Here is a 56,976-nt window from a genome sequence, read left to right on the forward strand (position 1 = left end):
CGAGCAGACTGTCGATGCGCTCGCGCTCCAGCAATTTGATCGAGCCGTCGTCGGATGCTTCGTCGGAAATGTCATCGCATACGTCGCGCAGAACCTGGGCGAACTGTTTTCTCGGCAGGTTGATCAGGTGGTAAACATGCAGCTTTTCAAGCAGTTCCAGCTCGCGGGGATCCATATTGCCGTCCGCGATCATGAATATGGCGAGGAGTCTGGCAATCGCCTCCGGACTGTTTTGCGAGTAGTTTCTCATGGCGCGATTCCTTCTTGCTTATTGGCCGAGCTTGGCCGAAAACGATTCCGGCATGGGGGCGACTTGGCGCGCTTGGTAATCAAAGAACACGATGCCCGTTTTCAATCTTGCCACTTCTCTGCCGCTGTTGTCATCGATCACTTGATAAATGAAATCCAGCCCCTTGCCGTGGATGTCGGCGATGCCGACGAGAAAGCGCAGGACATCCCCATGAAAGGCTTCGGAGAGATAGGAAATGGCCGCATCCGCCACTACGATCCCCACATCGCCGACATGCAGCTCATCGGCATGGCCCCAGTGCCGGAGCAGGCGAAGCCGAACCTCCTGGGCCATTCGCAGCAGGGCATCATTGGATAGATGATTGGCGTAGTTGATATCGCCTATCCTGACATCCAGAAGAGTGTCATAGACGATTTGCTGGGGCGCTTCGATTCGAATCCTGGCCATGGCGTATACTGGCAGAAGAGAGTGACGATATGGCCTTTATGTCAAAACTGCCTAAGCTGTGTCAAATGCGGGCGAGGAGATTTTGATAGACTGTCGGCGCAAGCCAAGATCATAGAGGAGCTGAACGTCATGTATCAAAGGATATTCGTACCGGTGGACGACAGCGACACGTCCAATATGGCGCTGGACGAGGCCTGCAAGCTGGCCAAGGCCTTCGGCTCAACCCTGCGGCTGGTGCATGTGGTGGATCTGGCCCAGTTTGGCTGGGGCGGCACCGAATTTCTGGATGCCACCGAGCTGCAAAAATCGATCAAGCAGGCGGGCGAGCAGGTGCTGGGGCTGGCGGGAGACCGCGCCCGAGCGCTGGGCATGGCGCCGGAATGCAAGATACTGGAGAGCTGGGGCGACAAGATCGCGGCCGTCTTGTCCGACGAGGCCAGCGCTTGGGGCGCGGACTTGATCGTGATGGGCACCCATGGTCTGGGCGGGCTGATGCACCTGCTGATGGGCAGCGTGGCCGAAGGCGTGCTGAAAGTGGCGGATATGCCGGTGCTGTTGGTGCGCAACCCCGGCGACTGAGCCGCGCGATGATGGCTTCGTCATTCCGTCCGGGAAGCCCAGGGCGCGCCCAGGCGCCTGAATGAAAAAAGCCAGCCGGGCTTGCCGCGGCTGGCTTTTTCGAAGAGCTGGCAATCAGCTGGCAGCGGCTTCTGCGCCGCCTTCCTGTGCCTCGATCTTGGTGCGTACGGCCTTGCGCAGGCTCTTGTACAGATCGGGGTGGGTTTCCTTCAGATATTCGACGATCTCGAAATCTTCGCGGCGCACTTTGGACAAGTCGATCTGCTCGACATGAACCAGGCGCAGCAATTCGCGAACGGGTTTCGGCATGTTGCGGCCGCTTTCGTAGCGGGAGCCGCCGGATTGAGTAACGCCGATGCGGCTCCAGAACTCTTGCTGGTTCAGGCCAAGCTTGCGACGGATTTCCCGGGGATTCGGGATCTTTTCAAACAGTTTCATGAGTGTTCCTCTCGTATCTGAAACAAATGGTTCTAGTATTTTTTTAGGACTTCGCCCTGCCTACTAAAAATAGCAAAAAAAATTCAACAGGAATATTTTTGATGCAGGGAATTTAGTGAAGTTCCATGAATTTGAAAATTCAACTTTGCTAATGTTAGCGGATTCTTATCGTGCAGGACAATGTTAACAGCATGCGGAACTGTGCATAGACGCAAAAGTGTCGCAAATTTGCAATTGTCCTAGCGGAATGCATAGAAGGGGAGGGGTGGCGAGCCAAACCCCCGGCACTTGCACTAAATAACTGTGGCTGCTTCCTTCCGGACCTGACCAGGTTCGCTATCGTGCAATGCGGGGAGGCCCGCCATAGAGAGAACGGATTGTATCCAATGCCCATCTATTTGACAAGCATTTTTATAAGTTTTTGTCGGGCAGTTGCAAGGATCGTCATCTGCATGGCCAGTGACTATTGATTGCGAATGGGAGGCGGTGCAGACTCGACAACCAGCTTCCTACTTATGCCAAGCGCCATGAATACCACACCCGCTGCCTTGCTGGCCGAGCTGATCGTCTTCGATACCACCAGCCGAAACTCCAACCTGCAATTGATAGAGTGGGTTCGTCATTACCTGGCCGGACATGGCTTGGCCAGCAGGCTGACGCACAATGACGATGGCGGCAAGGCCAATCTGTTTTGCCGCATCGGCGGCGACGATTTGCCGTTGATCGTATTGTCCGGCCACACCGACGTGGTGCCGGTGGATGGGCAGGACTGGTCCTATCCCCCGTTCGAGCTGACCGATGGCGGCGGCGGGCGATTGTACGGTAGGGGCAGCGCCGATATGAAAGGCTTCATCGCGTGCGTGTTGGCCAGGGTTCCGGACTTTATCGAGCTGGCCAAGGCCGGCGCGCTGAAACAGGGCATAGGCATTGCGCTGTCCTACGACGAAGAGGTGGGCTGCCTCGGCGTGGGCAGGCTGATTGAAGATCTGGCCGCGCAGGGCGTGACGGTGGCGGGATGTCTGGTCGGCGAGCCGACCTCGATGCGTCCGGTGGTGGCGCACAAGGGAATCGCCCATTACCGCTGCCGGCTCAAGGGCAGGGCGGCCCATTCCTCGCTGACGCCTCATGGCGTCAACGCCATTGAATACGCAGCCCGGCTGATTACCCATATTCGCAAACTGGCGGACGCCGAGGCTTCGTTCGGCCATCGCCAGCCCCTATATGATGTGCCGTTCACCACCATGCAAACCGGGCTGATTCGCGGCGGAGTGGCATGCAATATCGTGCCGGCAGACTGCGAGTTCATGTTCGAGTGCCGCTGGCTGCCTGGAGATGATCCGCAGCGCCTGGTCGCCTCGGTGGCAGATTATGCGGCGACTTTACTGCAGGAGATGCGAGCGGTGGCCGAAGAAGCGGAGATAGAGATCGAGCGCGTGGTGTACAGCCCCGCGTTCGAGGCGGAGTCCGATTCGGACATCAGTCGCTACGTTCACAGCCTTTGCCGTTGCGCTGGGGAAGGGGTCGCCTACACTACGGAGGCGGGCTTGTTCAGCGAGGCCGGGATACCCTGCGTGGTGCTGGGACCGGGATCGATAGAGCAGGCGCACAGACCGGACGAATTCATCGAGGCCAGCCAGTTGCAGGCTTGCTACGATTGGCTGGGCCTGCTGACTAACAACTTAATCAAATAACTGTCAGAAATGCTTTGCATCCATAAGCATTAGGCTTCAAAATCCTGGCCCTTAAGCAATGAAGGTCAATTGAGCCCGCCCGGACCTCCGCGCGGGCTCGTTTTATTGGGATTCAAAAAAACAATGAGTCAGAACAAGTCGGAAACGGGTGGAGAACTCAAGGCGCGGGATGGTTTTACCTCCAGCTTTGGCGTATTGGCGGCGACGTTGGGATCGGCGGTTGGTCTGGGCAATATCTGGAAATTTCCCTATCTGACCGGCACCAACGGCGGCGCGGGTTTTCTGGTGATTTACGTGCTGGCTACCCTGATGGTGGGGCTGCCGGTGATGATTTCGGAAATCATGCTGGGCCGGAAAGCCAAGCGCGACGCGGTAAGCTCTCTGGTCAAACTGGCTCCGGCCGGGCAGCCCTGGTGGCTGGTGGGCGCCTTCGGCGTGCTCGCCGCCTTCCTGATCATGGCTTTCTATTCCGAGGTGGCCGCCTGGGTATTCGCCTACATTTTCAAGGCTATCGGCGGCGAGATTCTGTCGCGCGACCCCAAAGTGACATCCGACGCCTTTGCCGCGCTGATTTCCGATCCGGTGCAGTCCTTGCTGTGGCAGTGGCTGGTGCTGGCGCTGATCGGCGGCATCCTGTTGCTGGGCGTATCCAAGGGCATTGAGGCGGTGACCAAGAAATTGATGCCGCTGCTGTTCGTGCTGCTGGTGGTGATCGGCGCGCGCAGCCTGATGCTGCCGGGCGCCAGCCAAGGCCTCGCCTTCCTGTTCGCGCCTGATTTTTCCAAGATCAGCGCCGCCGTGGTGCTGACCGCGATGGGCTTGGCTTTCTTCAAGCTATCCATCGGCATGGGCACCATGATCACCTATGGCAGTTATTTCCGCGATGATCAGAACATTCCGCTGACCACCTTTCGAGTCATGTGCGCCGACCTGTTCGTGTCGCTGCTGGCGGGCATCGCCATCTTCCCGGCAGTGTTCGCCTTCGGCTTCCAGCCGGCTGCCGGTCCGTCGCTGCTGTTCATCACTATTCCCGCCGTTTTCGCCAGCATGCCGCTGGGGCACTTCTTCATGGTGGTGTTCTTCGTTCTGACCGCCATCGCCGCCACCGGCGCCATGCTGTCCATCCTGGAGGTGCCGGTATCGGTGCTGAGCGAGCGTTTTGGCATTAGCCGCGTCAAGTCCACGGTGGTCAACTTGCTGCTGCTGGCACTGGTGGGTTCCGCCTGCGCGCTGTCCAATAGCCTGACGGCTGACTTCAAGATCTTCGGCATGACAATGTTCGACCTGTTCGACTTCGTCACCTCCAACGTGCTGATGCCGCTGGGAGGCATCTGCCTATGTCTATTCACCGCCTGGGTGTGGGGCTACGACCGCTTCCGCGCGGCATTGAGCAATGAGGGCGCGCTGAATAACGAGCGGGTGTTGAAGCCGCTGTTCTTCGTGTTGCGCTACGTGTCGCCGCTGCTGATCCTGTATGTGATGCTGAAGGGTTTGAAAATTATCTGAGGCGAAAAAAGCCGGACGCGCAGTCCGGCTTTTTTTTGCGTTCGGCGGATCAGGGAAGCGGCGTATCTTCATCGGGCGCGACCACCGGCGGCGGGGTAAAGCCGTTGATATCCCTGGCGCTCTTCTCCAGCAGCAGTACGATGGAAGTATTGAGCGCTCCGAACGCCCAACTGACCAGGAAGAACACCGAATAGGCGCTTAACTTGTCGGCGAACAGCGGGTTGCCGTGAAGCTTGAGCTCGGCGGGTTCAAAGATTGAGAAAAACACGGCAGTCGCAATCATGGCGATCATGAAAGACGGCCAAAGCAGCAGGATTCCCTTTTTCATGGATGCCTCCGTTTTAGAATAAAAGCACGGACAGAAAATCGCCTGGCGGGCCTTGCAGGTTTCTGATTACGCCATCAGGGCCGATTTGTCGATGGCTGGCGGCAATATCCTGCCTGTGAGGCCAGTGGATACATGTTAAACTATGTTCGACAGCGAACGGCCTTCCTTCGGAAGGCAACAAGTAGCATCAGGATTTTTTGATCGGCCGCCCGGCCGGTTCGTTTGTAAAGCTAATGGAGCCTGGTATGACCTCTTCGATCTTCGCCGGCGTGGAACTGGCGCCGCGCGACCCCATCCTCGGACTCAATGAAGCGTTCAACGCTGACGCCCGCAGCACCAAGGTCAATCTTGGCGTGGGCGTTTATTCCGACGACAACGGCAAGATTCCGCTGCTGGCCGCGGTGCAGGCCGCCGAGAAGGCGCGTCTGGAGGCGCTGCCGGCTCGAGGCTACCAGCCCATCGAAGGCCCGGCGGCATACGACTCCGCAGTGCAGAAGCTGCTGTTCGGCGAAGGCAGCGAGCTGCTGGCCGCCGGCCGCGTGGTGACCGCCCAGGCGCTGGGCGGCACCGGCGCGCTGAAGATCGGCGCGGATTTCCTGAAGCGGCTGAATCCGGCGTCCAAGGTCTATATCAGCGATCCGTCCTGGGAAAACCATCGCGCGTTGTTCGAGTCCGCCGGCTTCGAGGTGGAGAACTACCCGTACTACCATGCAGCCAGCCGCGGCGTGGATTTCTCCGCGATGAAGGCGCACCTCGCGTCTCTGAGCGCAGGTTCCATCATCGTGCTGCATGCCTGCTGCCATAACCCCACGGGCGCGGACCTGTCCTCAGCGCAATGGGAAGAGGTGGTATCGGTTTGCCGCGAGCGCGGCCTGGTGCCGTTCCTGGATATGGCTTACCAGGGCTTCGCCGACGGCATCGACGCTGATGCGCTGGCTGTGCGCCTGTTCGCGGCTTCGGGCCTGCAGTTCTTTGTCGCCAGCTCCTTCTCCAAGAGCTTCTCGCTGTACGGCGAGCGCGTCGGCGCGCTGTCCATCGTCACCGCCGCCAAGGATGAATCGGTTCGCGTACTGTCTCAGCTGAAGCGCGTGATTCGCACCAATTACTCCAATCCGCCTATCCACGGCGCGGCCATCGTCGCCGCGGTGCTGTCCAGCCCGGCGCTGCGCCAGCAGTGGGAGGACGAACTGGCCGGCATGCGCGAACGCATCCGCGGCATGCGGCTGGCGCTGTTGGATGCCATCAAGGCGAACGGCGTCGCCGCGGACTTCTCCTTCATCACGGCCCAGCGCGGCATGTTCTCCTACACCGGCCTGAGCGCCGCGCAAGTGGACCGGCTGCGCGAGGAGTTCGGCATTTACGCGGTCTCCACCGGCCGCATCTGCCTGGCCGCGTTGAACAGCAAGAATGTCGATTATGTCGCCGCTGCCATCGCCAAGGTGATTTAAGTCAGACTCCAACCTGATTTGGACGCTAGAGAGCCCCGGTATGACCGGGGCTTTTCTATTTGATGAGAAAAAGTCATGCCATGACTTTGGTCAGATAAAGCATTCAACAGAATTCTAAATTTATTCATCATTTTTTCCTTGCACTTGTGATGGCCCCGCCACCGGTTGAGTGTCCAAAAGTACAGGTTTCTTCACCGCTCCACGCTTTTTCCCATTTCAGCATTGTCCGGTCCGGCAAACATCCCCATGATGGAACCAGACATCAATGAATGTCTGATCGCAAACCATCTCGATGGCGCGCGATGACAATAATCCAATAATTCGTTTTTTGAGGGGAGACCCTCGGGGTAGATGCCATGACTGCGACTTTTCCTGAAGTGTTGGTTCCGCAGGCCATTTCTGCGGGCGCTTTCGACGCGGACGACGCCGATGTCCGCAACAACCTGGGCTTGCTTGGCCTGCTGGATGTGTATTCGCGCGACGGCCGGTATCATCTGACCGTATCGCTGGAGCCGGTCGGCTCCGATCCGCAGCCCACGCAGTGGACGCTGGAAGCTGAGATGGAAGTATGCGCCGAAGCCAAGGTTGCGCATTGCAAGCTTGGCCAGGTGCAGTACGTAGGAAATGCTCCGGGCAACCATTTGCGCAAGATGCTCGCCAACGGCGAATTGCACGGTTATCTGACGCAAAACCTTGCCGAGGCGGCATAAGCCAGCCTCAGGGTGAAATGAAAAGGCCACTGCATCGCAGTGGCCTTTCTGTTTTGGGCGGCGAAAAGCTCGATCAGCCGCCGTGACGCTCGTACAGCGAGTGGAAGGCGTGGCGGTATTCCGGCTGCACATAGGGCTTGAGCAGGGCCAGCACCTGCAGCACGCCGCGATGGCCGGACTCTTCGGTGATCGGCGCTTTCGGACGCGAGGTCTGCTCGAAGGCGAACCAGAACTTCACCACCAGCCAGATATTGATGCTGACCGCCTCGATGTCCTCTTCGTCCATTTGCAGCAGCCCCAGGCGGATGAACTCGCGAAAGTGCTCGCCCAGGATGTTTTTGAGCTCGGTATTCACGAACTGATGGTACTCGGACTGCATCTGCGGATTTCGCGCCAGCAGACCCGGTAGGTCATAGAACATGAAACGGAACTGCCACATGGCCAGGAAGGCGGTGTCCAGATAGTTGACCAGATCGTCCACCGTCATCTTGCGGTCTTCCGGCACCGACAGGCGCTGATTGATGAACTCGCGGTACATCAGGAAGATCTGGTAGACGATCTCTTCCTTGTTGCGGAAGTGGTAGTAGAGATTGCCCGGGCTGATGCCCAGATGCGCGGCGATGTGGTTGGTGGTGATGCTGCGCTCGCCTTGTTCGTTGAACAGCTTAAGGCTTTCTTGAATGATGCGGTCGTAGGTCTTGATTCTGGTTTTACTCATGTAGCACCGGCTGATAGTGACTTCGCATAGCGCAATTGTATACGATGTTTGGAGTTCTTGCTCTATTTATTGCTGTTCAATGATGGGATAGCAGTCCGACATGAATTTATGCAAGATGGCTTGCTCGATACGTTGCCTTTCCCTGGCCGGTATCGCGATGCGCAGGATCAACTGATAGCGTTTTTCATCGATCGGCTGAATGGAAATCCGCGGCTCCACCGATGGGATGTCCACCAGGTAGCGCTTGGCCATGTCTTCCATGTGGCGCCGGGCCACATCCACATGGCAGTCGCAGGCCTCCTCGGCCGCCCCCATCAGCAGGCGCTCGGCCTGGACTGGCGGGACGGTGTAGGCGAGCGGCACGTTGATGATGTGCATCACGTACTCGCCCATGTAATTTTCCCGGATCACCGGAGTGGACAGCAGCAGGCTGTTGGGAAAGGTGAGGGCGCGGCCTGTCATCTGGTGCGAGCTGTGGTTGGGACCGATCTCCATCACGGTGGTGGACAAGAGGCCGATGTCCACCACCCGGCCGCGCACCGCGCCCAACTCGATATGATCGCCCAGGCCGTAGCTGTTGGACATCTGCCGCACCACGCCGCCGGACAGGCACATGATCAACTCCTTGGTGGCCAGGATCAGCGCGGCGGCGAAGGCCAGCATCGAGACGGCCAGCGTCTGCAGCTCGTTGGCCCAGATCAGGCCTATGCCTGCCAGGCCTGCGAGAAACAGGCCGTTGCGGGTGTTGACCGACCAGCGGCGCCGCTCCTCGACTGGCACGCCGCTATTGGCCGCCAGCAACCGGTCCACGGTGACGCGGATGATCAGCAGCGTCAGCACCAGCAACAGCGATCGGGTGATCTCGTGGGCGTAGTTCTCCCGCAAAAAGGCGATCAGGTCGAGCAGGGTGTGCATGGACTCCTCAGTCGTTCAGCTTCACCGCGTGTTCGCGGGTTTCGTGGAAGACGATGTCTGGCCAGCGCTCCTGGGTCAGCTGCAGATTGACGCGGTTCGGCGCCAGATAGGCGAGGTTGCCGCCGGCGTCCGTCGCGATATTCATCTGCAGCGTCTTGATGAATTCGTCCAGCTTCTTGCGGTCGTCGCAGCTGAACCAGCGGGCGGACCAGATGCTGGCGGATTCGAAGATGGCGTCGACGCCGTATTCGGCGGCCAGGCGGCTGGCCACCACCTCGAACTGCAGCACGCCCACGGCTCCCAGGATCAGATCGCCGCCGCTGTGCGGCTTGAACACTTGCACCGCGCCTTCTTCGCCCAGTTGCTGCAGGCCTTTTTGCAGCTGCTTCAGCTTCAGCGGGTTTTTGATGCGCACCGAGCGGAACAGTTCCGGTGCGAAGAAGGGAATGCCGGTGAAGGACAGGTCCTCGCCTTCGGAGAAGCTGTCGCCGATCTGGATGTTGCCGTGATTGGGCACGCCGATGATGTCGCCGGCGAACGCCTCCTCGACGATCTCGCGGTCGTGCGACATGAAGGTCACCACGCTGGAGGCGGAAATGTCGCGGTTCAAGCGCAGGTGCTTCATTTTCATGCCGCGTTCGAACTTGCCGGAGCACACGCGCAAGAAGGCGATGCGGTCGCGGTGCTTGGGATCCATATTGGCCTGGATCTTGAACACGAAACCGGAGAACTTGCCTTCAGTCGGCGCCACGCTGCGCACGGTAGCGTCGCGCTCCTGCGGCGCCGGAGCCCAGTCGATCAGCGCGTTCAGGATTTCGCGCACGCCGAAGTTGTTGATGGCGGAGCCGAAGAACACCGGGGTCAGCTCGCCGGCCAGGAATTCTTCCAGGTTCCACTCGTTGGACGCGCCCTTGACCAGCTCGATCTCCATCCGCAGTTGTTCCATTTCCAGCGGGAACAGCTCGTCCAGGCGCGGGTTGTCTATGCCCTGGATCACTTCGATGTCGGAAACCAGCTTTTCCGTGCCGGCCTCGAACAGGATCACCGCGTCGTTCAGCAGGCTGTACACGCCGCGGAAGGTCTTGCCCATGCCGATCGGCCAGGTGATCGGCGAGCAGCGGATCTTCAGCACGTTTTCCACCTCGTCCAGCAGCTCCAGGCTGTCGCGGACTTCGCGGTCGCACTTGTTCATGAAGGTGACGATGGGCGTGCTGCGCAGGCGGCAGACATTGAGCAGCTTGATGGTCTGCTCTTCCACGCCCTTGGCGGCGTCGATCACCATCAGCGCGCTGTCGACCGCGGTCAGCACGCGGTAGGTGTCCTCGGAGAAGTCCTGGTGGCCCGGGGTGTCCAGCAGGTTGACGGTGTGGTCGCGATAGTCGAACTGCATCACCGACGAGGCGACGGAAATGCCGCGCTGCTTTTCGATTTCCATCCAGTCCGAAGTGGCGAACTTGCCGCCTTTCTTGCCCTTCACCGTGCCCGCCATCTGGATGGCGCCGGAGAACAGCAGCAATTTTTCCGTCAGCGTGGTTTTGCCCGCGTCGGGGTGGGAGATGATGGCGAAGGTGCGGCGGTGCGAAACTTCTTCTGCGATGCGGGCGAGGTCGGCGGACATGGATGGCTTGCTTGAAATTCAATAAAGCCGAGCATTTTACCGGAGTTACGGGTTTCAGGAAATTCCATGTTACAATTGATAATGATTATCAATAATAAATAGTTCCGTGATGCAACAACAACCAAAAAACGGCCGCGCGCAAGCAGCGGCCTTTCCGTTTTGCCTTTCCGTTCTCGCCTTGAGCCTGGTCCATTTTTCGGCGAAGGCCGAGGATCAGCAGCTGCAAACCATCAAGGTTCAATCCACCGCCATACAGAAGCAGCCGGGCGTCGACAAGCTGGGCGCGGAAGAGATCGCCAGGCCCCAAGCGCGCTCCTTGGCCGAAGTGCTGGACGTCTTGCCGGGCGTGAACGCCGGCGGCTCGCCGCGTCCCGGCGGGCAGGTGATCAATGTCTGGGGTTATCGCTCGGTGGAGCAGGTGCAGGTCCAGCTGGACGGCGCCAACCAGGTGTTCTCGAAATACCAGCAAGGCACCAGTTTCATAGAGCCGGAATTGCTGGGCAAGGTGGAGGTGATCAAGGGCGCGCAGTCGGCCCTGTACGGCAATGGCGGCTTCGGCGCCGTGATCCGGGCGGAAACCAAGTCGGTGGATGAGTTGCTGATGCCGGGCCAGTCAGTCGGCGGCTTCGCCAAGATCGGCCGCCAGAGCAATGGTGGCCAGATCAGCAAGAGCGTGGCCGCTTACGCTGGCGGCGGCGAACACTCGGCGGATATTCTCGCCTACATATCCCAATCCCGCTCGGGCGACGGCAAGACCGGCGATGACCTCACCTATCTGTTTTCGGGCGGGGAGCAGAAAGCCGGCATGTTGAAGCTGGCGTTCCGCCCCTGGGCCGGCCACCAGTTCCGACTGGGCATGGTCAGGCAGGAGTCGGAGATGCGCACGCCTTGGGCGGCGCGCAGCGGGCAGGTCGAGGCGCCCTCCAGTTCTGACATCAAGCGCTATGGCGAGGCGGAGGCCTGGCTGAGAAAAACCGTGATGCGGGATCAGAAAATTGATTCGCTCAATGGCGAATGGCGCTACGCCAGTCCCGACAACGCCTGGCTGGATTTCAGCGTCAACTATGCGCAATCCCGTCGCTATCAGCACGACAAGCGGCCTGAGTCCGCCTGGAAGGTGGACTACCGCTCATCCTATGGCCATGAGAGCTGGGTGACCCAGAACAGCCGCTCGCTGGATATCCGCAACGTCGCCAAGCTGGGCGATGCCAATAGCTTCACAACGGGCCTGTCCTGGAGCAAGCAGGACTGGGACCCGCGGTCATTCCTGGCCACCAAGGCCAAAGATCCGGATTACAACTACGGCTGGATAAACGCCTATGGCGGCAACCGCGGCGAGGAAACCATGCGTTCGGCTTACCTGATCCATGAGTGGAAGCCTTTGCCTGACTGGAAAATCACGCCCTCGCTGCGTTACGACCAGGTGGCTTTGTACGGCAAGCCCAATCTCGCGCCCATCTACAATGTCGCCAGCGCCGGCCACGATTATCGCCCGGTGAGCTTCACCGGCTGGTCGCCGCGCCTGGCCATCGCCTGGGGCTTCTCGCCGGGCTGGAATGCCAGCTTCAGCTATGTCGATACCTGGCGCGCGCCGACAGTGGACGAAGTGTATGCCGCTCAAACCCCGCTATCCAATTTGTCCGGCACCAGCCGGTATCTGAAGCCGGAGAAGTTGCGCGGCTTTTACTATGGCCTGGATTTCGAACGTAGCGGCGTATTGTCGGCCGGCGACAGACTGAGCATGTCTCTGCTCGCGTACCGGCAGCTGGTGCGCGACAACATCTACATGCGGCTCGGAAATGGCAATACCGGCGACGCGCCGGGCCAGACTCCGCCCGCCGGCACCGGCTTCTACCGTAACTTGAGCGGCTACGAGATCCATGGCTATGACCTGACGCTGGATTACCAGTTGCGCGGCTGGTTCGCGTCGGCGGCGCTCTCCGCGACCAGCGGCGATCATCGCAACAGCCTTCGCGATCCATGGGGCAACTCGGAGCCGGTGGTGGACATTCCGCCGCGCAAAGCCGTCCTGACCACCGGGTATCGCGTCGCTCGGCTGGGGCTGACATTCGGCGGGCAGGGCAAGTTCGTCCGCACCCAGGACCGGATACCGTATTTCGAGGGAACGCGCACCGCCTATTCCATGCCGCCCAGCAAAGGATATGTCTTGATCAATCTATTCACCGTGTGGCAGCCGCAGAGCGGCGCTTTCAAGCACCTGGAGGCGCGCGTGTCGATAGATAATCTGTTCAATAGAAGCTACAGCCCTTATCTGACAGAGGGCATTCAAGGCATGGGTCGCTCAGTCCGCACCAGCCTGTCGTGGCGCTTCTGACTCCTCACTCCAAATATCCTGAAACCGGCTTATGGCCGGTTTTTTTATGACGCCAGCGGATTGGAAAACGATCATTCGGCTACAATATCGTCCAAACGACAATTCAAACCAAGGAGGCTTGCCGTGTTCACCGGTATCGTCCAGGGCGTGGCCGAAGTGGTCGCCATCGAAGAAAAGCAGGATTTTCGCACCCATATCGTCCGCCTGCCCCAGGAAATGTTGCCCGGCCTGCAGCTTGGCGCCTCTGTCGCCCACAACGGCTGTTGCCTGACTGTCACCCGGGTCGACGGCGACTTGGTTCATTTCGACCTGATGCAGGAAACGCTGCGCGTCACCAATCTGGGCGCACTCAAGGCCGGCGACAGCGTGAACGTGGAGCGCGCGGCCAAGTTCGGCGACGACATCGGTGGCCACGCGATGTCCGGCCACGTGATGGGCCTCGCCGCGGTCTCCGAAGTCATCGAATCCCCGAACAACCACACCGTCTGGTTCGAGCTGCCTGCTGGTTTGGAAAAATACGTGTTCACCAAGGGCTATATCGGCATAGACGGCATCAGCCTCACCGTCGGCGCGATGGAAGGCCGCCGCTTCTGCGTGCACCTGATTCCGGAAACGCTGAGCCGGACCAATATCGCCGGCCGCAAATCCGGCGACCAAATCAATATCGAGATAGATCCGCAGACCCAGGCCATCGTCGACACGGTCGAGCGCGTGCTGGCGCAGCGCGGCCAGGCGTGATCTTGCGCGATCTGCCGGTGCTGGCGTCGTGGAGCGGCGGCAAGGACAGCTGCCTCGCGCTGTGGCGCGCCGTTCGGGCCGGCGCCAAGCCGCAGGCGCTGCTGACCATGCTGGACGAGGAGGGGGACCGCTCCCGCTCGCACGGCGTGCGGTCCGAGGTGCTGGCCCTGCAGGCGCAGGCGCTGGGTTTGCCCCAGCGTTTGGGAAAGGCAAGCTGGAATGATTACCGCGAAGTCTTCATTGAGCAGTTGCGCGCGGCGGCGGCGGACGGCATCCGGGCGGCGGTGTTCGGCGATATCGATCTGGACGCGCACCGCGAATGGGAAGAAGGCGTCTGCGCCGAGGCGGGCCTTGGAGCGATCCTGCCCTTGTGGCGGCAAGCCCGCGCCGATCTGGCGCGTGAATTCGTCGATGCCGGATTCGTCGCCCGCATCGTGATGGTCAATACTGCGCTGGTGGACGAGAAGTGGCTGGGCCGGGCTTTCAACCGGCAGCTGATAGAAGACATGCTGGCCGAGGGGGTGGATCCCTGCGGCGAGGCGGGCGAGTTCCACACGCTGGTGGTGGACGGCCCCTTGTTCAACAAGCCGCTGGCGCTGCGCGACGGCGAAACGGCGGAGCTCGGCGAATACCGGGCGCTGGACCTGCTGCCCGCGTAGAACGGGCGTACCGACAAAGGAATAGAGCAATGAGCATATCCCCGATTCAAGACATCATCGCCGACATCAAGGCCGGCAAGATGGTGGTGCTGATGGACGCCGAGGACCGCGAAAACGAAGGCGATCTGGTGATGGCGGCGGAATTCGTCACGCCGGAAGCGATCAACTTCATGGCCAAGCACGGCCGCGGCCTGATCTGCCTGACCTTGTCCGAAGAGCGCTGCAAGCTGTTGAATCTGCCGATGATGGCGACCAACAACGGCACCAGCTTCGGCACCAACTTCACCGTATCGGTGGAGGCCGCCCAGGGCGTGACCACCGGCATTTCCGCCGCCGACCGCGCCCACACCATCAAGACCGCCGTGGCGCGGCTGGCCAAGGCCAGCGATCTGGTGCAGCCCGGCCACGTGTTTCCGCTCAAGGCCCAGAACGGCGGCGTGCTGATCCGCGCCGGCCACACCGAGGCCGGCTGCGATCTGGCCATGCTGGCCGGCGTGGAGCCTGCCGGGGTGATATGCGAGATCATGAACGACGATGGCACCATGGCGCGTCTGCCGGAGCTGCTGGAGTTCGCCAAGACGCATGGCCTGAAGATCGGCACCATCTCCGACCTGATCCAGTACCGCAGCCGCACCGAATCCCTGGTGGAAAAAGTAGGCGAGCGCCCGGTGGAGACGCCGTTCGGCAGCTTTGACCTCCACGTGTTCCGCGACATCACCACCTCCGCCACCCACCTGGCGCTGAGCAAGGGCAAAATCCGCCCGGACAAGGAAATTCTGGTGCGGGTGCATGAACCGCTGTCGGTGATCGACGTGTTGGCGCCGCTGTGCAGCCATCATTCCTGGACGCTGCCCAACGCGCTGGAAACCATGGAAGAGGAAGGCCGCGGCGTGATGGTGCTCTTGTACCGCGACGAAACCGGCGTCGATCTGGCGCAGCGGGCGCTGGACCTGGAGCCGCCGCGGCAGAAGTGGGACAGCAAGACCTTCGGCGTCGGCGCGCAAATGCTGAAGGCGCTGGGCGTCGGCAAGATGAAGCTGATGTCCAGCCCGGTCAGCCTGCCGTCGATGGCCGGCTTCGAGCTGGAAGTCACCGGATTCTGCCAGCCGGGCCACTTCCACGTGGATGCCGGGAACGGCCCGGGCGTGGCCTAATCGCGGCGATTGCGTTACAATTGCCGGCTTTCCTTAGTGTTTTCGCCGCGAGGACCCAACATGCTTGACGCCATCCAGTGTATTGAACCCAATTTTTCCGGCAAGGGCCTGAAAATCGGCATCGTCATGGCGCGTTTCAACACGCCGGTATGCCACGGCCTGCGCGACGCTTGCGTCGCCGAGCTGGAAAAACTGGGCGTCGCCGCCGGCGACATCGTCCTGGCCACTGTGCCTGGCGCGCTGGAAGTTCCGCTGGTGCTGCAAACCATGGCCAAGAGCGGTCGTTTCGACGCGCTGGTGGCTCTGGGCGCGGTGATCCGCGGCGAAACCTATCATTTCGAGCTGGTATCCAACGAATCCGGCGCCGGCGTCACCCGCGTCGGCCTGGACTTCGACATTCCGGTAGCCAACGCCATCCTGACCACCGAAAACGACGAGCAGGCGGAAGTCCGCATGCAGGAAAAGGGCGGCGACGCCGCCCGCGTCGCGGTCGAGATGGCCAATCTGCACAAGACGCTGCGCGGCTGAGCCATCCGCCGCCAAGCCGTCCAACGGGAAGCGGGCCATCGCGCCGCTTCCCTTGCTCTTTCAAGGAATCGCCACCATGAAAACCGCCCGCCGCCGCGCCCGCGAATTCGCCGTGCAAGGCATTTACGAATGGGAACTGAACCCGGACCGTCCGGCTTCGCTGATTGAAAAACACCTGCGCGAGAATGAATACTTCGCCAAGGCCGACGAGGCCCTGTTCCGCAGCATCCTGTACGGCGTGCTGAAAGATGTGGAACTGCTGTCCGCTCAGGTAGGCCGTTACTACGAGCGCGCCGAGGACGAAGTCAGCCCGGTGGAGCGCGCCGTGCTGCTGATGGCCGCGCTGGAACTGACGCAAAGCCCGGAAACCCCGTATCCGGTGATCATCAACGAAGCCATCGAAATCACCAAGACTTTCGGCGGCACCGATGGCCACAAATTCGTCAACGGCGTGCTGGACAAGCTGGCCGCCGAAGTGCGCGGCGACGAAGTGCTGGCGCAGAAACAGCGCCGCAAGCAGGACTGAGCCGGTCACGCCTTTGGCGTGCCGCTGTCGACGACACCCGCCGCCGGCGGGTGTTTTTGCGTGAGGTGCCATGAACGAATTCGAACTGATCGGCCGTTATTTCAAGCGGCCCACGCCATCCGCGGTGCTGGGCGTCGGCGACGACGCCGCCATCGTCCGGCCGACGCCGGGCCATGAACTGCACCTGTCGGCGGACATGCTGGTGGAAGGGCGCCACTTCTTCGCCGGCGTGTCGCCGCGCGCGCTGGGCCACAAGACGCTGGCGGTCAACCTGTCCGACATGGCGGCGATGGGCGCGCGCCCGCGCTGGGCGCTGCTTTCCATCGCGCTGCCGCGCGCCGACGAGGCCTGGGTGGCCGAATTCGCCGCCGGTTTCTTCGCGCTGGCGGACGCCCACGGCGTGGAGCTGATAGGCGGCGACACCACCGGCGGCCCGCTGACGCTATCGGTGACGATCATGGGCGAGACGCCGGCCGGGCAGGCCTTGCGCCGCGACGGCGCCAAGCCGGGCGACGACATCTGGGTGTCCGGCGAATTGGGCCTGGGCGCGCTAGCGGTGCGCCATCGGCTGGGCTGGCTGAATGTAAACGATATGGAACTGCTGGCCGCGGCGACGCACAAACTGGAATGCCCGGAGCCGAGGCTGGCGCTGGGCGCCGCGCTGTTGCCGCTGGCGCATGCCGCCGCCGACGTGTCCGACGGACTGATGGCCGACCTTGGCCACATTCTGGCCGCATCCGGCGTGGCGGGAGAAGTGTGGGCCGACGCCTTGCCGTCCCATCCCGCGCTGGAGGCGCGCCGCGAAGAATACCTCGCCTGCCTGGCGGCCGGCGGGGACGATTACGAACTGGTTTTCACGGCGCCGCCGGCGCGCCGAGCCGCCATCGAGGCCGCGGCGGCGGGCGTCTGCCGCGTCACCCGCATCGGCCGCGTGCTGGAAGGGCGGGACGGCAGGCTGCTGAACGCCGCCGGCCAGGCCGTGGCGCTGGACAAGAAAGGTTATGACCATTTTGGCTGACACTCCCAAAATCACGCCCAACTGGCGTTTTTTGCTGAGCAATCCGATTCACCTGCTGTCTTTCGGCTTCGGCAGCGGCCTGATGAAAAAGGCCCCCGGCACCTGGGGCACGCTGGTTGCCTATCCCATCTTCTTTCCCTTGTTGGCGCTGGGCGTCAACGGCTGGATGCTGATGGCGCTGTGCCTGCCGCTGTTCCTGTTCGGCGTTTACGCCTGCGGCATCACCGGCAAGGCGCTTGGCGTGCACGATTACGGCGGCATCGTCTGGGACGAAGTAGTGGGCATGCTGATGGTGCTGGCCTTCGCGCCGGCGAGCTGGGCCGGCTGGATTCTGGCCTTCGCGCTGTTCCGCCTGTTCGACATCGTCAAACCCTGGCCGATACGCTGGTTCGACCAGCGCGTCGGCGGCGGCTTCGGCGTGATGGTGGACGATGTGATCGCCGCGCTGTTCGCGCTGGCCGCGCAAGCCTTGGTCTGGCATTGGTTGTGATGCGGGCGCACAAAACAGTTACAATCAGATCTTAAAGTGACAGACAGTTTGACGCTTGACTGAGTCCAGCGCGCTGCCATGAAAAACACGCCCGCGCATGCCGCGGGCAGCTAAATTTCGGGGTTCTCGACCGTGTGGGTTGTCGTCGTACTATTGCTGTCCGCGCTGGCCGCGGCCGGCTGGCTGGTAAAAAGCGGCAAGATGCCGCAGTTGATGCGCAAGCTGGATGGCCTGCTTGGCGTGGAGGGGCGCAGCGAACGCTACGAACCCGACTACTTCGCCGAGCAGCCGCTGCGGCCGGAAGAGGTCGAGCAGGAGGCGCCTCCCGCAGTCCAGGCTGATGATCGGCCAGACTCGGAGCCTGAGCCTTTGCCGACTGTCCATAGGGAAGAAGTCCCGCGCCGGGAGGAGCAGGCTCCGCTCGTTCGCATCTCGCCCCAGGGCCGGCAGGGCAGGCAGGCTGCGCCTGTAGCCGAAGACCAGCCTCCGCGCGAAACCATCGTGCTGCCCAAACGCGTCCCGACGGCTGGCCAGGAGCCGCCTGCCGAGCTGCCGGTGCTGGAGTTGTCGCGCGAGTACCGCCGCAAAAACCGCCAGCCGCAGCAGCCGTCGGAAGCGGGCGACTTGCCGGTGATCGGCCTGTCCGAGATGCAGAGCAATATGCAGCAGGACTACCTCCGCCGCCAGCGCGTCCGCGGAGTCGAAGCGGGCGAGCGCGGCGAAGACGCGCTGCCGCTGATCGGCAGCGGAGAAGTGCGCGCCGCGGTGGCCAGTCTTCATGCGCATCGCCGCAATTCGCCGCCCGCAAGCGCGCCGCTGCCCCGCGTCGAGCTGGTTCCGATCCCCCGGACGAAGCCTGAAGCCGCGCCGGAGCCGGAGAAGCCGCTGGTGATTTTGGAGCCGCTGCGCAAGCCTGAATCAACTCCGGACAGCAAGCCTGTCGCGGCGGAACCTGTTCCCGCCCCGATGGCGGACGTTCACGTCCAAAAGCCGCCGATTCAGCCCGTGACGGCGCCAGAGCCGACCGCGACTGAATTTCCCCCTGTAGACGCCGAAGCATTGGAGCCGCAGTCCTGGCCGGAAATCGGCGAAGCGGAAGCCCCGGCGCAGGAAGCCAATCATTCGCCGCCGCAGCTGGCGGCAAGCCCTGAGCCGGCCGCGCCTGCATCCATTCCGTTCGAGCCAGTCGAGCCAGTGGCTGCCGAGCCCGCGGCGGCAGACGCGCAAGGTGCGGCAGACGGACCCGCGGAAGAGGCTATCGCCGCCAGCGACGCTTCTCCCGCCTCGCGCGCGCCGTGGCGCTGGCCGCAGACGCGCGAAGTGCTGGTGCAGCAAGTGGATGAGGCGCCCGCCATCGTGCAGCAGACCGTGTTGCCTGAGCCTGCAGCGCCATCCCTGGCCGCCACCGCGGCCCAGTTGGCAAGCAATCCCATGCCTTGGATATTGGTGGAGGAAAAACCGGCGGCGCAAGCTGCCTCAGCCGTTGTTGAAACAGCGTCTGTCGCCTTGCCTGAATCCGAGCCCGCGCCAGCGGAGGCGGAAGATGCCCCGGCGCGCCACAGCTATGACGACTCCATGCTGCCCGGCCTGGGCCTGTTGAGCCCGGCGGATGCGGCTCAGGAAGCCTGCAATCAGGACGAGTTGATCGAGCGCGGCATCGTGATCGAGGAGAAGTGCGCCGAGTTCAAGGTCAAGGTCAGCGTGGTGGATGCTTACGCCGGTCCGGTGATCACCCGTTACGAGGTGGAGCCTGCGGTGGGCGTGCGCGGCAACCAGGTGGTGAACCTGATGAAGGATCTGTCGCGCGCGCTGGGCCTGGCCTCCATCCGCGTGGTGGAGACCATTCCCGGCAAAACCTGCATGGGTCTGGAGCTGCCCAATCCCAAGCGGCAGATGATACGGTTGTCGGAGATATTCTCCGCCGACGTGTTCCAGCATTCCGCGTCGCGGCTGACGATGGCGCTGGGCAAGGACATCACCGGCGAGCCAGTGGTGACCGACCTGGCCAAGGCGCCGCACCTGCTGGTGGCCGGCACCACCGGCTCCGGCAAGTCGGTGGGCGTCAACGCAATGATCCTGTCGCTGCTGTACAAGGCGACGCCGGAAGAAGTCCGCTTCATCATGATCGACCCCAAGATGCTGGAACTGTCGGTCTACAACGATATCCCGCACCTGTTGGCGCCGGTGGTCACCGACATGAAGCTGGCCGCCAACGCGCTCAACTGGTGCGTGGGCGAGATGGAGCGCCGCTATCGGCTGATGAGCGCGCTGGGCGTGCGCAACCTGGCCGGCTACAACCAGAAGGTGCGCGAGGCGGCCGAGCGCGGCCAGCGCATCGCCAATCCGTTCAGCCTGACGCCGGAAACGCCGGAGCCTTTGGACAAGCTGCCGTTCATCGTGGTGGTGGTGGACGAGTTCGCCGACCTGATGATGGTGGCTGGCAAGAAGATCGAGGAATTGATCGCCCGCCTGGCGCAAAAGGCCCGCGCCGCCGGCATCCACCTGATCCTGGCCACGCAGCGGCCATCGGTGGACGTGATCACCGGCCTGATCAAGGCCAACATTCCGACCCGGATCGCCTTCCAGGTGTCCAGCAAGATCGACAGCCGAACCATTCTGGACCAGATGGGCGCGGAAAGCCTGCTGGGCCAGGGCGACATGCTGTACCTGCCGCCGGGCACCGGCTACCCGCAACGGGTGCACGGCGCCTTCGTCACCGACGACGAGGTGCACGCGGTGGTCGAGCATCTGAAGCAGTTCGGCGAGCCGGATTACGTGGAAGGCCTGCTGACCGGCGAGAGCGAGGCCGACGACGCTTCGGCGGACGCCACCGCCAAGGCTCAGGCGGCGACGGAAACCGACCCCTTGTACGATGAAGCGGTGGAGATTGTGCTGCGCACCCGCAAGCCATCCATCTCCGGCGTGCAGCGCCATCTGCGCATCGGCTACAACCGCGCCGCGAGGCTGATCGAGGAGATGGAGGCCGCGGGCATCGTCAGCGCAATGGAGAGCAACGGCAATCGCACGGTGCTGGTGCCGCAACGGGATTTCTGACGCCTTGTCCCAATAAAAAACGCCGCGTATCATCGCGGCGTTTTTTATTGGGCTGCCTGTTGGCTTAGCCGTAGCGCTTCTTCGCCTCGATGGCCAGGCCGCTGCCGATGCTGCCGAACAGATTGCCTTCCACGTGGAGGGCATTGGGCAGCAGCGCGCGGATGCCATCGCGCAGCGCCGGCACGCCGCTGGAGCCGCCGGTGAAGAACACGGTGTCCACATTTTCAGCCTTGAGCCCGGAATCGGCCAGCAGCTTGCTAACGGTGCCGCCGACGCGGTCCAGCAGCGAGCCGATGCTGGTTTCGAAATCGGCGCGGCTGAGATCGCAATGCAGGCCGCGCTCGATGGCGTCCAGTGCCAGGCGGTGGCTGTCCTGATCGGACAGCGCGATCTTGGCGGCCTCAACTTCCATCGCCAGCCAGTGGCCGGCGCGCTCCTGGATCAGCTTGAACAGACGGTCGAGCTTCTGCGGTTCGGCGGCGTCCCGGTGCACGTCCTGCAGATCCATCCAGGCCTTGCGAGTGTAGGCGAAGTTGATGGTGTGCCAGGTGGCCAGGTTGAAATACTGGCTGGACGGCATCTCCGCGTTGTTGCGCAGCCGGGTCTTGAAGCCGAACAGCGGCATCACGCCGTGCAAGCTCAGCTGGCGGTCAAAATCGGTGCCGCCGATGTGCACGCCGCCGGTAGCCAGGATGTCATCGCGGCGCTCGGCATGGCTGCGGCGCTCCGGCGACAGGCGGATCAGCGTGAAGTCCGAGGTGCCGCCGCCGATGTCGACGATCAGCACCAGTTCTTCCTTCTCGATGTTGGATTCGTAGTCGAACGCCGCGGCGATCGGCTCCAGCTGGAATGAAATCTCCTTGAAGCCTACTTGGCGGGCGATGTCGGCCAGCGTGTCCTGGGCCAGCTTGTCAGCCTGAGGATTGTCGTCGACAAAATACACGGGGCGGCCCAGCACCACTTGCTCGAATTCGCGGCCGGCGGTGGCTTCGGCGCGCAGCTTCAGCTCCTGGATGAACAGCTTCAGCAGATGGCGGAACGGCAACGCCTTGCCCTGGACTTCGGTCTGGCTGTCGATCAGGCTGGAGCCCAGCAGGCTTTTCAGCGAGCGCATCAGCCGCCCTTCGAAGCCGTCGATGTACTCGGCCAGCGCGGCGCGGCCGAAGCGGGAATGGTCTTCCTCGTAATTGAAGAACACCACCGAGGGCAGGGTGATCTTGCCGTCTTCCAGCTGCAGCAAGGTGTCGTGGCCAGGGCGCAGCCAGCCCACGGTGGAGTTGGAGGTGCCAAAGTCTATGCCGCAGGCGCGGGCGGCAGTTTGATCAGTCATTCAGCATCTCCTTGAAAATAAAAGAGGCGCGATGGTACGCGGAATGGCGCGGAAAGGGAAGGGCGAAACGCTCAGGCGTCGCGTTTCAGCTTGTGCAGGCGGCTGGCTTCGTGGCGGGCGTCTTCCTCGCTGTGCAGGTAGCGGCGCGTGGTCTGGATGCTGGCATGGCGCAGGTTCTGGCTGACCAGCAGCAGCGGCACGCCCGCCTCCAGTTGGTGGCTGGCGGCGGTATGGCGCAGCCAGTGGGTGCTGGCCGCGCGCAGCTTGGCGCGGACTTCGTCGCTGGGCGCGCCTGCCTGCGCCCGGCCGAACACTTCCTTGCAGATCAGGTAGATCGCCTTGTCGGACAGCGGCGTGGCCTGCCCCTTGCCGCCCACGCGGCAAACCAGCGGCGTGTCCTCGCCAACGGATGGCCGCGGAGACAGGCCCAGGCTCAGCCGGTAACGGGCCATGGCGTCCATCAGCTCGTCCGACAGCGGAATGCGCGCGGAAACGCCGCCCTTGCCGACCACATGCCACCACCAGTTGCCGTTGCGGCGGAGCAGATCGCCTGCGCGGGCGGCGGCAACCTCGCCGCGGCGCGCACCGGTCAGGTAGAGCAGGGTGAACAGCCACAGCGCGCGCTCGGCATGGCGGATTTCCCTGTCGCTATCGCGCGGCAAGCCATTTAGCGTGGCTTGGAGGTGTCTCCAGCAGTCGGCGTCGAGGAAACGTTCGATCTCCTGCGAGGCCTTTCTGGCGCCGCGCCGGCGCAACAATTTGAACGGGTTGCCGTTCAGGTAGCCGGCGTCGTTGAGATAGGCGAATAAGGCGCCCAGCACGGTCAGGCTGTGTTCGACGCTGGCGGGAGACAGCGGTTTGCTGAACGGCTTCCAGTCCGGATGGCTGCGCGGCCGCGCCGGCCCCAGCCATTGTTCCGCGGGGTGTGGCGAGGCGAGGAAGCGGCGATAGTCCAGCACATCCTCGCGCTTGACCTGGGCCAGTCCCTGCCTGCGGCCGTCCAGCCACAGCAGCAACCGCTCCGCTTCCTTGCGATAAGCGGCTAGCGTGGCCGGGCGATCGGCGTGCTCCGCCAGCCAGGTCAGCACCGCCTGGGCATCGGACTGCGCCTGTATCAGCGAATGGGAGCGGGCGTCGGCGCGGAGGACATCTGGCAGCATGGCGGGAAAGGGCCGCCGCGGGAGCGGACGGCCTTCAGCGATTACTTGAAGCTGGGCTTGGCCGGGGTGCCGGCGGACTGGGTGAGGATTTCGTAGCCGGTTTCGGTAACCAGCACGGTGTGCTCCCACTGGGCGGACAGGCTGCGGTCCTTGGTGACCACGGTCCAGCCGTCGGCCAGCATGCGCAGGTGGCGCTTGCCCTGGTTGATCATCGGCTCGATGGTGAAGATCATGCCGGCTTCGATTTCCAGTCCGGTGCCCGGGCGGCCGTAGTGCAGAATCTGCGGCTCCTCGTGAAATTTCTTGCCGATGCCGTGGCCGCAGAATTCCTGCACCACGCTGTAGCCGGCGCTTTCGGCGTAGCTTTGCACCGCGTAACCGATATCGCCCAGCGTGGCGCCCGGCTTTACCTTCTCGATGCCTTTCCACATGGCTTCATAGGTGATCTTGCTCAGGCGCTTGGCATGCGGGCTGACGTCGCCGACGAAGAACATGCGGCTGGTATCGCCATGGTAGCCATCCTTGATCACGGTGATGTCCAGATTCATGATGTCGCCGTTTTTCAGCGGCTTGTCATTGGGGATGCCGTGGCAGATCACGTGGTTGACCGAGGTGCATACCGACTTGGGGTAGGGATTGTGGCCATCCGGCGCGTAGTTCAGCGGGGCGGGGATGGTGCCCTGCTCATTGAGCATATAGTCGTGGCACAGTTTATCGATTGCCTCGGTGGTGACGCCGGGCTTGATATGCGGGGTGATGAAATCCAAAACTTCCGACGCCAGGCGGCCGGCGATGCGCATTTTCTCGATATCTTGCGTGTCTTTGATCTGAATAGCCATTTTCTTTGTAAAGCCTATTTATTTTCAGTTGTTTACATCAGTCCGGCTTGCGATTTTCAGAAAAAAATCCAACACCTTTCAAGCCAGCCCTGATTGCTAATGATTGGTATTCTTCCATTCTACACTAGTTGGCCAGCGCTCGATCCAGTGAGCCGCCTTATTTTCCGCGCATCAGGCCAAGCGGAGCGGCGAATTTCACGGCCGCCATGGGGAATCGTTCCTAATTCCACGAATGCGCCGCCTTCGCCGAAGACACCTCCCCAAAGAGGCCATGCGATGCCGTTGACTATCCTGACGAAATGCCTCAAGGACTGCCTGACCGAGAATGATGGCGTCAGTTATTGCCTGTTCCGGATCGCAGGCATGACTCTGGCCGGCAGCGGCATTCCCACATTCATCTGGGGCACCGTCCATACGGTATTGATGACGGGGGCGCTCGATTATGTCGCTTTCGCGACAGGCTTTGGCGGCATGCTGACGGGGCTGACCGTATTGTGCGCCGGCATCGCATTAAAGGCCAAGACCGACACCCCTGCGTCTGAAGACAAATGATTATCGGGATGCGCTCATCGCGATCGCTCTGGTTCTGACAATCCGGGCTGTCTCGGCGGAACTGGGTTCACAATGGATCTCGCCAAGCGCGCTGCGGGCTGGCGACCCACGCTTCGCTCTTCAGCTCAAACCGCCAGACTGGGCGAAGCCATTGACCGTCGCCGGAGGCACCATCAGTTCTCGTGGTTTTCCATCCACCGCTGAAGCTGGCAAAGCAGTTCATCCAACTCCGCGCGAAAAACATTGAGGCGAGACTCTAGATTCTCATCACCCTGACGAACTGCATGCTCCAGATCCAGCGTCAGCCGCACGAAATCTTCGTAGGCAAACGTGCCCAGAGAACCGCGGTAACGGTGTATCAACCGCGCGGCGGCCTCCGAGTCGCCTTGCCTCCATTGTTGGCAGGCTTGGTCGAAGTCCTGGCGGCAGGTGTCGATGGCTTCCTGCAGCGTGCTGCGCAGCCGGGTCGCCGAGGCGCGGTGCAGCAACTTCAATGTGTCCAGTTTCAGCTTGCCGTATTCTTCGCCGGCCCGGCGGCTAGCACGGTAGTGGTCGATCAGCCGCAGAAGGGCCTCGCCATCCACGGGCTTGCGCAGAAAACCATTCATGCCGGCCAGGCGGCAGCTCTCCTGATGATCCGGCTCGGCGCTGGCGGTCAACGCGATGATGGGCAATTTCAGCTTCAGCTCTTCGCGGATCGCGCGGGTCGCTCCCAATCCATCCAGCACAGGCATCTGCAGATCCATCAGCACCAGCTGGTAACGCCGGCTATCCTCGCGGAGCCGTTGCAGGGCTTCGGCTCCATTGTTGGCGCAATCGAGCGAAATGCCCAAATCCTCAGCCAGGCTGGAAACGAACAGCTGGTTGATCTGACTGTCATCCACCAGCAGAACATGCAGCTTAGCGAGTTCTGCGCCAGCGGAATGCCCTTGTTCCATAAGCCCTCCAAAGGTGTGCGCGTTCCATTTTCTATGAAATGCCGTCCGCATCATTCAGACACCGGTGCTACAAGCCGGAGGAAGAGCTATAGCTGTAATACCGGGATAACGCTGCGGCCGGGGGGGCCGTGAACGCGACAAGTTAAAGCTTAGACAAGCGAAAGGGCGGGCGAAATGGAAAAACACAGGATGCTGGTGATCGATGACGACCCCATTGTGAGCCAAGTCATGCAGATGTTGTTCGAGACGGAGCTGCAACTGACCTGCAAAATCACCGGCGAAGAAGGCTTGAAGGCGGTGGCGGAAGAAAAGCCGGAGATCGTGCTGCTGGACATCGAAATGGAGGGCATGGATGGATATGAGGCCTGCCGGCGCATCCGCCAGCTGGACCTGCCATTCCAGCCTTACGTCATTTTCGTGTCGGCTCATAGCGATCCGGTGAAGCGGCTGGCCGCATACAGCGTCGGCGGCGAAGATTTCGTCAGCAAGCCGCTGCAACCGGAAGAGTTGGTCCGCAAGGTGGAGCAAGCTTTACGTTACCGACGGGAGATACACGAGCTGAAAAGCCAGGCCCGGGGCGCGATGTCGGTCGCCATGTCTGCGATGACCGACAGCAGCGCGCTGGGCATCTGCCTGCAGTATTTCCGTCGGCTATTCCAGGCAGTCGACTCCGGGCAGCTGATGCGGACCACACTGGACGCGCTGAGAGAGTTCGGGTTGGCCGCATCGGTGCAGTTTCGCGACAACGGCGAGGTGAAAACACTGAGTTCCGAATCAGGCAATAGCCAGTTGGAATCGCTGTTGCTGCAGGATCTGTCCGCAGAGCGGCAGCGCATCGTCTGCTACGACAGCCGTTGCGCATTCAACTACGGGCCGGTGTCCTTGCTGATCAACAATATGCCGGTGGACGACATTGAGCGTTGCGGCAAGCTTAAGGACTATCTGGCGTTGATGGCGGAAGGCGCCGCGGAACGGGCGGAAGTCATGATTCAGGACGGCGCTGCTGGGCAGGGTCAGGCGGGCGCCACGCTGGCCGCCATGATAGAGAGTCAACGCACAGCGCGGGCCGACGCGCGCGCGCTATTGGACGCGATGCGAGCCCGCATGGAGGATATGCTGGGCAATGAGCCTCGGGCGGCGCTTTTGCTGGGTTTGGTGGACGAAGCGCAAGACTCGCTGGGCAAGCTTCAGCTTCGGCAAATGAGAGAACTCGAGTCGCTTGGGCGGCGGCTGAGGGGTGTCGCGCTGCGAGAGTAGCGCTTAAATTCCGCAGCGCGCAGCCTGTCCGGGCCGCCGGCAAAACCTCCGGGCGTGCCCGAGTCAAAACCCGCCGACGTGGATGGAGCAAGTCGCGCGGCACGTTGGCGCGTCGCTGTTTTTTTGACAGTACCTGTCCGGCAAGACATCCATTCCACATGGGCGGAACTACGGCCCAATTGCAAATAGGTTACAAATTGGTTGCCGCAGGCCGATATGGCCGCGATGGAGCCAACTCGATCTCTTTCATCTCAAGCCCGGACTGCGCATGAGCCGTCGCCACCGGACTTCGGGACCGCGTTGCGACAGGCCAAGCGCGCAATCGCATAAGCCAACCCGCTCAGCCTGATATAACCCGAGAAGCCCGGCTGCCTGGCTCGCCTTCTCGGTTGAGCATGAGTGCGATGATGCCCTGCGCTCAAAACCAGCGGCCAGTTAGTGGTTTCGTATTTGAGAGAGCAGGGCGCTCATCTGCTCGACAGGCAGCTTTCACTGACGCGCATTTTAGAAATAATTCCGATAAGTATAATTATAGGAAAATTTTAGCTATATTGATAAATATAAAATGTTATACGTAATATATTTATCAATTCATGTCTGCTACACTCCAGGCCGAACATAAAGTGCGCAAAGGGAAGCTAAAGTGACGGCCGATATTTATTCGCGGATACGCCAGGCGGCGTTCGAACTGGTGGCGGAAGGAGCCTGGCCCACCGTGGTAGACGTGCGAGCCCGTCTTGGCAGCGGCTCCAACACCACCATCAACAACACGTTGAAAACCTGGCGGCAGGAATTCCTGAGCAAAGTGGCCGTTTCCTCAAGAAGGCCAGACTGGCCCCCCGCGCTGGCCGAGGCCTTTGACCAGATATGGCAGAAGGCATGTGATGAAGCCGATCAACAGCTGGCCTCGGTTCGCGAGGAGGCCGAAGCCGAGGCGGAGGCGCTGGGCAAGCAACTGGCGGAACTGGCGCACAAGCACGAGCTAGCCGAGGCCGAGACGCAGTCGCTGCGGCATGAGCTGGAGCTGCGCGCCGCACGCCAAGTCGAGCTGGACAGCCTGCTGCAACGGGAAAAACTGCTGACCGAGTCTCTAGAGAAGGAGCGCGCGGAGCTGCAAGGCGCAGCCGCGCAACTGCGCGACGAGCTGAAGCAGGAGCGCAAGCGCGCGAATGAGCGGCTGGAGGAGCAGGAAAGCCAGCATCAGCAGCAACTGCAGGCCGAGCGGGAGGAGTCGGAGCGCAAAGAAGCGCTTGCCTACGAGCGACTGGAAGGGCTGCGCGTCAGGTTGTACCAGCAAGTGGAAGAGGAGCGCCGGGACATGAAGCTGCAGACGCAAAAGCTGGAGGACGCGCTGAGCCAGGCCCGACAGGATGCCGCCGCAGTGGAGAACCTGTGGCGCGAGCGCCTGCTGGAGCGGGAGCGGGAAAACGGCGGCCTGCAGGCTCGGCTGGAATTGATGGCGCAAAGAGAAGAAGCCCTGCGCCAGGAGGCGCAAGCCCGGCAGCAGGCGCTGGATGCCGGCAACGCCCAGCTGCAGGAACTGGCCGCCCAATGCGCCCGCCTGGAAGAGCGGGGCAGGCAAGAGCGCGCCAGAGGCATGGAGAGAGCGTGCGCAGCCTGGGAAGCGGGAGGGCGGCCGGCGCCGCAGCAAACCCTGCGCGACTGGCTGGGCGAACAGCTCGCGGACTGACCAAGCCGCCTGTCCGACGGAACAGGCCGGATCGGCAGAAATCGCGCATTACTTGGCTATGCTGAATGAGTTTCGCCCACTCACAGCAGGGAGTCGATATGACCATGCAAGGCTATGCCGTACTCTACTCGGCGCTTGTCATCGCGCTGTTCGCCGCCGTCGTCTGGAAAACGGACATCCTGCGCGATCGCGGCCCGCTCGCGCCCGGCTTCGCCAATGGGCAGCAAACCTTCAGCCTGGCGCGCAGCCAGCTGATCTGGTGGACCTTCCTGGTCGCCGTGATTGCCGGCTGGACGCTGCTTACCACCAACAATCTGCCTGCGCCGACGCTTGAGCTGTTGGGTTTGCTGGGCATCAGCGTGGCCACCTCCGGCGTCGCCTCGTTGATAGACGCCCCCGCCGGAGCGGCGCCGGCGCCGGCACTGCGCAGCCGCGGCTGGCTGCAGGATATTCTTGACGATGGCCAGGGCGTGTCCATTCATCGCTATCAGGCCCTGCTGGCCAATATCGGCATAGGCGTCGCATTCTTGTACAAGTCGGTACAGTTGCAGAGCTTCTATCCGATAGACGCAAACTGGCTGGTTGTCCTGGGCTTGAGCAGCATCACTTACGTCGGCATGAAGTCCAGGGAGGGGGGCACCATGGCCGCGCAGACCGCCCCCATCCCGGCGCAGCAAACGAGCGGCCCGGCAAGCGCGCCGCCGTCCACGCCGGCGGTGCCAGCCTGAAACCAGCCGTCCAACTGGTCAAATTTTCCGCCCCGCATGGTCAGCCGGGCGGCAATCTCTTACAATAACGGTCGATTCAATGGCGGTCTCCATGCGCGAATGCGTGTCCGGAGCCCGCTTTTTCATTACGGAAAGACCAAATGGAACCTGTACGACTGTCCAAGCGAATGGCCGAATTGGGGCTGTGTTCGCGCCGCGAAGCCGACAGCTATATCGAGCAGGGCTGGGTCAAAGTGGATGGCGAAGTGGCCATCCTGGGCCAGAAAGTCCTGCCGCATAACCAGATAGAAGTCGACAGGAAGGCGCAGGATGCGCAGTCTGCGCGCGTGACTATCCTGCTGAACAAGCCGGTCGGCTATGTTTCCGGCCAGGCCGAGGATGGCTATCTGCCCGCCGTGGCGCTGGTGAAGCCGGAAAACCGCTGGGCCGAAGACGGCAGCCGCAAACGCTTCCAGCCGTCGCACTTGCGCGGCCTGGCCCCGGCGGGCCGCCTGGACATCGATTCCGTCGGTCTGCTGGTGCTGACCCAGGATGGCCGCATCGCCAAGCAACTGATCGGCGAACACTCCGAGGTGGAAAAAGAATACCTGGTGCGCGTCGAGGGCGAGCTGTCGGCCGACGGCCTGAAGTTGCTCAACCACGGACTGTCCCTGGATGGCAAAAAGCTGCTTCCCGCCAAAGTCGGCTGGCAGAACGACGATCAGCTGCGCTTCGTGCTGCGCGAAGGCAAGAAGCGCCAGATTCGCCGCATGTGCGAGCTGGTTGGCTTGAGAGTGATCGGGCTGAAGCGGATCTCCATCGGCAATGTCAAATTGGGCAACCTCCCCACCGGACAGTGGCGCTACCTTAGAGACGACGAGCAGTTTTGACTAGCGGCGGGAGGGTGAGCATGTTCGAATTCTTGCTGCGAAAACTGGGATGGAATGCCGCCAGCCGGCAACAGGCCCGGGAGCTGATGCGGCAAGTTGAGCAATTGCTTGAGGCTTGCGACCGACGGCTTTGCCTGCTGCCCGGGCATCAGCACGCGCTAATGCCCGGCATGCGCATCGCGCAGTCCTACCTTGCCACGCTGAGCGACAAACTGCCCCCGGCGCTGGAATTGTCGCTACAGAGTTTTTCCCGCGATCCCAGGCTGGGCCTGCTGTTCGCCGGCCCATCCAGTCTGCTGGATGTCCTTGAGGGCTGCGAGTCCTTGCGGGCGTTTTTCTCATCAGCCTCGAACGGTGATGAGGCCTGGGCGCTGATGACCATGCAGCGCAGCGAAACCGTCAGATTCGGCGTCGCCATGGAAAATGGCGAGCTGCGCAACGATGTCGCCCAGACCGTCGTCAGCTTCGACTGCCATGGATTGCAGCTGCCTTGCGCCAGCGAGGAGGCGTTTCGCACACAATCCGGAGAGCGGGCGCTGCACGTACTGACGGCGGTCATCGCCCGCCAGCTTGGATTGTTGGAGCAGACCCGGCTCCAGTTGGAGGCGGAATTGGGGCGCCTGCAGTTGCGCAGGCTGACGCTGCAATCCCCCTCGCGGATCGTGGTGGATGGACAGGGCGGCGACGATCTCCCCGATACGCTGGCCGATCTGGACAAGCGCCTGTCGGAAGTGCGCCCGCAACTGGAAAGCCTGCGGGAGCTGAATAGTCTGGAAGGGGCCCTGGACACGGTTCGCCATGTGCTTGAGCACCCGGACGACTACTTCAGCCTGGAGAATGTGACGCTGCGCCTCAATCGGATGGGCATCAAATGCGATGCCGGCGAAGATGGCGCGACCACATTGCAGCTGGAAGAGCTCGTTCTGGGCCGGGAGCGGCCGACCCGCCGGGCGCTGATGCCGGTGAAAATTCGCCGGGAGAGCATTGCCGAACTCCGCCGGCAATTTCGCGATTGACAAGACCCGGGCCGGGCGGCTCCGCTCGCCAAAATCATTACGACCGCCCGCAGACGGACTATGCTGAATATGGAACAAGTTTCAATCGGCCTCAGGGCGGTCGGTTGAATCTGCCCCGACCTTCTGGCCGGGGCTTTTTTCTGTCCAGGCGCTCTTTTGCCAAAGGAATGGAAACGCCAAATTCGGGATGCTTGCCAAGTGCGATAGAATTTCCACCTCATCATTTCGGAGCCGGCAATGAAAAAAACGATATTGGCGTGCATGTTGGCATGGCGCGGCTTGGCTTCGGCCGCGAGCCTGGAAGCGCCGCCGCTGAGCGGGCATTACTATCTGCAGGATGTGAGGGAGCTCGGCGCGGAGCTGCTGCTGAAACCAGATGGCAGCTTCGAATGGGGAATGAGTTACGGCGCCGTGGATCAATACGCCCAAGGAAGCTGGAAAGCCCTAGGCGGCAAGGTGGAGCTGCATAGCGCCGCCCAGGAAACGGCGCCGATTTTCCGTCTGTTCCGCGATGAAGAGTTTCGCATTCGCCGGCCGGCGGAAGAGGGAAGCTGGCTGGCGATCGTCGGCATGCCCGGCGCAGGCCCGATGGCTGGCGTGGAAGTCAGCTTCCAAAGCCGGTCCGGCAAGGTGCTGACGGCCGTCACCGACCGCAATGGCGACGCCATGGTCAGCGCGCCGGAGGGCGAGACTTGGAGCAGGGCGGGCTTGCGCCGAAGCGGCGGCAAGGATCAGGCGCAATGGTTCGATGTACCCGAGGAGCGCTCCGCGCAGCGCCTGGCCGCCTTTGCCGTCGACGATCCCGCCTACCTGAGGCTGCCGCCGTTCCAGAACCTGATCCTGACGGTGCGGAAAGACGGCAAGCTCGAGGTCGACGACGGCGCCGGACGCATGGTCTATGCCCGTCAGAATGCGGGCAAGGAAGAATAAAAAACCGCCATGGAGACAGGGGGGCTGCATAACCACGGCGGCGGTTAAATCGGAATGCGCGCTGATCAATAGCTGAGCGCGGTAGCGGCGGCGCTGGCGGCCGCGTGGTAGTTGCAGCCGCCTCCCTGCTGCAGAACGTTTGCGCTCCAGGCCAGCGACACCGGGCTCGAAATGACCTGCTCGTTGATGTCCAACAGCTGGATGCTTCTGAAGCTGATCGCGCCGTCGGCCGGATAGTTTTGGCAATTTGCGACGCCATACACTTCCAGCACGCCGCCGAATGCCCAGTTGAAACTCTGGCCATAATTGCTGGTATGGCTTAGCGTGGTCAGAGTATTTTGCGTGACGTCGCGTGTTTCCACATTCCAGGAGCCGCAAGTGGCCGCGCCAGCCGCGCAGTCATGCCAGACCCGGCCCGCGATCAAGTCGCCGCTGCTTACCTTGCGAGGCGTGCTGTAGTTCGCCGCGCCGTCTCTGCAGCAATTCCAGCTGGCGATCGTCCAGGCCTGGTCACCGAAGGCATTCCAACCCAGCACCGGTTGCAGAATGCTTTGCACATTGTTGCTGTCCTGCAGGCCGGGAAAGAAATAGACCACTTGCCCGCCGCGGTTCGCCGGCGCAGCGGGAACCTGCCAACTGGCGCTGATTCCGGCATAGGGAGACGTGCCGACCAGCTCCGAATCCTCCACCCAGCCGTTGATTGCCGCCAAAGAATTCGCCGCGCGCGGAGCCTTTGTCGCGGAGCCGGTCGCCGCTGCGGCCTTTCCTTGCGCATCGAAATGCGCGCGGCTGGCGCAAGCGGGCGGAGCGTCCGCATCCATTAGTCTTGCGCCGTCCGCCACTTCGCGGACGCAGAAAGGGTGAAAGTAGCCAAAAGGCGTAATCAGGTAGTTCTGCGGCACGCCGGCGGGGCGAGATCCCGCATTTGCCGTGGTCGGCGAAGCCGCCCAGGCGGACGAGGCTGCCAAAACGATCATCAGCAGGAATGCGCGGCCCGACAGGCCCGTCAATGGCTTCATGCGTCTCTCCCCATGGCGCGGACAGTCTGCCCCTTCGGACTGCGCTCTATGAATGAGGGTAGATGGCCGAGGATGGAAAGAACCTGTCCGATGGTTCAGACGCGCACGAATCAGCTGCACCTGTCGAAGCCAATGAGCCCGGGAAGGTCGGGTGACGAAGAGGGAGGGGGCGGTCTTGCCCGCATGCGCGTCGGCAAGACCAGGGAAGGGGTTCAGCTCAGCGGAGACAGGGCCTCGATCAGCGCCACTTCTTGCGCGTAGCTCAAGCCTTTCATCTTGGAAAGCAGAGCTTCGGCGTCGATCTGGTGCTGCTGGTCCAGTTCGTCTTCGATGATTCTGGCTTCCACCGCCAGCCAGACGCCTCGGCAGGAGGCGGCGCTGTCGAAATGGATGCCCGCGATCACGCCCGCGATCAGGCGCAATTCATCGTCGCTGAACATCCGCGACAGTTGGGCTTGCTCGCGGCGGACGATCTCCGCGTAACGGTCGCACATCTGCTGCACCCGCTCCGCGTCGCCGTAATGCGCAGGTTCGTCGGCCGGGCCGATTTCGCCGCCATGGTGGAACCAGGCCTCGATCAGCGGGCGCAGCTGCGGCAGATCCTCGTGCCAGACGCGCGCCAGCTCTTCGCGAAACTCGGCATTGTCGGTAAAGGACAGGTCGTCGAACGGCATTGCCGGCAGAACGTTCTCGTCCAGCGTGCGCTTGCCGACCCAAACGCGGCCCTCGTCGTCGATGCGGGTTTCCGCGCGCCAGACTGCCTGCTCTTCAGTGGCGAGATTGTCGACATGGATTTCGACATAGGGCAGGGGGACGCCCTGGCCTTCGTCCTCGCTGACAAAGCGCAGCGTGATGTCGAACAGCCCGTGCTTCATCACCTCCAGCAGTTGCAGCCCGCCGTCGTGGCCAGCCAGGATGTAGCGGTTGTCATCTTCGTACACCGCGATTTGGCCGGCGCCGGCGGCGGAGTGGATCAGCCGGGCCTTGAGCGCGCCGGCCAGCTCGTTCACGTCGCCATGGCGGATGTCGTAACCGGTGCGGTAGGCCTCGCGCTCATGCCACAGTGCGTTCCAGTCGTACATGTTGTGTGTTCCTTGTTGCCAGATGGCCGGAAGTGTAGCGCCAAACCGCGGCCCGGACTAATCCCTGAAAAATACATGCGGCCTTTACAGGATTGTCATCTGTCTTTACTGAAATTTTATCGGTGTGGTTCTACCATGCTATAATCTTTCGATTTTTCTGTTTTCAGAATTCCAGCCGAAACACGCTAAACATGACCCGACAAATCCGCAACATCGCCATCATCGCCCACGTCGACCATGGCAAGACCACCCTGGTCGACCAACTGCTGAAACAAAGCGGCACCTTCCGCGAAAACCAGCAGGTCGACGAACGCGTAATGGACAGCAACGATCTTGAAAAAGAACGCGGCATCACCATTCTCGCCAAGAACACCGCCATCAACTACGAAGGCGTGCACATCAACATCGTCGACACCCCGGGACACGCCGACTTCGGCGGCGAAGTGGAACGCGTGCTGGGCATGGTTGACGGCGTGGTGCTGCTGGTCGACGCGGTCGAAGGCCCGATGCCTCAGACCCGCTTCGTAACCAAGAAGGCGCTGGCCCTGGGCCTGCGTCCGATCGTGGTGATCAACAAGATCGACCGTCCGGGCTCCCGTCCGGACTGGGTGGTGGACCAGACCTTCGACCTGTTCGACAAGCTGGGCGCCACCGACGAGCAGCTGGACTTCCCGATCATCTACGCATCCGGCCTGTCCGGCTTCGCCAAGCATGAGCTGGAAGAAGAGTCCAACGACATGCGTCCGCTGTTCGAGACCGTGCTGAAGCACGTGCCGACTCCGGCCGGCGATTCGGAAGCGCCTCTGCAGCTGCAGATCTCCGCTCTGGACTACTCCACCTACACCGGCCGCCTGGGCCTGGGCCGCATCCTGAACGGCCGCATCAAGTCCGGCCAGCAAGTGGTGGTGATGAACCATGAAGAGCAAGTAGCCACCGGCCGCATCAACCAGGTGCTGGGCTTCAAGGGCCTGGAGCGCGTGGAAGTGCCGGAAGCCGAAGCCGGCGACATCGTGATCATCTCCGGCATCGAAGACATCGGCATCGGCGTGACCATCTGCGACAAAGAGCAGCCGGTCGGCCTGCCGGTCCTGTCCGTCGACGAGCCGACGCTGACCATGGACTTCATGGTGAACACCTCGCCGCTGGCCGGCACTGAGGGCAAGTTCGTCACCAGCCGCCAGATCCGCGACCGCCTGAACAAAGAGCTGCTGACCAACGTGGCGCTGCGCGTAGAAGACACGGCCGACGCCGACATCTTCCGCGTATCGGGCCGCGGCGAGCTGCACCTGACCATCCTGCTGGAAAGCATGCGCCGCGAAGGCTTTGAAATGGCCGTGGCCAAGCCGCGCGTGGTGTTCAAGGAAATCAACGGCCAGAAGTGCGAGCCGTACGAAAACCTGACCATCGACCTGGAAGACGACCACCAGGGCGGCGTGATGGAAGAGATCGGCCGCCGCCGCGGCGAGCTGACCAATATGGAATCGGACGGCATGGGCCGCACCCGCCTGGAATACCACATTCCGGCTCGCGGCCTGATCGGCTTCCAGTCCGACTTCATGACCATGACCCGCGGCACCGGCCTGATGAGCCACGTGTTCGACGACTACGCGCCGGTGAAGCCGGATCTGCCGGGCCGCCACAACGGCGTGCTGATCTCGCAAGAGAACGGCGAAGCCGTCGCTTACGCGCTGTGGAAGCTGGAAGACCGCGGCCGCATGTTCGTCTCCCCGGGCGACAAGCTGTACGAAGGCATGATCATCGGCATCCACAGCCGCGACAACGACCTGGTGGTGAACCCGGTCAAGGGCAAGCAGCTGACCAACGTCCGCGCCTCCGGCACCGACGAAGCGGTTCGCCTGACTACCCCGATCAAGCTGACGCTGGAATCCGCCGTGGAGTTCATCGATGACGACGAACTGGTGGAAATCACGCCGAAATCCATCCGCATCCGCAAACGCTACCTGCAAGAGCACGAGCGTCGCAAGATGGCCAAGGTGGAAAGCATCTGATCCGGACCTTGTCCGGCATGAACAAAGCCCCGCGCAAGCGGGGCTTTTGTTTTGCGCGCTAGTTCGGCCTGGCCAGAGCGTAGCTCAACTGGTCGAACAGCTGACGATAGACCGCCTGATCGCTGCACAGCAGCGTGCGCGAATTGCCGTTGCTGTCCCAAACAGTCTGGCGGATATTCGCCCGCAGCAGCACCTGCCGGGGCTGGCTGCCCGGCTTCAGCGTCAGCAGCACCTCCGTGGTCTGATGATCCGGCTTGCCCGGCAGCGGGAATTTCAATTTCAGCAACCATCGCAACACCTGGCGCGCTTCGCTGATCAACGTCTCGTCTTTCTCCGCTCGGATCACGCCGTAATCGGCATCAGCATCCACCCGCTTGTATCCCAAACGCTCGAACGCCTTGCGGCCAGCCTGCAGCGCCGCCGCCACGCTGGCGCCCTCCAGCCGCGCATCGCGCGCCTGCAGATAGTCGCGCATCTCCTCGCTCGTAGGAGCCACCCGCACCTGAGTGGCGCTGTAGCGCAGGACGCGGCCGCCCTGGCCCTGCATTTGTTCGTTATCGGCCGCCCAGGCCGCCAGGCAAAACGTCAACGGCAGCAAGCAGAATATGCGTTTCATTGGCGGCCTCCTTCAGAACAATGGCATGACATTCAATCGAAAATCGATGGCAATTGCAACCAGAGCCGTTATCGCCTCATTTTTAGACGATGGGCACAATATATTGATCACACTCAAGTTCAGCCACCATATTTTGAAGAAAAACCAGCCCGCAACCTGAATAAATCGCCTACAGTATTGACGATTTCAGGGCCTGCTTGGCGCAGGCGTGTTCTATATGGCCGGAATTGGCCAAGAGTCAGGAGAGAACCAGGCGATGCTGCAAGTGAGCAAGCGCGACGGCGCGGTAGTGGGATTCGACATCGGCAAGATCGCCAACGCCTGCCAGCGGGCCGCAGCGGCAGCCGGGCATGCGGAGCCAGCCAGGCTGGCATTGGAAATCGCCGCTCAAGTGGAGCGCGAATGCCGAGAGCTGGCCCAGAACGGCCGGTTGGACATCCCAGCCATCCAGAAACGGGTGGAGGACGCGTTGATGCAGCGCTACCCGGAAGTGGCGCGCGTCTATATCGAATACCGCCACGACCGCGAAACGGTGCGCGCCCGCGGCTCCGAGCTGCACGCCAAGCTGATGGGGCTGGTGCACAAGACCGACGAGGAAGCCACCACCGAGAACGCCAACAAGGACGCCAATGTTTTCCCGGTGATGCGCGACTTGATGGCCGGTATCGTCTCCAAGCAGTTCGCCGGCAATTTTTTGCCCAAAGACATCCTGAGCGCCCACAACGCCGGCGACATCCATTTCCATGATCTGGATTATTCGCCGTTCCTGCCTTTCACCAACTGCTGCCTGGTGGACCTGAAGGGCATGCTGGAGCAGGGCTTCCGCCTGGGCAACGCGCAGATCGAAAGCCCGCGCTCGATCGGCGTGGCCTGCGCAGTCACCGCGCAGATCATCGCTCAGGTGGCCAGCCACCAGTATGGCGGCACCACCATCCCCAATATCGACCAGACCCTGGCCCCCTACGTGCTGAAAAGCTATCGCAAGAACCTGGACGTGGCGGAACAGTACGGCATCGCCGAGCCGGAACGTTACGCGCGCGAGCGTACGGAAAAAGAGTGCTACGACGGCATCCAGGCCTGCGAATACGAGATCAACACCCTGTTCAGCTCCAATGGCCAGCAACCTTTCGTAACCTTCTCCTTCGGCATGGGCACAGCCTGGGAGGAGCGCATCATCCAGCAGGCCATCCTGAAAGTGAGAATCAAGGGACTGGGCAAGGAGGGCATCACGCCGGTTTTCCCCAAGCTTGTGATGTTCATCGACAAGGGCGTCAATCTGCGGCCTGAAGACCCCAATTACGACATCAAGCAGCTGGCGCTGGAGTGCACATCCAAACGCATGTATCCGGACATCATCTCCGCCGAGCTGAACCGGCGCATCACCGGTTCCTCGACGCCGGTTTCGCCGATGGGCTGCCGCAGCTTCCTGCCCGCGTGGCAGGACGGGGCGGGCAGGGAGGTGCTGGACGGCCGCAACAATCTGGGCGTGGTCAGCCTGAATCTGCCGCGCATCGCCATCGAAGCGCAAGGCGATGCGCAGGCATTCTGGACGCTGCTGGATTCGCGCCTCGGCCTGTGCTTCCGCGCGCTGATGTTGCGGCTCGACCGGCTGCGGGGCGTCAAGGCCAACGTGGCGCCGATTCTCTACACCGAGGGCGCGTTCGGCATGCGGCTGCAGCCGGACGAGGACATCATGACGCTGTTCGAGGACGGCCGCGCCTCGATCTCCCTGGGCTATATCGGCCTGCACGAGGTGGGCACGCTGCTATTCGGCTCGCACCCGGCCGACAGCGCGGAGATCCGCGATTTCCTGCGCCAAGTGGTCGCCCGCATGAATGCGGCGGCGGCGGAATGGCGGCGCGAAACCGGATTCGGCTTCTCGCTGTACTCGACGCCCAGCGAGTCGCTGTGCCACCGCTTCTGCAAGCTGGACCGGGAGCGCTTCGGCGATATCGCCGAGGTGACGGACAAGGGCTACTACACCAACTCCTTCCATCTGGATGTCTTCCGCAAGGTCAATCCATTCGAAAAGATAGACTTCGAGGCCGGCTATGCCGAACTCGCGACCGGCGGCCACATCACCTATGTCGAACTGCCCAATATGAAGCACAACCTGCAGGCGCTGGAGCGCATCTGGGATTACGCGCTGGAGCGGGTGCCTTATTTCGGCAGCAACACGCCGGTGGATTCCTGCGGCGCCTGCGGTTTCATGGGCGAGGCGAAGGCGGACGCGGACGGTTTCTGCTGCCCGCAGTGCGGCAACCGAGACAGCGCCTCGCTGTCGGTGACGCGCAGGGTGTGCGGCTACCTGGGCAGCCCCAATTCGCGCCCGTTCAATGCCGGCAAGCAGAAAGAAGTGATGCGTCGGGTCAAGCACTTCGGCGGCGAACACTGAGCGCAGGATGAATTACGATCGCTATTACACTTGCGACCTGGTCAATGGCGAGGGCGTGCGCGTCACGCTTTTCGTCACCGGCTGCGCGCACGCCTGCGACGGCTGCCACAACCGCTCGACCTGGGATCGCAAGAGCGGGCGGCCGTTCACGCCTGAGGCCAGGGAAGAACTGCTGAGCCGCTGCGCCGGCCATGACGGCCTCAGCCTGTCCGGCGGCGACCCGCTGCTGCCGGCCAACCGCGACGAGATTCTGGCCTTGTGTCGGATTTTCAAGCAGCGCTACCCGGACAAAAACATCTGGCTATGGACCGGCTATGACTACGAAGAGGTCCGGGAACTGGAGATTCTGCAGTTCGTCGACGTGCTGATAGACGGCCGCTACCGCCAGGATCTGCCGACAAGCAAACCCTGGCGGGGATCGGACAATCAGCGCCTGCTCAGGCTCGGCGCCCGATCACGGACAGCCGTTGCTGCCGGTGACGCAACTGACGTAATTGCTTTGGTAGCCCACATCGCTGCGGTCTCGCCCGTAGAGCGCGATCTCCTTGAAGTCGTTGGCGGAGAGCGTCAGCCCTGACAAATTGAAGCTTGCGCTGCCGGCGCTGCCGAGCTTGCCGCCCAGATCGATATGCACCGGGCTGTTGCAGCTGCTTGCATTGCAGAACGAAGCATCGTGGGGGACAATCGCGTTGCTCCCGGTCCATGAAAAGCTCAAGACGCCACCCAGTGGACTGGCGTAATTGACCAGCGCGGTTTTGCTCGCGCCATCCAGCGTCAGCCAGGGCAGGGTGGCCAATTGAGCCGATTGCGGCGGCACGCCGTCGATGCGGGTGATGACGCTGGCGATCAGGCTGGCGAAGGCATTGTCGGAATAGAGATTTATCTTTACTTGCCGTCCGCGTTGGAAGAATGCGGAAATCAGCGCGTCGCCCGAAGCCAGATTGCCGTTATTGAAGCTGTCCAGCCCCAGCCAGGTGCTGCCGCAACTGCTTCCCTGGATGGTGAGCCAGGACTGGCTGGCGCAGCCCGCGTTGCTGAGCGTGGCGATCGGGGTGCCATCCCAACCGGCGCCGGCGGCGTTGCGCTGATATACCTTCGCCGATTGCACCGCGTTGCTTACGCCGTTGGCGGCGGTATGGATCTCGAATGAGATCGCGCGGTAGTAAGACGGCTGCGGGTTGTTGACATTGGCTCGCAGCGTGCGCTGCACGTTGGCGTTGACATGGATTTCATAGGGCGTCGCCTGGCCCAGCAGTTTCCACGCGGTACTGCCGCTTCTCAGCACCACCGCCATTTCCGCGCCTTCCTGAATGGCGCTGCCGTTGAGCACGTCAAAACCGACGGTGCAGATCTTATCGCTTCCGGAAAAATCGCAGTCGCGGAGCGTGGGATTGGCGACGCTGCCGCCAAGCAAACCGCCCTGGGACAGGAAGCTGCAAATCTGCGCGGCGAAATTGCCGGCATTCAAAGCCTGTTGATTGATGGTCAGCGAGAACTGGGCATCCAGCATGCTGGCATTGTTGCCGAGCACGGTCGCGCATGCGCCGACCGTGCTGCTGCCCGCCGCGGAATTCAGCGCGGAAAATATCTGGCTGATGCCGGTCAGATCAAGCCCCAGGCCGCTGATCAACGCGCTATCGCCAAGGCTGCCGGCCTGGACGCCGCTGCTATCCACGTAGAAATTGCCGCCGCCGACGCGGCCTTCCAACTGCACGAAAGTGTGGCCATTGTTGACGCCGGTACTGGCTGCGATTACATCCAGCATCTTGTCCATGCCGGTACGGTCGGCATTGAAGGCGGTAGTGGTGAAGTCGGCGCCTCCGCTCAGGCCCACCGCAGCCAATACCTGGGCCAGCGCGGTTTGCAGGGTTTGTTGGCTGGCGTTCAGCGCGCTGGCCGATGGCGCGCCGGACGTCATGATGCTGGCGGCGTCGCCGCCATTGGCCAGCGTGACCTGCGCCGTGGTCAGGGAGGTGACGTTGGCGACACCGCCGCCTTGCGCGACGGCGTAATGGCAGATGTAGACGGCATTGACTAGTCCGCAGGCCTGCAAGCGGTAGGGGGCGGTCAGCCCGTTCAGGCTCAGATTGCTGTAACTGCCGTCGCTGTTGACGCTGGCGCTGACCGTCTGGCCGTTGCTTCCCATAATGGTCAGCGTGGCGTTCTGCATCGGAGCCCCGACAGCGACTGTGCCGGACAGCGTGGCGGAGCCCGCGCTTGCGCTTCCGCCCCCTCCGCCCCCGCATGAGGTCAACGCGATACAGCAGGCAAGCCCAAGAAACGCGCGATGAATTCTCATTCCTTTTACCCCCACAGTTCATCCTGCCGTGCTCCCAGATTAGTCAATCGGCAAGCGCGCATGGATATTTCTTCATCACCGCGTCAGAGCGCGCGAACATTGGCCTGGGCTTGCGTGACGCCGCATCGCGCGTGGAAGTTTGTTGCTATTTTTTGCGATGCCAGGCCTCCGCATGAAATACATTTATCATGAATGGATGAGCTGACAATAACTAGAGCTGGAGAAGAGGCATGGCTTGGAGCAAGGAGCAGAAGCAAACAGTGTTCGCCTGCTATCTGGGCTGGACCCTGGACGCGTTCGACTTTTTTCTGATGGTGTTTGTGCTGAAGGATGTCGCCAAGGAGTTTGGAGCCGACATCGAGGCGGTCAGCTGGGCAATCATGCTGACGCTGGCTGCGCGGCCGATCGGCGCGCTGATATTCGGCCGGCTGGCCGACCGCTTCGGCCGAAGGCCGGTCTTGATGGCCAATATCGCGCTGTATTCGATACTGGGATTTTCCTCCGCCTTCGCGCCCAACCTGATGGCGCTGCTGGTGCTGCGCACCTTGTTCGGCGTGGCGATGGGCGGGGAGTGGGGCGTAGGCTCTTCGCTGACCATGGAAAGCATACCCAAGGAGTCGCGCGGCTTCGTCTCCGGCTTGCTGCAGGCGGGCTATCCCAGCGGCTACCTGCTGGCGACTCTGGCATTCGGGCAGCTGTTCGAGCACATAGGCTGGCGCGGCATGTTCATGCTCAGCCTGTTGCCGGCGCTGCTGACGCTGTACATCCGCCGCAACGTGCCGGAAAGCCCCAGCTGGGAAGCTTCGCGCCATCACGAAAAGCCCGGCTTGCTGCAGGCGATATCGGCCCAATGGCGGCTGTCGCTGTACGCCATCATCTTGATGACCTGCTTCAATTTCTTCTCGCACGGCACCCAGGACATGTATCCAACCTTCCTGCGCGTGCAGCATAAGTTCGATCCGCATACCGTGCAGATGATCGCCATCTGCCTCAATGCCGGCGCCATCGTCGGCGGCTTGGCCATCGGCAGCCTGTCCGAGAAAATCGGCCGGCGCAACGCGATCACGCTGGCCGCGCTGTTCGCGCTGCCGGTATTGCCGCTATGGGCTTTCACCAGCACGCCGCTGCTGTTGGCCATCGGCGCGTTCCTGATGCAGATTTCGGTCCAGGGCGCGTGGGGCGTGATTCCGGCCCACTTGAACGAAATATCGCCGGCGGCGGTGCGCGCCACCTTTCCCGGCCTGGTCTACCAGCTGGGCAATCTGTTCGCCTCGGTCAACAGCCCCTTGCAAGCCCATATGGCCAAGACCAACGGCGGCGACTACGGCCTGGCCATGGCCATCGTCGCCGGTCTCGTCGCGCTGGCGATCGCGATCCTGATCCGCTTCAGCCATGAGCGGCGCGGCGAGACGATGGCCTCGCACTAGCAACAACCAATCAAAACGGCGGCCTGCGGGCCGCCGCTGATGGGCACGGGGCGCGGGTCAGGCTCAGCCGCCTCGCGGCTTGCCGTCCTGGCCGAACAGAATGGCGCGCGAGGCGTCGGTGACCGAGGGCGCCGTATTGATGGTTTCCGCCAGCGCGTAGGCGCGTTTCACGGCGGGCCGTTCGGCGATGCGGTCGAACCAGCGCTTGAGAGACGGAAAATCGTCCAGATTCTGTTGCTGGCGCTGATACGGCACGATCCACGGATAGCTTGCCATGTCGGCGATCGAGTATTCTCCGGCGATGAAATCGCGGCCATCGGACAGATGCGTGTCCAGCACGCGATAGAGGCGGGCGGTTTCGCGCACGTAACGGTCTATCGCGTACGGCAGCTTCTCCGGCGCGTACTGGGAAAAATGGTGGTTCTGGCCCGCCATCGGTCCCAGGCCGCCCATCTGCCAGAACAGCCACTGCAATGCCTCGTTGCGGCCGCGCAAATCTTGCGGAATGAAGCGCCCGGTCTTGTCGGCCAGATACAGCAGGATGGCGCCGGATTCGAACAGGCTGATCGGCTCGCCGCCGCCCTGCGGCGCATGGTCCACGATGGCCGGAATGCGGTTGTTGGGCGCGATTCGCAGGAAATCCGGCTTGAATTGATCTCCGGTGGCGATGTTGACCGGCTCGATACGGTAGGGCAGGCCGGCCTCTTCAAGGAAGATGGTGATCTTGTGGCCGTTGGGCGTGGTCCAGTAATAGAGGTCTATCATCGTTCGCTTCCTGGCTTGGGAGTGGAAGGAATGACATGGGGGCATGTCATGACTTTCCAAAGAGGCTCTCTGACCAAGCATCGCCCGGCAGTCGTCGGCGCGGTATCATTGTGTGCCACAAAATCCGGCAAAGAGAACATGTGCGTCAATTTCACCCCGCCCAGCCGCGGCCAGCTGCGCGAATGGTTCGGCTGCGATCCGGGCGAATGGCAATGGCAGGATGAAACCTGGCAAGACTATCTGGCGCCCATCCTGACCCGCGACGGGCTGCGAATGGCCAGCTACGGTTTCATCCCCAAACGCCACCTGCCTGAAGGCGTGCGGCTGAGCACCATGAACGCGCGCGCCGAAACCATAGGCCAACTGCGCAGCTACCGCGACGCCTGGCGCAACTGCCAGCTGTGCCTGGTGCCGATGCAAGCCTTCTACGAACCCTGCTACGAGAGCGGGCGGGCGGTGCGCACCAAGATCGGCATGGCCGATGGCGCGCCGTTCGCGGTGGCTGGCCTGTGGCGGGAATGGCGCGAGGCGGACGGCTCGATCAGCCTGGCCTTCACCCAGATCACCATCAACGCCGACGGCCACGGGGTGATGGGCCGCATGCACCGGCCGGGCGACGAAAAGCGCTCGCTGGTCATCATCCCCGCGGCGTTGCACCAGGAGTGGCTGCACTGCCGCAATCCCGAGCAGGCCAGGGCATTTCTGCAGCTCTTCGCCGCCGAGAGGATGCGCGCGGAAGGCGAAATTCCGAATCCGCCCCAGCAGGGATCGCTGTTCGACTGAGTCAAAGAAAAAGCCCGCAGAACGCGGGCTTTTTCGAGCGAAGTTGGCGCTTATTGCTGCTCGGCGTGGTAGCGCGTCACCAGATCCACCTCTTCCTTGGAACCCAGAAACACCGCTACGCGCTCGTGCAGCTTGGTCGGTTGGATGTCCATGATGCGCTGATGGCCGTTGGTGGCGACGCCGCCGGCCTGCTCGATGATGAAGGCCATCGGATTGCCTTCGTACATCAGGCGCAGCTTGCCGGCCTTGGACGGATCGCGCGCGTCCTTCGGATACATGAAAATGCCGCCGCGGGTGATGATGCGATGCACCTCGGCCACCATCGACGCCACCCAGCGCATATTGAAATCGCGGCCGCGCGGACCGGTCGCGCCGGCCAGCATCTCTTCCACGTAGCGGCGCACCGGCGCTTCCCAGTGGCGCATATTGGACATGTTGATCGCGAATTCGGCGGTGCGTTCCGGCACTTTCATGTCCGGATGGGTCAGCACGAAGGAGCCGTGCTCGCGGTCCAGCGTGAAGCCGTGCACGCCGCTGCCGAAGGTCAGCACCAGCATGGTTTGCGGGCCGTAGACGGTATAGCCGGCGGCGACTTGGTGGGTGCCGGGCTGCAGGAAGTCAGCCTCGGTCGGCTGCGTCACGCCCTCGGGGCAGCGCAGGATGGAGAAAATGGTGCCGACCGATATGTTGACGTCGATGTTGGACGAGCCGTCCAGCGGGTCGAACATCAACAGGTATTCGCCCTTCGGGTATTCACCCGGGATGTGGTAAGGCAGCTCCATCTCTTCCGACGCCATGGCGGCCAGGCTGCCGCCCCATTCGTTGGCGTCCAGCAGGAAGTCGTTGGCGATCACGTCCAGCTTCTTCTGCGCCTCGCCCTGAATGTTGCCGGTGCCGGCTTCGCCCAGCACGTCGGCCAGCGCGCCCTTGTTCACCGAATAGCTGATGGCCTTGCAGGCGCGGCCCACGGTTTCGATCAGCAGACGCAATTCCGGCGGCAGCGTGCCCGCCTTGCGCTGTTGTTCGATCAGAAAACGGGAGAGGGTGATGCGGCTCATGACGTTCCTTAGGCTGGGTAGGTGCGCGAATGATAATGCCGTCGGATTGACGGCACAACGCGGCATTATAACGAATAAGCCGGCAGCCAGGGCGGCCAGCGGCTATCAAGAAAATGATAGTTATACGTAGGAGAATGCCATGCCGGTCCGCGCCCTTGTCCTGTTGCTGTTCAGCCTGTCCGCCTGGTCGGCCCGGGCGCCGGCGATCACCATTTACACCGAGGAGTGGCCGCCCATCACCTTCCAACGCAATGGCATCGCCGACGGAATGGCGGTAGAGGTGGTGCGCGAGATCCAGGCGCGCATCCACGACAACAGCCCGATCGACGTGGTGCCTTGGGCGCGCGGCTACAAGGAGCTGCTGACCAGTCCCGGCGTAATGCTGTTTACCGTCGGCCGCAGCGAGGCGCGGGAGAAGCAGATGACGCTGCTGGGGCCGATCGCGGTGTCGCAAACCGTGCTGTTGGCGCGCAAGGGAGAGGCATCCAAATTGTTGGCGCTGGGCGCCGGCATCTACCAGCGTCCGGTTGGCGCTTACCGCGGCAGCATCTTCGCCGACGCGGCCTCCGCCGCAGGCTTCGTCGAGGTGGACCTGGCTCCGACCCCCCAGGTGACCGCGCAAAAGATGTTGATGGGCAGGTATGACATGTGGGTGGAGGGTGGTTTCGTCGTCGCCTCCGTGCTCAAGGACATCCATCAGCCGGCCGATTCGGTGGAGGTGGTGCGCGTGCTGGAGTCGCTGGAACTTTACCTGGCCTTTTCCCGCGGCACGCCTGCAGACGAGGTCAAGCGCTGGCAGGACGGCTTCGCGGCGATCAAGAAAGACGGCACCTACAAGCGCACCTATAACAAGTGGCTGCCGCGGGACACCGCGCCGATGGAAGTGAAGCTGATCGGCCTGCCTCCCGGACCGGCGCGCTAACCGGCGCCGCGCTCGGACGCGCGCGCCTTCTGGCTGGCGGCGCGGCGCAATGCCGGCCATTCCGCCAGCCGGATGTTCTCCGGCACGCCGCGCCGCTTGGCAACGCCCACCCGCTGCGCGCGGTAGATGCCGGAGTGTCCCGAGCATAAATAGCTGACCACACAGGCCAACCCGGCGTAGACGCCGATTTCCGGCCCGAACAGCTCCATCGCCATCACCGTGGAGGCCAGCGGCGTATTGGCCGCGCCGGCGAACACCGCAACGAAGCCCATGCCAGCCAGCAAGGGGAAGGGCAGATGCAGCCACGGCGCCAGCGCGTTGCCCAGCGCGGCGCCGATGTAGAACAGCGGCGTGACTTCTCCGCCCTTGAAGCCGGAACCCAGCGTCGCCACGGTGAACGCCAGCTTGCCAGCGAAGTCGTACGCCGGCAGCGGCTGCTGGAAGGCGGACACGATGGTGGGGATGCCCAGGCCCAGATAGGCCTGCGCGTCCATCAGCGAGGCTGCGATCGCGACCGCGCCGCCGCCGATCAGCGGCCGCAGCGGCGCGAAGGCGATGAAGCGCTTGAAGCCGCTGGCCAAGCCATGAACGGACTCGGCGAACAGCTTGCCGACCAGTCCGAAGGCGGCGCCGGCCAGCACCGCAGCGCCCAGCCCCCAAGCGCTGGCCGCTGGAATGAAAGGAATCCGGTAGTGCGTGTGATGCACGCCCCAGAGCTGCCCGATCTGGTCGCCGAGAATGGCAGCCGCCAGGCAGGGCAAAATCGCGTCGTAGCGCAGACGGCCGATGGCGAGCACCTCCAGGCCGAAGATCGCGCCGGCGAGCGGCGTGCCGAACACCGAGGCGAAGCCGGCGCTGATCCCGGCCATCAACAGGATGCGACGGTCCTCCCGCCGCAAGGGCAGCCATTTGTGCACCTGGTCGGCCAGCGCGCCGCCCATCTGCACCGCAGTGCCTTCCCGGCCGGCCGAGCCGCCGCACAAATGAGTGGCGACGGTGCCGATCAGCACCAGCGGCGCCATCCGCAACGGAATGGTTTTTTTCGAATCGTGAATCTCGTCGATCAACAGATTATTGCCGGCCTCCACCTCGCGCCCCAGCCGCCAGTAGGCCAAGCCGACCATGAAGCCGGCTAGCGGCAGCAGCCAGATCAGCCAGGGGTGGCTCAGGCGGGTTTGCGTGGCCCAATCCAGCGAAAACAGAAACAGGGCGGAGGCGCTGCCAGTCAGCGCGGCGACCAGCGCGGACAAAAGCAGCCATTTCCCGATATGGGGCAGGGTGGAAAATCTTTCCGGAAGAAGAGGGTATTTCATGGGCGTCCAATGCGTTGTGATGGCAATCGCCTGGACGGGCATGCTTTGAGGCGCAGGCCTACAGCTTCCCGGTCCAGGAATACTGTAGGCATCATCAGCCTCTTTGCGAGGCGGTTACGGGAGGCATGCCATCTCCGCTTGCGCCGATTGTACTGGCCGAAACGATGCAGAGGCAAGCCCGGGCTCAGCGCGGGGAAGTTCCGGCCTTGTCCGCTTCGCTTTCCAGCCAGCGGCAGAAGGTCGCCACGGCGGCATCCTCCGCCGACATGCGCGGCGCCACCCAGCAATAGTCGCGCACCGTCACCACCGGCGCCGGCAGCGGAGACACCAGCCGGCCCGCGTCTATCAGCGCCTGCGCCATCGGCATGGGCCCCAGCACCACGCCCAGTCCATCTATCGCGGCCTGCAGCGCCAGGGAGAACTTGTCGAAATGCATGCTGCTGGCCGGCTTCAGTTCGGGAACGCCTGCCAGCGTCAGCCAGCGCGGCCAGGCCGTGGGGCGAGTGTCCGCGTGCAGCAGCGTATGGGTGGTGAGGTCATCCGGACGATTCAGCGGCAGCGTGTCCAGCAGCGCCGGGCTGCACAACGGCAGCTCCCATTCCTTCAGGAATGGCTTGGCGATGTGGCCGGGCCAATCGCCGGGACCGCGGCGGATGGCGATGTCGAACGGCGAATCCAGCCGGCTCAGATCGCGGTCCGAAGTGGCCAGATGCAGCTCAAGGTCGGGAAAGCGCTCGCGAAAGCGCTCCAGCCTGGGCAGCAGCCAGTAGGCGGCGAAAGTGGGCGTGGAATTGATGGATAGCCGCCGCTGGCGGTTGGGTTGCAACAGTTGAGCGGTGGCATTGGCGATCAGGTCAAGGCCGTCCTGCACCTGCACCAGATAGCGCCAACCAGCGTCGGTCAGCCTGACGCGGCCGCCGCTGCGCTCGAACAGCGGCACGCCCAGCCAATCTTCCAGCTGCTTAATCTGTTTGCTCACAGCGCCATGAGTGACGAAGAGTTCGCCCGCCGCGGCGGAAAAGCTTTCCAGCCTTGCCGCGGCCTCGAAAATGCGCAATGAGTTAAGAGGAGGATAAGTGCTCATGTTGTGATTTTATCTCACAATCCATGTTGCGATTACTCGTTTGTATGCAAGCGCCGAAAAGCGTAATCTTCAGTCACTACAAAGTGCATATTCCGGCGCGAAGCGCGCGGAGCGATGCAGACCCAGCAAGTGGAGACTGGCGGCACGCCGCCAGGCCTGCGACAACCTAAAGCCAAGAAGGTCCCGAGTCATGCTAGAAGCTTACCGTCAGCACGTAGCCGAGCGCGCCGCGCTGGGCATTCCGCCCCTGCCGCTGTCCGCCAAGCAGGTCGAAGAACTGGTCGAACTGCTGAAAAATCCGCCCAAGGGCGAAGAGAGCATCCTGGTCGACCTGATCACCCACCGCGTGCCGCCGGGCGTGGACGACGCCGCCAAGGTCAAAGCCTCCTTCCTGGCCGCCGTCGCCGAAGGCGGCGTGAAGTCGCCGCTGGTTTCGCGCGAGCTGGCCACCGAGCTTCTCGGCACCATGCTGGGCGGCTACAACATCAAGCCGCTGGTCGATCTGCTGGACGATCCGTCCGTCGCCAAAATCGCGGCCGCCGGCCTGAAGAAAACCCTGCTGATGTTCGATTCCTTCCACGATGTGAAGGAAAAGATGGACAAGGGCAACGCCGTCGCCAAGGAAGTGGTCGAGTCCTGGGCCAACGCCGAGTGGTTCACCAGTCGCCCGGAAGTGGCGCAGAAAATCACCGTCACCGTATTCAAGGTGCCGGGCGAAACCAATACCGACGACCTGTCGCCGGCCCCGGACGCCTGGAGCCGCCCGGACATCCCGCTGCATTACCTGGCGATGCTGAAGAACACCCGCGCCGACGCGGCCTTCAAGCCGGAAGAAGACGGCAAGCGCGGCCCGATGCAATTCATCGACGATCTGAAGAAGAAGGGCCACCTGGTCGCCTACGTCGGCGACGTGGTCGGCACCGGCTCCTCGCGCAAGTCCGCCACCAACTCCGTGGTATGGGCCACCGGCCAGGACATCCCGTTTGTGCCGAACAAGCGCTTCGGCGGCGTGACCCTGGGCGGCAAGATCGCTCCCATCTTCTTCAATACCCAGGAAGACTCCGGCTCGCTGCCGATCGAAGTGGACGTGTCCAAGCTGGAAATGGGCGACGTGATCGACGTCTACCCGTACGCCGGCAAGATCGAGAAGAACGGCGCTGTCGTCTCCGAATTCAAGCTGAAGTCCGAAGTGATCCTGGACGAAGTGCGCGCCGGCGGCCGCATCAACCTGATCATCGGCCGCGGCCTGACCTCCAAGGCGCGCGAAGCGCTGGGCCTGCCGGCCTCCACCGTGTTCCGCCTGCCCAAGGCGCCGGTCGATTCCGGCAAAGGCTTTAGCCTGGGCCAGAAGATGGTCGGCCGCGCCTGTGGCCTGCCGGAAGGCAAAGGCGTGCGCCCGGGCACCTACTGCGAACCGAAGATGACCACCGTCGGCTCGCAGGACACCACCGGCCCGATGACCCGCGACGAGCTGAAAGACCTGGCCTGCCTGGGCTTCTCCGCCGACCTGGTGATGCAATCGTTCTGCCACACCGCCGCTTACCCCAAGCCGGTGGATGTGAAGATGCACAAGGAGCTGCCGGCCTTCATCTCCACCCGCGGCGGCGTTTCGCTGCGCCCGGGCGACGGCGTGATCCACAGCTGGCTGAACCGCCTGCTGCTGCCCGACACCGTCGGCACCGGCGGCGACAGTCATACCCGTTTCCCGATCGGCATCTCCTTCCCGGCCGGCTCCGGCCTGGTGGCCTTCGCCGCCGCCACCGGCGTGATGCCGCTGGACATGCCGGAATCGGTGCTGGTGCGCTTCAAGGGCAAGCTGCAGCCGGGCGTGACCCTGCGCGACCTGGTCAACGCCATCCCGCTGTACGCGATCAAGCAAGGCCTGCTGACCGTGGCCAAAGCCGGCAAGAAGAACATCTTCTCCGGCCGCATCCTGGAAATCGAAGGCCTGCCTGATCTGAAGGTCGAGCAGGCGTTCGAGCTGACCGATGCCTCGGCTGAGCGCTCCGCCGCCGGCTGCACCGTGCACCTGAACAAGGAGCCGATCGCCGAGTACATGCGCTCCAACATCACGTTGATGAAGACCATGATCGCCGACGGCTATCAGGACGCGCGCACGCTGGAGCGCCGCATCAAGTCGATGGAAGAGTGGATCGCCAACGGCCAGTTGCTGAAGGGCGACGTCGACGCCGAATACGCCGCTGTGATCGACATCGACCTGGCCGATGTGAAAGAGCCGATCGTCGCCTGCCCGAACGACCCGGACGACGTGAAATTCATGTCCGAAGTGGCCGGCACCAAGATCGACGAAGTATTCATCGGTTCGTGCATGACCAATATCGGCCACTTCCGCGCCGCCTCCAAACTGCTGGAAGGCAAGGCCGACATTCCGGTCAAGCTGTGGGTCGCTCCGCCGACCAAGATGGACGCCAAGCAGCTGACCGAAGAGGGCCACTACGGCGTGCTGGGCCGCGCCGGCGCCCGCATGGAAATGCCGGGCTGCTCGCTGTGCATGGGCAACCAGGCGCAGGTGCGCGAAGGCGCGACCGTGATGTCCACCTCCACCCGCAACTTCCCGAACCGCCTGGGCAAAAACTCCAACGTGTTCCTGGGCTCGGCGGAACTGGCCGCGATCTGCTCCAAGCTGGGCAAGATCCCGACCGTGGAGGAATACCAGGCCAATATCGGCATCATCAACGAGAAGAGCGCCGAAGTTTACCAGTACCTGAACTTCGACCAGATCGCCGAATATCAGGAGCTGGCCGCCAGCAAGGCCTGATTGCCTCGAGGCGTCGAATAACGCCGTCCGCCCCAAGGGTGGGCGGCGTTTTTTTCTTGGCCGCATGAAAGCCAGCTACGGCAGCCGTGCTACCATGCTCCATATTCTTCTTGGCGTATTTTCCGTCCTTCCCGAGTAAAATGGCCGGCTGGCAGGCAAGGAAATGCGCATCGGAATGACGTTGGCGTGACGCGGGTCTATAATTGAATGGATTTCATGGCGCATTGAAATTCATCCTTCAGCCTAAAGCTCAGCACAATTTCTTGTCCCATGGCTACAAGCCGTTTCCTTGGCAGGCTGGGCAGCCTCCATGCATGCAACACTCCCAAAGGTTATCCACGCAATGAAAAAATCATCGAATGGGGTAAAACGGCGGGCCGCGCAGCGGAAAAGCGCGGAAGCCATGGTGGAGGGCTTGTTTTTCGACGGCCCCGGCACCGAGCCTGCCGGGATGCTGATGCATGAGTTGCTGATCCACAAAATCGAGTTGGAAGCGCAGCTCATAGAGCTGCAGAATAACAATGCCTTCGTGGAGCAAATACGCGATCAGTATGTCGATTTTTACGAGACCGCGTCTGCCGGCCTCATTACCGTTGATGCTAGGGGCATGATAACTGAGGTCAATAAAACCGCAATCGAGTCACTAGGTATCAGCAAAGAGAAAGTCGTCGGCGCACTTTTCTCTCGTTTTGTTGCGAGCGGCGACCAAAATCGATGGAGTCTATTTTTTGAACGGGCGCTGTATGACAAGGAAAATAATGGGGAAAGCATCATCCTGGCATTGAATGTCCGCTCTTTTCATCATACAGGCGTGTTTCACATCGACTGCCAGAGAAAGTACGTGGTGGGAATGGGGGTGATAGTACGCTTGACATTGACTGATTTCAGCAAGATCAAGCGCGCGGAAGCCGAGATGCTGGACCGCTTGGCTCAGCAAGAATAAGTGCATAGCCCCGATGATGGCGGAGCCATGAATACAGCGATGCAGATCGCATTGCCGCAACCCGGCCGCGAACTGATCGGCTTCCCGGTTGTCGGCATTGGCTGCTCTGCGGGAGGGCTGGAGGCGCTGAAAAATTTTTTCACCTGCGTTCCAGATAAAAGCGGGCTGGCGTTCATCGTTGTCCAGCACTTGGCGCCCACCTCTACGCATATCAGCATTCTGGCGGACATCCTGCGGAATCACACCCGGATGGATGTGCTGGAAGCGGCGGAAGGCCTGCAGCTATTGCCCAACCATGTTTACATCGCGCCGCCGCGTCAAAACGTCTTCCTGAAAGATGGCCGCTTGCGTCTGAGCGTGGAAGAAAGCGCCGGATTGCGTTTGCCTATCGATTTGTTCTTTCAAAAACTGGCGCAGGGACTGCGGGAAAGGGCGGTGGGCATTGTCCTGTCCGGCATGGGCTCCGACGGCGCTCAGGGCCTCCAGTCCATCCGCGAGGCCGGTGGACTGTGCCTTGCGCAAGAGCCAGCCACCGCGGGCTTCGATAGCATGCCGCTTGCCGCTATCGCTTCAGGGTGCGTGCAGATCATAGCGCCGCCAGAGAGGCTGCCGGCGCTACTCATCCATTATCTGAAATACGCAATGAAAAAGACCGAATCCCCATCAGTCATCGTGCTGGACAGCCAGGAATACTATAGGAAAATCATCGCGCTTCTGCTCGAGCACTGCCATGCCGACTTTTCTCACTACAAAATCAATACGCTGACACGGCGCATTGAAAGGCGCATTGCCGTCCACAAGATGGATAATATCGCCGAGTATGCAAGCTACCTGGGAGCCAACCCGCAAGAACTGGTCTTGCTGCACAAAGAGTTGCTGATTGGGGTGACCAATTTCTTCCGCGATCCGGAAATATGGCAGTGCCTGCGCGACGATGCTTTCCCCACCCTTTTTTCTCGATATCCAAACGGCCGCAAGCTGCGCGCCTGGGTGGTTGGTTGCTCGAGTGGCGAAGAAGCCTATTCCCTGGTGATATCTTACAAAGAAGCATCCAGGGCGCTTAACCTGGATGACAAGTTCTCGCTGCAAGTCTATGCAACTGATCTGGACCCCGAGGCGATTCTCCGGGCTAGAAAGGGGATTTTCAGCAACAAGATAAAATCTGATATTTCCCCTGACTATCTGGCGCGTTACTTCGTGGAAGAGGGCGGCGAGTATCGGATCAAAAAAGAAATTCGAGATTGCATTGTATTTGCCACGCAGAATGTAATTTCAGACCCGCCATTCACCAAGTTGGATTTGTTATCCTGCAGAAATCTTTTGATATATTTCGATGCCAAACTGCAGAAGAGACTGCTATTATTATTTCATTATGCATTGAATCAAAATGGCATTCTGATGCTTGGCAATGCAGAGTCCATCGGGCAGCTGTCACAACTCTTCTTTCCAATAAAAAACAAGATACGCCTTTTGGGGAGGCTCAATCAGGCTTCAGCATCGTCCGAACTGATTTTCCCAAGCAAATCGCTGGAGAAGAATAATATGAGCGTCACGCCGGCATTTTCCAAAGAGGCCGCTTTGACTGAAAGCATTGGTCCGCAAATAGATAGCCTGATTCAGCAGAATTATGCCCCGGCTGCAGTTTTGGTGAATGCCGAAGGGGATATAATCTATATTAGCGGCCGCACGGGATCATACCTGGAGCCCGCAGCCGGCAAGGTCAACATCAATATTCACGCCATGGCCAGGCCTGGCCTGAGAGAGGCGTTGACCGGCGCGGTGAAAAGGGCGTTACAGAACCCGCTTCCGATTCAGATCAAGGGAGTCCCCATTGAGGACGGCAATGGGCATAAAGTGGTAAATGTAACCATCCATGCCCTCCAGGCTCCGGAGGCGCTGCGAGGCCAGGTGTTGATCGTGTTTCACGATGTTGTCCAAAACAAATCGCCGAGAAGGAAAGGCGGGGTGGTTTCGCGAGATGAGCACCAACAGCTAGAACGCGATCTGCAGCAGGCGCGCGAATCATTGCAGGCCATGCATGAGGAAATGCGCTGCTCGATGGAGGAGTTGAAGTCCGCCAACGAAGAGTTGCAATCGATGAATGAAGAGCTGCAATCAACCAATGAGGAGCTGACCACCTCAAAGGAAGAGATGCAGTCGATGAATGAAGAGCTGCAGACGGTGAACGCCGAGCTGCAATCCAAGATGGATGACCTGTCCGAGGCGAGGAATGACTTGATGAACTTGCTGAACAGCACTGAAATCGCCACCATTTTCCTGGATGGCGGGCTGAAAGTCAGACGGTTCACTTCGCATGTCACCACCTTGTTCAAACTTATTCAGAGCGATATTGGCAGGCCGCTTTCAGACATCGCCAACAATCTGGATTACCCTGAGCTGAGTCAGGATGCCTATGGAGTTATTCGCACGCTGGTTTTCAAGGATAAGCTGATCCGCGCAACGGATGATCAGTGGTACAGGGCGAGAATTATGCCGTATCGCACTCAGGAAAACGTGATTGACGGCATTGTGATCACTTTTACCAATATCAGCGAAATCCGCGCGCTGGAGAAAAATTTTTAAGTCTTCCTGCCACGCTGTTGCGTACTGGATATATTTTCCATTTGCGTATGCTGCCGCACATACGCACGCCAAACGACGGTCTATTCTCCCGGTATCACTTGCTTAGGGAGCGACGGTCATGGTCAATGCAATTGCGCAAACAGAGATTGAATCGCACCATGGTCTCATGCCTGAGGCAAAAGAGTCCGACGCGGCCAAAAAGGATCACAATGGGCTGATATGCTTGGTTCAGATGCGCTACGGTCTAAGCCGGGAGGAAGCAGAAAAACAGGTCAGGGAATTCCTTGCAACCTGCAAATAGCGCTGTTCTTCCTGGGGAGCGTTGCTTGGTGGCGATGTCTTGGCGGTCAATTGAAACGACAAGAAGTCGTTTTGAAAGCATAACCGCTGACAAAACCTCGCAGAGAACCTGAGCCAAGGCGCGCCGACACAGGCTGTGCAGATAGTACGGCAAGGAAGCGCGACGCAGGATCAGGGGGATATAAATGATTAGCAGCAAGATGGATAAGCGAAGTGAATGTTTTGACCGTCCCGTGCGAGGGCATGCCGCAGCCATTGCGGCGCGAGATCAATGCCATGTTGCACTTGGCCTATCGGTGCGATGGTGAAGTCAGCCCAGATGAAGCGCTGCATCGTCCTGAGCTCGAAGCCCAAGCATTCTATCTGAAGGATAACGGACGGCTTGTCGCCTACGCGTCGGTGTTTGGCAAAGCCATCTCTCAACAGGGGCGGATTTTCTCGTTGGGCAGCCTTGGCTGCGTCGCCACTCATCCGGAGTTGCGCGGACGCGGCCTGGGCGAGCGCGTTGTCGTGGCCGCTTCGGATTGGCTCAGAACTTGCGGCCGTTACGACATCGCCGCGTTTTCCTGCGACGCCGGGCTGCTGCCGTTCTATCGACGGGCGGCGGGCTGGGAGGCTGCCGACGTCGTTCTGGTCGCCAACGAGAGTGAAAACGCCTTGCGCAGCGATACGCTGGGCAAGGTTGTTATGCTGGAGCTGTTGTCGGGGCGGGCGAGGACCGCCGAGCCATTGTTTCGCGGCGCGACGATCAATCTGGACCTGCCGCCGGGAGAGTTTGTCTGAAGGTCAGCGCGGCGATTTGCGGCGCGAAGCCTTGCCGGGCAATTGCATGCCCAGTTCCAGTTCGAACAGGCTGCCGGTGCGGCCGGTCTGCGACTGGCAGGCGATCATCAGCGCGCGGTTGATCGCCTCTTTCTTGCTGACGCCCCACCACTCGATCATCTTGTCCAAAGACTTCTGCGCGTCCCGGCTCAGCTCCACCGTCACCGACAACTCCTGCAGCCGGTTTCGGCGCAGCTCGCGGCTGCGACGCTTGCGTTCGGCCACCGTCATCGCCCGTTCGCCCAGCGGTTTGCGGCCCGGTTTTTTGGCCACCCCGCCTATCAGGTCGAAGGTGTAGTGATCGCAAGGGTCTTTCAT

The 56,976-nt window shown here is 61.7% G+C and carries 50 protein-coding genes, 1 other RNA gene and 1 riboswitch (1 of these 52 only partly in view); of the genes, 31 read left to right on the top strand and 20 right to left on the bottom strand.

Annotated features, from left to right (window positions below):
• Positions 1-250: the 5' portion of a TerB family tellurite resistance protein gene (locus BKX93_RS02430; protein ID WP_021476222.1), read on the bottom strand. Its footprint begins 164 nt before the window's first position; 250 of the gene's 414 nt are visible here — the first part of the coding sequence; its start codon is at positions 248-250; its stop codon lies beyond the left edge, outside the window.
• 18 nt (positions 251-268) lie between these two features.
• Complete coding sequence (locus BKX93_RS02435; RefSeq protein WP_046156512.1) at positions 269-697, bottom strand: thioesterase family protein; 429 nt, start codon at positions 695-697, stop codon at positions 269-271.
• Between the two features lie 129 nt (positions 698-826).
• Here BKX93_RS02435 and BKX93_RS02440 point away from each other — a divergent pair, with 129 nt between their 5' ends.
• Positions 827-1,276 carry a universal stress protein gene (locus BKX93_RS02440; RefSeq protein ID WP_021476220.1) on the top strand — a complete coding sequence of 150 codons (450 nt, stop codon included), beginning with the start codon at positions 827-829 and terminating at the stop codon, positions 1,274-1,276.
• A 114-nt stretch (positions 1,277-1,390) separates the two neighbouring features.
• On the opposite strand, the gene BKX93_RS02445 is transcribed toward BKX93_RS02440, so the two are convergent.
• Positions 1,391-1,714: a helix-turn-helix domain-containing protein gene (locus BKX93_RS02445; protein ID WP_021476219.1), complete on the bottom strand. Its 324-nt coding sequence runs from the start codon at positions 1,712-1,714 to the stop codon at positions 1,391-1,393.
• A 264-nt stretch (positions 1,715-1,978) separates the two neighbouring features.
• Positions 1,979-2,077: signal recognition particle sRNA small type (ffs, locus tag BKX93_RS02450), an RNA gene on the bottom strand.
• Between the two features lie 164 nt (positions 2,078-2,241).
• On the opposite strand from ffs, the gene argE reads away from it, so the two are divergent.
• Positions 2,242-3,405, top strand: coding sequence for an acetylornithine deacetylase (gene argE / locus BKX93_RS02455; protein ID WP_145929230.1), 1,164 nt, complete (start codon positions 2,242-2,244; stop codon positions 3,403-3,405).
• Between the two features lie 123 nt (positions 3,406-3,528).
• A complete protein-coding gene (locus BKX93_RS02460) occupies positions 3,529-4,911 on the top strand; it encodes a sodium-dependent transporter (protein WP_070978553.1) in 1,383 nt (460 codons plus the stop codon).
• Between the two features lie 49 nt (positions 4,912-4,960).
• Here the strand turns inward: BKX93_RS02460 and BKX93_RS02465 are convergent, their stop codons facing one another.
• Positions 4,961-5,239, bottom strand: coding sequence for a hypothetical protein (locus BKX93_RS02465; RefSeq protein ID WP_021476216.1), 279 nt, complete (start codon positions 5,237-5,239; stop codon positions 4,961-4,963).
• A gap of 245 nt (positions 5,240-5,484) precedes the next feature.
• Here BKX93_RS02465 and BKX93_RS02470 point away from each other — a divergent pair, with 245 nt between their 5' ends.
• Positions 5,485-6,687 (top strand): amino acid aminotransferase, encoded by a 1,203-nt coding sequence (locus tag BKX93_RS02470; protein WP_046156515.1) that lies wholly within the window; start codon positions 5,485-5,487, stop codon positions 6,685-6,687.
• Positions 6,688-7,043: 356 nt separating this feature from the next.
• Entirely contained in the window at positions 7,044-7,397 is a 354-nt protein-coding gene (locus BKX93_RS02475; protein WP_021476214.1) for a hypothetical protein, read from the top strand.
• 73 nt (positions 7,398-7,470) lie between these two features.
• Here BKX93_RS02475 and BKX93_RS02480 read toward each other — a convergent pair whose 3' ends face one another.
• From BKX93_RS02480 to BKX93_RS02490, 3 genes are all read right to left on the bottom strand, one after another.
• The gene (locus BKX93_RS02480; RefSeq protein WP_046156516.1) at positions 7,471-8,115 is read right to left on the bottom strand and encodes a TetR/AcrR family transcriptional regulator; all 645 of its coding nucleotides are present in this window, start codon (positions 8,113-8,115) and stop codon (positions 7,471-7,473) included.
• A 66-nt stretch (positions 8,116-8,181) separates the two neighbouring features.
• Positions 8,182-9,030 (bottom strand): mechanosensitive ion channel domain-containing protein, encoded by an 849-nt coding sequence (locus tag BKX93_RS02485; protein ID WP_070978555.1) that lies wholly within the window; start codon positions 9,028-9,030, stop codon positions 8,182-8,184.
• Between the two features lie 7 nt (positions 9,031-9,037).
• On the bottom strand, positions 9,038-10,648 hold the full coding sequence (locus BKX93_RS02490; protein ID WP_046166663.1) for a peptide chain release factor 3: 1,611 nt from the start codon (positions 10,646-10,648) through the stop codon (positions 9,038-9,040).
• 109 nt (positions 10,649-10,757) lie between these two features.
• Between BKX93_RS02490 and BKX93_RS02495 the strand changes: the two genes are divergently transcribed.
• The 9 genes from BKX93_RS02495 to BKX93_RS02535 all read left to right on the top strand — a co-directional run bounded on the left by BKX93_RS02495 (position 10,758) and on the right by BKX93_RS02535 (position 21,150).
• Positions 10,758-12,983 (top strand): TonB-dependent receptor domain-containing protein, encoded by a 2,226-nt coding sequence (locus BKX93_RS02495; protein ID WP_083340402.1) that lies wholly within the window; start codon positions 10,758-10,760, stop codon positions 12,981-12,983.
• Positions 12,984-13,106: 123 nt separating this feature from the next.
• Positions 13,107-13,721 carry a riboflavin synthase gene (locus tag BKX93_RS02500; protein WP_046156519.1) on the top strand — a complete coding sequence of 205 codons (615 nt, stop codon included), beginning with the start codon at positions 13,107-13,109 and terminating at the stop codon, positions 13,719-13,721.
• Positions 13,718-14,380 (top strand): Dph6-related ATP pyrophosphatase, encoded by a 663-nt coding sequence (locus tag BKX93_RS02505; RefSeq protein WP_083340403.1) that lies wholly within the window; start codon positions 13,718-13,720, stop codon positions 14,378-14,380. The genes BKX93_RS02500 and BKX93_RS02505 overlap by 4 nt, the downstream gene beginning before the upstream one ends.
• A gap of 29 nt (positions 14,381-14,409) precedes the next feature.
• On the top strand, positions 14,410-15,534 hold the full coding sequence (gene ribBA, locus BKX93_RS02510) for a bifunctional 3,4-dihydroxy-2-butanone-4-phosphate synthase/GTP cyclohydrolase II (RefSeq protein ID WP_070978558.1): 1,125 nt from the start codon (positions 14,410-14,412) through the stop codon (positions 15,532-15,534).
• A gap of 60 nt (positions 15,535-15,594) precedes the next feature.
• Positions 15,595-16,062, top strand: a complete 468-nt coding sequence (ribH, locus tag BKX93_RS02515) for a 6,7-dimethyl-8-ribityllumazine synthase (RefSeq protein ID WP_046156521.1) — start codon at positions 15,595-15,597, stop codon at positions 16,060-16,062.
• A 76-nt stretch (positions 16,063-16,138) separates the two neighbouring features.
• Positions 16,139-16,588 (top strand): transcription antitermination factor NusB, encoded by a 450-nt coding sequence (nusB, locus tag BKX93_RS02520; protein WP_011135938.1) that lies wholly within the window; start codon positions 16,139-16,141, stop codon positions 16,586-16,588.
• Between the two features lie 70 nt (positions 16,589-16,658).
• Positions 16,659-17,606 carry a thiamine-phosphate kinase gene (gene thiL, locus BKX93_RS02525; protein WP_070978560.1) on the top strand — a complete coding sequence of 316 codons (948 nt, stop codon included), beginning with the start codon at positions 16,659-16,661 and terminating at the stop codon, positions 17,604-17,606.
• Entirely contained in the window at positions 17,590-18,096 is a 507-nt protein-coding gene (locus tag BKX93_RS02530) for a phosphatidylglycerophosphatase A family protein (protein ID WP_070978562.1), read from the top strand. The genes thiL and BKX93_RS02530 overlap by 17 nt, the downstream gene beginning before the upstream one ends.
• A gap of 132 nt (positions 18,097-18,228) precedes the next feature.
• Entirely contained in the window at positions 18,229-21,150 is a 2,922-nt protein-coding gene (locus BKX93_RS02535; protein WP_070978564.1) for a DNA translocase FtsK, read from the top strand.
• Between the two features lie 64 nt (positions 21,151-21,214).
• Here the strand turns inward: BKX93_RS02535 and BKX93_RS02540 are convergent, their stop codons facing one another.
• The 3 genes from BKX93_RS02540 to map form a co-directional block, all read right to left on the bottom strand.
• The gene (locus BKX93_RS02540) at positions 21,215-22,480 is read right to left on the bottom strand and encodes an Hsp70 family protein (RefSeq protein ID WP_070978566.1); all 1,266 of its coding nucleotides are present in this window, start codon (positions 22,478-22,480) and stop codon (positions 21,215-21,217) included.
• Between the two features lie 71 nt (positions 22,481-22,551).
• Positions 22,552-23,640: a tyrosine-type recombinase/integrase gene (locus tag BKX93_RS02545; protein ID WP_046159183.1), complete on the bottom strand. Its 1,089-nt coding sequence runs from the start codon at positions 23,638-23,640 to the stop codon at positions 22,552-22,554.
• Positions 23,641-23,681: 41 nt separating this feature from the next.
• Positions 23,682-24,479, bottom strand: coding sequence for a type I methionyl aminopeptidase (gene map, locus BKX93_RS02550; RefSeq protein ID WP_046159182.1), 798 nt, complete (start codon positions 24,477-24,479; stop codon positions 23,682-23,684).
• 276 nt (positions 24,480-24,755) lie between these two features.
• On the opposite strand from map, the gene BKX93_RS02555 reads away from it, so the two are divergent.
• Positions 24,756-25,031, top strand: coding sequence for a hypothetical protein (locus BKX93_RS02555; protein ID WP_070978569.1), 276 nt, complete (start codon positions 24,756-24,758; stop codon positions 25,029-25,031).
• 173 nt (positions 25,032-25,204) lie between these two features.
• Here BKX93_RS02555 and BKX93_RS02560 read toward each other — a convergent pair whose 3' ends face one another.
• Positions 25,205-25,969 carry a response regulator gene (locus BKX93_RS02560; RefSeq protein ID WP_070978572.1) on the bottom strand — a complete coding sequence of 255 codons (765 nt, stop codon included), beginning with the start codon at positions 25,967-25,969 and terminating at the stop codon, positions 25,205-25,207.
• Positions 25,970-26,158: 189 nt separating this feature from the next.
• Here BKX93_RS02560 and BKX93_RS02565 point away from each other — a divergent pair, with 189 nt between their 5' ends.
• The 6 genes from BKX93_RS02565 (at position 26,159) to BKX93_RS02590 (ending at position 32,459) form a co-directional block, all read left to right on the top strand.
• Positions 26,159-27,226, top strand: coding sequence for a response regulator (locus BKX93_RS02565; protein ID WP_070978574.1), 1,068 nt, complete (start codon positions 26,159-26,161; stop codon positions 27,224-27,226).
• A gap of 643 nt (positions 27,227-27,869) precedes the next feature.
• On the top strand, positions 27,870-28,916 hold the full coding sequence (locus BKX93_RS02570) for a DNA-binding protein (RefSeq protein WP_052717338.1): 1,047 nt from the start codon (positions 27,870-27,872) through the stop codon (positions 28,914-28,916).
• A gap of 98 nt (positions 28,917-29,014) precedes the next feature.
• Positions 29,015-29,644, top strand: a complete 630-nt coding sequence (locus BKX93_RS02575) for a hypothetical protein (RefSeq protein ID WP_070978577.1) — start codon at positions 29,015-29,017, stop codon at positions 29,642-29,644.
• 140 nt (positions 29,645-29,784) lie between these two features.
• Entirely contained in the window at positions 29,785-30,513 is a 729-nt protein-coding gene (locus BKX93_RS02580; protein ID WP_046158131.1) for a pseudouridine synthase, read from the top strand.
• Between the two features lie 32 nt (positions 30,514-30,545).
• A complete protein-coding gene (locus BKX93_RS02585) occupies positions 30,546-31,529 on the top strand; it encodes a hypothetical protein (RefSeq protein WP_145929231.1) in 984 nt (327 codons plus the stop codon).
• 237 nt (positions 31,530-31,766) lie between these two features.
• Entirely contained in the window at positions 31,767-32,459 is a 693-nt protein-coding gene (locus tag BKX93_RS02590) for a hypothetical protein (protein WP_145929232.1), read from the top strand.
• 65 nt (positions 32,460-32,524) lie between these two features.
• On the opposite strand, the gene BKX93_RS02595 is transcribed toward BKX93_RS02590, so the two are convergent.
• Together BKX93_RS02595 and BKX93_RS02600 are read right to left on the bottom strand one after the other, a co-directional pair.
• Positions 32,525-33,478 (bottom strand): hypothetical protein, encoded by a 954-nt coding sequence (locus BKX93_RS02595; protein ID WP_070978583.1) that lies wholly within the window; start codon positions 33,476-33,478, stop codon positions 32,525-32,527.
• A 212-nt stretch (positions 33,479-33,690) separates the two neighbouring features.
• The gene (locus BKX93_RS02600) at positions 33,691-34,560 is read right to left on the bottom strand and encodes a hypothetical protein (RefSeq protein WP_070978585.1); all 870 of its coding nucleotides are present in this window, start codon (positions 34,558-34,560) and stop codon (positions 33,691-33,693) included.
• A 191-nt stretch (positions 34,561-34,751) separates the two neighbouring features.
• Between BKX93_RS02600 and typA the strand changes: the two genes are divergently transcribed.
• Complete coding sequence (gene typA / locus BKX93_RS02605; RefSeq protein WP_046158126.1) at positions 34,752-36,569, top strand: translational GTPase TypA; 1,818 nt, start codon at positions 34,752-34,754, stop codon at positions 36,567-36,569.
• A 58-nt stretch (positions 36,570-36,627) separates the two neighbouring features.
• On the opposite strand, the gene BKX93_RS02610 is transcribed toward typA, so the two are convergent.
• A complete protein-coding gene (locus BKX93_RS02610; RefSeq protein ID WP_070978587.1) occupies positions 36,628-37,185 on the bottom strand; it encodes a hypothetical protein in 558 nt (185 codons plus the stop codon).
• Positions 37,186-37,441: 256 nt separating this feature from the next.
• Between BKX93_RS02610 and nrdD the strand changes: the two genes are divergently transcribed.
• The 3 genes from nrdD (at position 37,442) to BKX93_RS02625 (ending at position 43,306) form a co-directional block, all read left to right on the top strand.
• Positions 37,442-39,580, top strand: coding sequence for an anaerobic ribonucleoside-triphosphate reductase (gene nrdD / locus BKX93_RS02615; protein ID WP_070978589.1), 2,139 nt, complete (start codon positions 37,442-37,444; stop codon positions 39,578-39,580).
• A gap of 7 nt (positions 39,581-39,587) precedes the next feature.
• Positions 39,588-40,157 (top strand): anaerobic ribonucleoside-triphosphate reductase activating protein, encoded by a 570-nt coding sequence (gene nrdG / locus BKX93_RS23340; RefSeq protein ID WP_235429409.1) that lies wholly within the window; start codon positions 39,588-39,590, stop codon positions 40,155-40,157.
• Positions 40,158-42,109: 1,952 nt separating this feature from the next.
• Positions 42,110-43,306 (top strand): MFS transporter, encoded by a 1,197-nt coding sequence (locus BKX93_RS02625; protein ID WP_070978592.1) that lies wholly within the window; start codon positions 42,110-42,112, stop codon positions 43,304-43,306.
• 63 nt (positions 43,307-43,369) lie between these two features.
• Here BKX93_RS02625 and BKX93_RS02630 read toward each other — a convergent pair whose 3' ends face one another.
• Positions 43,370-44,071, bottom strand: a complete 702-nt coding sequence (locus BKX93_RS02630) for a glutathione binding-like protein (RefSeq protein ID WP_070978593.1) — start codon at positions 44,069-44,071, stop codon at positions 43,370-43,372.
• Between the two features lie 138 nt (positions 44,072-44,209).
• Here BKX93_RS02630 and BKX93_RS02635 point away from each other — a divergent pair, with 138 nt between their 5' ends.
• A complete protein-coding gene (locus BKX93_RS02635) occupies positions 44,210-44,854 on the top strand; it encodes an SOS response-associated peptidase (RefSeq protein WP_046166680.1) in 645 nt (214 codons plus the stop codon).
• Between the two features lie 50 nt (positions 44,855-44,904).
• On the opposite strand, the gene BKX93_RS02640 is transcribed toward BKX93_RS02635, so the two are convergent.
• Entirely contained in the window at positions 44,905-45,912 is a 1,008-nt protein-coding gene (locus BKX93_RS02640; protein WP_070978594.1) for a class 1 fructose-bisphosphatase, read from the bottom strand.
• Positions 45,913-46,051: 139 nt separating this feature from the next.
• Between BKX93_RS02640 and BKX93_RS02645 the strand changes: the two genes are divergently transcribed.
• The gene (locus BKX93_RS02645) at positions 46,052-46,834 is read left to right on the top strand and encodes a substrate-binding periplasmic protein (protein WP_052717341.1); all 783 of its coding nucleotides are present in this window, start codon (positions 46,052-46,054) and stop codon (positions 46,832-46,834) included.
• On the opposite strand, the gene BKX93_RS02650 is transcribed toward BKX93_RS02645, so the two are convergent.
• Both BKX93_RS02650 and gcvA read right to left on the bottom strand, forming a co-directional pair.
• Positions 46,831-48,147, bottom strand: a complete 1,317-nt coding sequence (locus tag BKX93_RS02650) for a voltage-gated chloride channel family protein (RefSeq protein ID WP_070978596.1) — start codon at positions 48,145-48,147, stop codon at positions 46,831-46,833. The genes BKX93_RS02645 and BKX93_RS02650 overlap by 4 nt on opposite strands.
• A 78-nt stretch (positions 48,148-48,225) precedes the next feature.
• Positions 48,226-48,292, bottom strand: a riboswitch (Fluoride riboswitch).
• Between the two features lie 39 nt (positions 48,293-48,331).
• Positions 48,332-49,231 (bottom strand): transcriptional regulator GcvA, encoded by a 900-nt coding sequence (gene gcvA / locus BKX93_RS02655; RefSeq protein ID WP_046158117.1) that lies wholly within the window; start codon positions 49,229-49,231, stop codon positions 48,332-48,334.
• Between the two features lie 190 nt (positions 49,232-49,421).
• Here gcvA and acnB point away from each other — a divergent pair, with 190 nt between their 5' ends.
• The 4 genes from acnB (at position 49,422) to BKX93_RS02675 (ending at position 56,619) form a co-directional block, all read left to right on the top strand.
• A complete protein-coding gene (gene acnB, locus BKX93_RS02660; RefSeq protein WP_070978598.1) occupies positions 49,422-52,010 on the top strand; it encodes a bifunctional aconitate hydratase 2/2-methylisocitrate dehydratase in 2,589 nt (862 codons plus the stop codon).
• 310 nt (positions 52,011-52,320) lie between these two features.
• The gene (locus BKX93_RS02665; protein WP_083340406.1) at positions 52,321-52,953 is read left to right on the top strand and encodes a PAS domain S-box protein; all 633 of its coding nucleotides are present in this window, start codon (positions 52,321-52,323) and stop codon (positions 52,951-52,953) included.
• Positions 52,954-52,992: 39 nt separating this feature from the next.
• Complete coding sequence (locus BKX93_RS02670; protein WP_222103280.1) at positions 52,993-55,536, top strand: chemotaxis protein CheB; 2,544 nt, start codon at positions 52,993-52,995, stop codon at positions 55,534-55,536.
• 513 nt (positions 55,537-56,049) lie between these two features.
• Positions 56,050-56,619, top strand: a complete 570-nt coding sequence (locus BKX93_RS02675; protein ID WP_083340408.1) for a GNAT family N-acetyltransferase — start codon at positions 56,050-56,052, stop codon at positions 56,617-56,619.
• 3 nt (positions 56,620-56,622) lie between these two features.
• Here BKX93_RS02675 and BKX93_RS02680 read toward each other — a convergent pair whose 3' ends face one another.
• On the bottom strand, positions 56,623-56,976 hold the full coding sequence (locus BKX93_RS02680; RefSeq protein WP_046158112.1) for a hypothetical protein: 354 nt from the start codon (positions 56,974-56,976) through the stop codon (positions 56,623-56,625).

It is taken from the genome of Chromobacterium vaccinii, assembly GCF_001855275.1.
Taxonomy (GTDB): Bacteria; Pseudomonadota; Gammaproteobacteria; order Burkholderiales; family Chromobacteriaceae; genus Chromobacterium; species Chromobacterium vaccinii.

Bases quoted from the DNA above. Each gene is read 5' to 3' on its own strand.
- BKX93_RS02435 (WP_046156512.1), bottom strand. From the start codon at position 697: ATGGCCAGGATTCGAATCGAAGCGCCCCAGCAAATCGTCTATGACACT.
- BKX93_RS02440 (WP_021476220.1), top strand. From the start codon at position 827: ATGTATCAAAGGATATTCGTACCGGTGGACGACAGCGACACGTCCAAT.
- BKX93_RS02445 (WP_021476219.1), bottom strand. From the start codon at position 1,714: ATGAAACTGTTTGAAAAGATCCCGAATCCCCGGGAAATCCGTCGCAAG.
- argE (WP_145929230.1), top strand. From the start codon at position 2,242: ATGAATACCACACCCGCTGCCTTGCTGGCCGAGCTGATCGTCTTCGAT.
- BKX93_RS02460 (WP_070978553.1), top strand. From the start codon at position 3,529: ATGAGTCAGAACAAGTCGGAAACGGGTGGAGAACTCAAGGCGCGGGAT.
- BKX93_RS02465 (WP_021476216.1), bottom strand. From the start codon at position 5,239: ATGAAAAAGGGAATCCTGCTGCTTTGGCCGTCTTTCATGATCGCCATG.
- BKX93_RS02470 (WP_046156515.1), top strand. From the start codon at position 5,485: ATGACCTCTTCGATCTTCGCCGGCGTGGAACTGGCGCCGCGCGACCCC.
- BKX93_RS02475 (WP_021476214.1), top strand. From the start codon at position 7,044: ATGACTGCGACTTTTCCTGAAGTGTTGGTTCCGCAGGCCATTTCTGCG.
- BKX93_RS02480 (WP_046156516.1), bottom strand. From the start codon at position 8,115: ATGAGTAAAACCAGAATCAAGACCTACGACCGCATCATTCAAGAAAGC.
- BKX93_RS02485 (WP_070978555.1), bottom strand. From the start codon at position 9,030: ATGCACACCCTGCTCGACCTGATCGCCTTTTTGCGGGAGAACTACGCC.
- BKX93_RS02490 (WP_046166663.1), bottom strand. From the start codon at position 10,648: ATGTCCGCCGACCTCGCCCGCATCGCAGAAGAAGTTTCGCACCGCCGC.
- BKX93_RS02495 (WP_083340402.1), top strand. From the start codon at position 10,758: ATGCAACAACAACCAAAAAACGGCCGCGCGCAAGCAGCGGCCTTTCCG.
- ribBA (WP_070978558.1), top strand. From the start codon at position 14,410: ATGAGCATATCCCCGATTCAAGACATCATCGCCGACATCAAGGCCGGC.
- ribH (WP_046156521.1), top strand. From the start codon at position 15,595: ATGCTTGACGCCATCCAGTGTATTGAACCCAATTTTTCCGGCAAGGGC.
- nusB (WP_011135938.1), top strand. From the start codon at position 16,139: ATGAAAACCGCCCGCCGCCGCGCCCGCGAATTCGCCGTGCAAGGCATT.
- thiL (WP_070978560.1), top strand. From the start codon at position 16,659: ATGAACGAATTCGAACTGATCGGCCGTTATTTCAAGCGGCCCACGCCA.
- BKX93_RS02530 (WP_070978562.1), top strand. From the start codon at position 17,590: ATGACCATTTTGGCTGACACTCCCAAAATCACGCCCAACTGGCGTTTT.
- BKX93_RS02540 (WP_070978566.1), bottom strand. From the start codon at position 22,480: ATGACTGATCAAACTGCCGCCCGCGCCTGCGGCATAGACTTTGGCACC.
- BKX93_RS02545 (WP_046159183.1), bottom strand. From the start codon at position 23,640: ATGCTGCCAGATGTCCTCCGCGCCGACGCCCGCTCCCATTCGCTGATA.
- map (WP_046159182.1), bottom strand. From the start codon at position 24,479: ATGGCTATTCAGATCAAAGACACGCAAGATATCGAGAAAATGCGCATC.
- BKX93_RS02555 (WP_070978569.1), top strand. From the start codon at position 24,756: ATGCCGTTGACTATCCTGACGAAATGCCTCAAGGACTGCCTGACCGAG.
- BKX93_RS02560 (WP_070978572.1), bottom strand. From the start codon at position 25,969: ATGGAACAAGGGCATTCCGCTGGCGCAGAACTCGCTAAGCTGCATGTT.
- BKX93_RS02565 (WP_070978574.1), top strand. From the start codon at position 26,159: ATGCTGGTGATCGATGACGACCCCATTGTGAGCCAAGTCATGCAGATG.
- BKX93_RS02575 (WP_070978577.1), top strand. From the start codon at position 29,015: ATGACCATGCAAGGCTATGCCGTACTCTACTCGGCGCTTGTCATCGCG.
- BKX93_RS02580 (WP_046158131.1), top strand. From the start codon at position 29,785: ATGGAACCTGTACGACTGTCCAAGCGAATGGCCGAATTGGGGCTGTGT.
- BKX93_RS02590 (WP_145929232.1), top strand. From the start codon at position 31,767: ATGAAAAAAACGATATTGGCGTGCATGTTGGCATGGCGCGGCTTGGCT.
- BKX93_RS02595 (WP_070978583.1), bottom strand. From the start codon at position 33,478: ATGAAGCCATTGACGGGCCTGTCGGGCCGCGCATTCCTGCTGATGATC.
- BKX93_RS02600 (WP_070978585.1), bottom strand. From the start codon at position 34,560: ATGTACGACTGGAACGCACTGTGGCATGAGCGCGAGGCCTACCGCACC.
- typA (WP_046158126.1), top strand. From the start codon at position 34,752: ATGACCCGACAAATCCGCAACATCGCCATCATCGCCCACGTCGACCAT.
- BKX93_RS02610 (WP_070978587.1), bottom strand. From the start codon at position 37,185: ATGAAACGCATATTCTGCTTGCTGCCGTTGACGTTTTGCCTGGCGGCC.
- nrdD (WP_070978589.1), top strand. From the start codon at position 37,442: ATGCTGCAAGTGAGCAAGCGCGACGGCGCGGTAGTGGGATTCGACATC.
- nrdG (WP_235429409.1), top strand. From the start codon at position 39,588: ATGAATTACGATCGCTATTACACTTGCGACCTGGTCAATGGCGAGGGC.
- BKX93_RS02625 (WP_070978592.1), top strand. From the start codon at position 42,110: ATGGCTTGGAGCAAGGAGCAGAAGCAAACAGTGTTCGCCTGCTATCTG.
- BKX93_RS02630 (WP_070978593.1), bottom strand. From the start codon at position 44,071: ATGATAGACCTCTATTACTGGACCACGCCCAACGGCCACAAGATCACC.
- BKX93_RS02635 (WP_046166680.1), top strand. From the start codon at position 44,210: ATGTGCGTCAATTTCACCCCGCCCAGCCGCGGCCAGCTGCGCGAATGG.
- BKX93_RS02640 (WP_070978594.1), bottom strand. From the start codon at position 45,912: ATGAGCCGCATCACCCTCTCCCGTTTTCTGATCGAACAACAGCGCAAG.
- BKX93_RS02645 (WP_052717341.1), top strand. From the start codon at position 46,052: ATGCCGGTCCGCGCCCTTGTCCTGTTGCTGTTCAGCCTGTCCGCCTGG.
- BKX93_RS02650 (WP_070978596.1), bottom strand. From the start codon at position 48,147: ATGAAATACCCTCTTCTTCCGGAAAGATTTTCCACCCTGCCCCATATC.
- gcvA (WP_046158117.1), bottom strand. From the start codon at position 49,231: ATGAGCACTTATCCTCCTCTTAACTCATTGCGCATTTTCGAGGCCGCG.
- acnB (WP_070978598.1), top strand. From the start codon at position 49,422: ATGCTAGAAGCTTACCGTCAGCACGTAGCCGAGCGCGCCGCGCTGGGC.
- BKX93_RS02665 (WP_083340406.1), top strand. From the start codon at position 52,321: ATGCATGCAACACTCCCAAAGGTTATCCACGCAATGAAAAAATCATCG.
- BKX93_RS02670 (WP_222103280.1), top strand. From the start codon at position 52,993: ATGCAGATCGCATTGCCGCAACCCGGCCGCGAACTGATCGGCTTCCCG.
- BKX93_RS02680 (WP_046158112.1), bottom strand. From the start codon at position 56,976: ATGAAAGACCCTTGCGATCACTACACCTTCGACCTGATAGGCGGGGTG.